The organism is Mammaliicoccus sp. C-M13, from assembly GCF_022386845.1.
GTDB lineage: Bacteria > Bacillota > Bacilli > Staphylococcales > Staphylococcaceae > Mammaliicoccus > Mammaliicoccus lentus.
Map to the genome: position 1 here is coordinate 57672 of NZ_JAJNHQ010000010.1, position 57671 is coordinate 115342.

The following is a 57671-nucleotide window of genomic DNA, read 5'->3' on the forward strand; positions in this document are numbered from 1 at the left end:
AGCGCTTATTGTAAATAAAGAAGGGAAACTCATTAATACTTACGATAAAGCACATCTCGTTCCAATGTTAAACGAGCATCATTTTTTAACTTCTGGAGAAAAAAAGCCAACTGTATTTCATATAGATGAAATTGAGATGGGTTCTATTATCTGTTATGACTTAAGATTTCCTGAATTATCACGTTCATTAACATTAGAAGATGCTAAAGTCATTTTTGTGCCTGCTGAATGGCCAAAATCACGTATTGATCATTGGAAAGCATTATTACAAGCAAGAGCAATTGAAAACCAGATTTACGTAGTAGCATGTAATACTGTAGGTAAATGTGATGATAACGAATTTGGAGGGCATAGTTTAGCATATAGCCCAGACGGTGCACTTATCGACTGTTTGTATGAAGGTGAAGGCACATTAGTTGTTAATTTAGATTTAAATGCCCAAAGCCAAATTAGAGAATCTATTCCTATTTTTAATAGTTTACGAACAGATTTATATTAAAATTAACTAAATAATTTTGAGTACGATATAAGAAATCTCTTCATTAGTGATAAAAAATCTAATGAAGAGTTTTTTAATTTTTAAGTGTAATATTGTTAAAAGTAAAAATTTTTATTGATATATTTAAATAAAAGTTTAAAATCAAAATTGTCATATATGCAGCTTTATATAAGGGGGTATTAGATTGTCTGAACAAGTAGATGTAGAATTTAAAAATATAGGCTATGAAATAGAAGGTAGTACAATTTTAAATAAAGTGAACGGTAAAATATATCAAGGTAAGATTACTACAATTATAGGGCCATCAGGCGGTGGAAAGTCTACTTTATTATCATTTATTAATGCTTTAAACTCTCCAACAGAGGGAGATATTTTTATTGATGGGCATTTAATTAATGAATATGAAGCTATTAAACTAAGAAGAAAAGTGCAACTTGTCTCACAAGAAGCAACAATGATTAATGGTACCGTTAAAGATAATTTAGAACTTCCTTTAACATTACAAAATAGAACTATGACTGATAAAGAAGCTGAAGGATTTTTAAAAGATGTTGACTTACCAATATCATTTTTAAATAAAAATAGTAAAGAATTATCTGGTGGTGAAAAACAAAAATTATCATTAGCTCGCTCTTTAGTTACCAAACCAAGTGTTATGTTGCTAGATGAAGTAACTTCAGCTCTAGACAGAAGCTCAGTCGAAGCTATTGAATCATTATTAACACTCATTAATAAAAAGCATGATGTTACGATGATTTGGATTACACATGATGTTAACCAAGCAATTCGTATGAGTGATTATATTTGGGTCATGATGAACGGAGAAGTCGTTGAAACTGGTACAAGTGAAGAAATCAGACATACTACAAATGAGAAAGTAAAAAAATTCATAGGAGCTAAAATATAATGAGTATAACTTCTTTGATATTAATGGTAATTTTTATAATTATTCCTATAGTTATTTCTAAATCACTGAAATTAGGTTTAGAAAAAGACACAGTTATCGCTGGTATAAGGTCTTTTATTCAATTATTAATTGTAGGATATATATTACAATTTATTTTTGATAAAGATAATCCAATATTTATGATATTGATGGTCGTATTAATTATAGGTGCAGCAACTCAAAATGCTAGAAAGAAAGGCTTATCTATTCCAGGTATCACTTGGAAATTGTTGTTAGCATATGTATCGATTGAGTTAATAACACAAGGCATTCTTATTGGTTTGAAAATTATACCACCAACTCCGCAATATGTAATTCCTATAACTGGTATGGTTATTGGTAATGCGATGGTGTTAAGTATTTTATTCTTAAATCGATTTATTTCAGAGATTCAACAAAATGAAAATTTAGTAAAGCTGATACTATCTTTAGGAGGCACACCAAAACAAGCTATTCATAAGCAATTGATGACTTCTATACAAACAAGTGCTATTCCTACAATAGAACAACAGAAGACTATAGGACTCGTACAATTACCTGGAATGATGAGCGGTCAAATTATTGCAGGTGCTGACCCAATTGATGCAGTATTCTTTCAAATCTTAATTGTATTTATATTAATAACATCAGCAGTTACAACGAGTGTAATATTAGGATTTCTATCATATCCAACATTATTTAATAGTAAAAAACAATTAATAGAAAGCCGTTTTGAGTAAATAAGGTAACACATGATGTAAGACGAGATCTACGTGCAACATAACAGTCTCCTTATTGCCAAGAGTACTGAGAAAAGTCCACATACAATATAGGAGTCATGTACAATACTATCAATACAAAGAAAGAGGCTGGGACATTATTTATGTCTCAGCCTCTTTCTTTGCCTGGGTAGGACTACGAAATCTTTTTATTAAAATAAGATTTTTGTCCCACTCTTATTTATTTTTTAAACATTGCTCTGACGTATTTCCCTTTACCCTTATAAGGGGGGAAGAGCACGCCTGTTTCTAATTTCGTCGTTTTGAACATAATTCCTTTTTGGTTACTGAATAATTCAAATGATGCTTTTCCATGATAACGACCGATACCAGAGTGTCCTACACCACCGAAAGGCAAGTTATGATTGCCAACATGCATTAACGTATCATTGATGCAACCACCACCAAATGATATACGATTAACAACTTCATCTGTATGATTCTCATCTTCACTAAATAAATATAGAGAGAGTGGTTTAGGTTTATTCTTTATGAATTGTATCGCATCTCCGAATGCATCGTACGACATAATAGGTAGAATTGGTCCAAATATTTCATCTTCCATTAAAACGTCATCAAACTTCACATTATCAACAATTGTAGGTTCTATATAACGATCTGTTACGTTAGTTTCTCCACCATAAACAATTTCACCATTTGTATTATTAATGAGCGAATTCAGTCTATTTGCATGTTTCTCATTAACAATTCTGCCAAAATCTTCACTGTTTTTAGCATTTTTAGTATAAAACTCTTGAATAGTTGATTGAATTGCTTTAATAAATTGTTGTTTGATTGATGCGTCAATAATAACATAATCAGGTGCTACACAAGTTTGACCTGCGTTGATAAATTTACCAAAAGCGATTCGTTCTGCTGCAACTTTAATATTAGCTGTTTTATCTACAATAGCTGGACTTTTGCCACCTAATTCTAGCGCAACTGGTATAAGTTGCTTACTCGCTTGTTCATATACAATTTGCCCAACTTTTGTAGAACCTGTAAAGAATATAAAATCAAACGGTTGTTGTAATAATTCTTCTGTTACATTTTGTTCACCAGTTATACAAGATATGTATGAAGCGGGGAATACATCTTCAATTATTTGTTGAATAATCTGACTCACATTAGGCGTAAGTTCAGAAGGTTTAACGACAGCACAGTTTCCTGCTGAAATTGCGCCAATTAATGGTTCCATTACTAATTGGAATGGATAGTTAAAAGGACCGATAATTAAAACCGTTCCATAAGGTTCGTTTACAGTATAACTTTTTGCAGGAAATAAGAATACTGGCGTATTTACGTTTTTCTTGCCAGCCAAGTTCTTGACATCCTTAAGCATCAACGAGATACTTTTGTAAATGTAACCAATTTCTGTTGCATATGATTCAACTGAATTTTTACCTAAATCTTGCTTTAATGCTGCTAATAATTCTGTTTCATGCGATTTAATAGATTTTTTTAATAATCTAAGTTGTTTTTTTCTGAATTTAATATCCTTTGTTATATCGCTATCAAAAAATGATTGAATTGTCTCGAATTGGTTTGCTATAGTCAAAGTTAATATCTCCTTTATAACTTCTATTGTATATATTTTAACAATAGTTATAATTAAAAGCGAAGTCTTTATTACTAAAAAGTAAAAATTAACAAAAATTTATTAAGAAAAGGTGAACATCATGAAATTTGGTTTTATAGGTACAAATTGGATAACTGATAAGTTAATAGAGTGTGGTAGACAAACAGCTACTTTCGAACCTTATGCTGTATATTCTAGAACAGAAGAAAGAGCTAATTATTTTAAAGACAAACATGATTTAAAAGAAATTTTTACAGATTTAAATCAATTTTGTGAATCATCCAATTTTGACGCTGTATATATTGCTTCACCTAATGCATTTCACTTTGAACAAGCAAAGTTGGCAATTGAAAATAACAAACATGTTTTAATAGAAAAACCAGCTACTATCAATGTGGAACAATTTGAAGCATTATCTAAACTCGCACATGAATATAATGTAACTGTTATGGAAGCGATGAAATCAACTGTATTAAAACCATTTTTACAGTTTGCTAAAGCAAATGCAGATATCGGAGAAATACGTTATGCAGATTTTCACTATCATCAATACTCTTCTCGATATGATAAATATAAAGAAGGTATAGTTGAAAATGCTTTTAAACCAGAGTTAGGAAACGGCGCATTAATGGATTTAGGTGTATATGCAGTTGCACCGGCTATCCATTTATTCGGATTACCTAAAGAAATAAAAGCAACAGGGTTCAAATTAAATACAGGGGCTGATGGCCAAGGTAATGCGATTTTAAATTATGATTCATTCCAAGTCACAATAAGTTATTCTAAAATATGTGATCGACCAAGCCCTTCTGAAATCATTGGAGAAGATGGTTATGTAACTATCAATAAGATAAGTGCTCCTACTGTTATAAATGTATTTAATAAAGATGGTTCAATAAAAGATACTTATAGCGATAGTGATGATTATACAATGAAAGAAGAAATAGAAGAGTTTATAAAATGTATTGAAAATAATAAAATAGAGTCTTCTATTAATACACACCAAAGAACGATAGACACTTTGAAAGTATTAGATGAAATTAGAAATCAAGTAGGGGTTCAATTTAATGACTAAAAAAGTCATAATAACCGTTAGTATTATTATCATTATATTAATTGTTATTGCTACAACTGTGCCGTTTAAACAAGAACCATCATCTACTACAAGAGTTGTTGTGGATCACTTTAATCATAAATATGCTTTTCCAAACTGTTATGATTATGAAACAGCATCAAATTATATTGATGAAGTTACATTCAAAGATGCAAAAGACCTTGGTTATCCACCAATGAATAAATGTACAGAACAAGAAGCTAAACCAAAACATAAAACACTTTTGAAAAGATTAATAGAAAGTACTGATATATAAGTGGTGAGACATTAGTTTCTAGATTGAAAAAGCCTCCTAATCCGTTAGATTTTTAATTAATGGATTAGGAGGCTTTTTACTTAAATTATTATTTCTTTAATACGTCGTGTGTGCTTTGGTCTTTGTCCATAACGTCTTTCACATATGGACATACAGGGTCTATAACTTTGCCTTCGTTTCGGGCCTTGTCAATAACAGTGTCTACTAACTTTCTAGCTGTTCCTTGTCCGCGTAGTGACGGGTCTACAAACGTGTGATCAACTACGAGAACATTACCATCTGAATCATGATACGTGATTTCAGCATCAAATTGATCTTCTGATTCTCCAACATAGAACTTGTTCGTACCTTGTTTAATTTCCATTGCAAACACACTCCTTATAAAAGTTATTTACCTAAAACATCATCAATTGGTGGTACTACTTGCTTCTTACGTGATACCACGCCAGCTAATAATGCTTGGTTGTTTTCTAACTTAGTACTGAATGCTTTTTCAACAGCTTGTTGTTCTTTACCTAGAGCAATAACTGTTGAATCACTATTTAGTATATCAGTGATGATGAATACAAATAAATCATACTGCTCATTAGCAATGATTTTATTGATTTCATTTTCAACATCTTCTTTGATTTCTAATACTTCATTAACATCAACTGTGTTAACTTGAGCAACTCTAACAACTTTATCATCCATATTGAAAGATTTAGCATCCATATTTAATAGGAATTCTGGTGATTTACCTTTAACAGATGCACCAGCTTTAAGCATCTCTAGACCATATTCATTTAAATCAACATTGGCAATTTTCGCTAATGCTTCACTTGCTTTAATATCTTCTTCAGTACATGTAGGAGATTTAAATAATAAAGTGTCTGAAATAATTGCTGAAATCATTAAACCAGCAATTTCTGGTTTGATTTCGATGTTATGTTCTTCATACATTTTTTTAAGGATTGTCGTTGTACACCCAACAGGCTCTGCTCTGTAGTATAAAGGTGCAGCTGTTTCAAAATTGCTAATTCTGTGATGATCAACCACCATAGTAACTGTAGCGTCTGCAATATCATCAGCACTTTGTTGGAATTCATTGTGATCAACTAGGATAACTTCTCTATCTTTTACAGAAGTTTCTAATAGTGATGGTGCTTCTACTTTGAAGTAATCTAAAGCGAATTGTGTTTCGTCAGATACTTCTCCTAATCTTACTGCTTCTACATCATTACCTAATTCTTTTTGTAAGTCTTGCATTACTAAAGCTGAAGCAATAGTATCTGTGTCAGGATTTTTATGTCCAAAAATTAATGTATTTACCAATGTGAATTCTCCTTTTACTATCATTATTCTAATATTTATTTTAACACGAACGAAACGTCTATTCTACAACAGCGCCTAGACTATTTTCAAAATGTGTAAGCGCCCAATCATGCCCAGCTTGATTGAAAGATGCCACGCAATTTTTTGGAATATAAATTTGATAATTAAGGTTGTAAGCATCGACAGCAGTATGTAAAACACAAATATCAGTACATACGCCAACAATTTCTATTGTATCAATATTGCGCTCTCTTAAAAGGCTATCTAAATTAGTTCCATAAAATGCGCTATATCTAGTTTTATCAATCCAAAATACATTTTTTTGATTTTTAATTTGTTCATATTGAGGTTTTAATGATTGATATAAATCGCGACCTTCAGTACCTACGATATTGTGTGGCGGAAATAATTTAGTTTCAGGATGATAAGGGTCGTCTTTATGATGATAATCCATTAAATAGAAAATATTTTCGTCATTTTTATTATATGAGTCAATTTTACTAAATATATTGTTTTCGATTACTTGTCCCGGCTCACCACAAGTTAAGTTACCATTTTCTGCTACGAAATCATTTGAATAATCCACTACTATTAATGCTTTCTTCAAAATAATATCCCCCTAATTGTTTATATTTAATAATCGGTGTAATATGTTTATAAGAAAAGTATACGCTAAATCAAGGTGGTTTTGAAGTTATGACTAGAATAATTAATGTTGCAAATTATGGTGCCAAAGGTAAATGTGGCGTTCTAGATACTTTAGGGATTCAACTCGCTTTATTTGAAGCGAGAAAAGGGCCAGTAACTGTTTATATACCTAAAGGTGAGTACCACATTTTATATGAACTTGTGATTTATCGTAATACAAATCTTATATTACACGATGATGCTACACTAATAAAAAAATCTCCTAGCGCTATGTTGAAAAATGGACACAGTTTTAAGAAATATTATGGTTATGAAGGACATGGCAATATTAATATAATTGGTGGCACTTTTGATGCATATGGTCATACTAATAATACAAATAACACGATTATGTCGATAGGTCATGCTAATAATATTCAGATTCATGATGTCACGTTTAAAAATGTAGTAGGGGGACACGCTATTGATGCCTGTGGTTTGGATGGATTTTATGTGACGAATAGTCATTTTCTAGGTTTTAGAGATGATAGTGGCACAAGATCTTTCAGTGAAGCTATCCAAATTGATATACAAACAGAAGGAGCATTCCCTAAATTTGGTGCAACAGATGGTACGGTTACAAAGAATGTAATAATAGAAAATTGTTATTTTGGAAATTCCGGAGATATGAATATGTCTGCATGGAATAGAGCTATTGGGTCACATGCAAGTATGTATGATTGCTTTTATGAAAACATACATATACAAAATAATAGATTTGATGGGTTGGGAGATTATGCAGTAACAATGCTTAAATCAAAAGAAACTACGATTACAAATAACTACTTTGTTAATTGTGAGGGTGGCATTCGTTATTTAGCAGTGCCAACAGGTAAGTATTCTATGGATATCAATAAAGTAGATAAAGGTGCACAGTCTGGTTCCACATTGTTAATAGGTAACAATAAGTTTGAAAATATTAAATCAAAACAAAGTATTCTTATAAAAAGTTATGAAAAATCAATCAATAAAGATATTTATATTTATGATAATAAATTCATTGATAAAATATCTGATAAAATTCAATTTATTAACGCCTCAGATATCTATTTGTATAATAATTTTAACTTATCGCAAATTAAACAAAAAAATGTAGAGCGACTTAATGAAATTATAAAAGGAACTGAAAATAAATAATATTAAGATATAAAAAAGTGCTCACAATCCCAAGGTTGTGAGCACTTTTTTATATCATTTAATTCTATATGTAAAATCTATATATCTTTATTAAAATTACCTAACACGTTAACTTTGAAATCTAATGTTTTTAATATTGTAATTACTTTCTTCATTTCTACGTCATCAGCGCTACAATCAGCTTGCACGAAGAAGTGATACATGCCTAATTTTGTTTTTAAAGGACGTGATTCAATCCATGATAAGTTAATGTTAAATAAAGCGAATGTATTTAAAATGCTTGCTAATAAGCCTGGTTTGTCTTCATCAGGTGTTATAAGTAAGATGCTATCTGTCGCTTTTTCAACTCGTTTTTGTTCAGAGGAAAGCACTAAAAATCTAGTTGTGTTATGTGGATAGTCTTCAATATGTGTTGCTAATGCGATAACATCATTGCGATCTTTTTCTAACCCCATTGGTGCAATTGCTCCAGTGTGTTCATCTATTTCATCTAAACTTTGCACAGTACTGTTTGAGTAACGATATTTAAATTGATGTTTTGTTATAAATTTTGACGTTTGATTAATAGCAGGGGCAATTGATACAACTTCTTTAATATCTTCTAAATTTGTACCTTCTTTAACGTATAGTGAAAAAGCTATGTCTAAATGTAGTTCATCGATAACATGAACTTTTTGTTCTGTTAGTGTATCAGCAATAATATTAATTGTACCTTCTATTGAATTTTCAATAGGGGCAATAGCTATACTATCTTTATCTGATTCAATTGCTTTTACAACTTCATATAAGTTAGATTGTGGTATGTAATCAGTAATATTTTCATTTTTATAATTTAATGCTGCCATATGTGAGAATGTCCCGGTAGGACCTAGATAGTATAATTTCATAAAATTCTTCCTTTCTAATGAAATGGACATTTATTGCCTTTCTTTTTATATAAAAAATTTGGACTTCTTGTTTCATTATCATATCCTTTATGATAATTATGTACAAGAGATGGTGACAATGGTGGGGCAAGCCAGCTCCATTTCCCAGTAACTTTACGATTTTTATTTTCTTCATTTTCTTCAAATTTCTTGAACTGTTTTGATGCTGTGTAATGGTCAACTATTGATACACCAGCTTCTTTAAATGAATGGTAAACAGCATAATTAAATTCAACTAATGCTCTATCTCTCCAATAACTTGTGGTCTTAGTAGTATCAAGGTTTAATGCATTAGCAATATCTTTTAGCTTGTCGTAACGATATTCATCAGTAAAATTACGTACGCCAATTTCCGTCTCCATATACCAACCGTTAAAAGGAGCGGTGTGATAATAAAGGCCACCGATTTCTAAATCCATATTTGAAATGATTGGAACAGCGTACCATTTTAAGCCGAGTTGCTCTAAAAGGGGATACTCATCATGTTTAATAAGTATTTCTTTTATGAGATTGTCTTTATAAATATGATAATTTAATGGTTGTTGTTTATAACGATATATTAAAGGTAATAAATCAAAATCAGTGTGATCACTTTTCCAATTTAAATGTTCAGCTAATTGAGTAATATTTTTTGATTTTGGATCACCCTTATTTTCGTAACCTGCATATCTAATGAGTTGTTCATTTTTAATTTCAAAGTCATTTGAATAAATACTAATTAATGGTCTGATTTTTCCGTTGTTGGTAGCTATTTCAATATGATTTTCTATAGAGTGGACAAAATCTATTTCATTATCAATAAAGCGCATGTCTCTAACATTTAATTTATCCCAAAACAGTCTTCCAATACATCTATTAGAGTTTCTCCACGCAACTTTAGCACCGTATATTAACTCATCTGTTGTATGTTTATAAGTGTTTGTTTTATTTATTTCATTGATTATTTGTTGGATTCTTTTCTTTGTTTCTTCGTTATCGATATTTAATTCTTGATGCATAGATTTAATAAAAGCAGTCGCTTTTTCCTGTAACATATTAACACCTCTATGTTCTAGTATAAGCGACTGCATATTTTTAACAATATTTGATTTATGACAATTTACCAATTTTTTATATCGTTTCGTTCACCTTTAAAATTTCCTGATTTTTTATGACGTTCAGATAGTACTTCTTTTACTTCTTCTATTGATACGCCTCTATCACGAAGTAAGACAAATAGGTGATACAATACATCGGCCACCTCATTTTTAAGTTCTTCATTATCTTGTTTCATTGAAGCAATGACAACTTCAAATGATTCTTCGCCAAACTTTTTAGTGATTTTTTCAATACCTTCATTTAATAAATATTGTGTATAAGATTGAGAACGGTTTGATTGAACACTTTCTTGAATAGTTTCTTCTAAAGATTCTATAGAAAAAGGCTCATCGGTATTAAAGCAACTTTGCGAACCTGTGTGGCACGTCGGACCATCTGGGTTAACTTGAATTAAAAGTGTATCATCATCACAGTCTAAATTTATGTCTATCACATGTTGAATATGATTTGATGATTCACCTTTTTTCCAAAGGCGTTCTTTACTTCTTGAATAAAACCAACAAACTTTATCTTGAACTGTTAAATTAAAAGCTTCCTCATTCATATAGCCAAGCATCAACACTTGTCCTGTTTTATAATGTTGCAATATAGCTGGTAGTAATCCTTTAGAAAAATCTGGGGAAAGGTTATTCATCTCACGTCAACTCCTTCTTTTGCTAAATGAGATTTAACAGCTTGAACTGTCGTTTCTTTATCATGAAAAATACTTGCTGCTAAACCAGCCGATACATCAGTTTGTTTGAATAAATCTACAAAGTGTTGACTGTTTCCGCCACCACCTGAAGCGATGATAGGTATAGAAACATGTTTCTTAATCTCGCTAAGCAAAGTATGGTCAAAACCTTGTTTAACACCATCATAATCCATACTTGTGACTAATAGTTCACCTGCACCTAAAGATTCAACTTCTTCAACCCAATCTAACACACGTTTATCAGTTCTTTTCTTTCCACCATGTGTATAACAATACCAATCTTGTTTATCATCTTCCCATTTAGCATCAATAGCTATACAAATGCATTGCTTTCCAAATTTTTCACTTGCTTCTTTAATAAAAGATGGATTGTTAAGAGCGCTAGAATTTAGTGAAATTTTATCAGCGCCATGGTTAAGTAGTGATGATATATCATCTATAGTACTTATACCGCCACCGATTGTTAAAGGAATGAATAACTTAGATGCAGTTTCAGAAATAATATCTAACATCATTTGATGTCCATTTTCAGTTTTAGAAATATCTAAAAAGACAAGTTCATCTGCAGCTTCGTTATTATAGTATTCAGCTAACTCAATAGGATTACCGATATCTCTTAAACCTTTAAATTGAACGCCTTTAACGACACGCCCATCTTTTACGTCTAAGCATGGGATTATTCTTTTCTTTATCATGAAATGCCCTCCCAAAATGAATCTGTATTTGCTGCTTTTCCGACAATCGCTGCGTGAACATTTAATCTTTCTAGTTGTTCAATGTCTTGTTTGCTACGAATACCACCAGAAGCAATAATTGGTATATTAGTCGAGGTTACGAGACGCCCAGTGAGTTCAAAGTTAGGGCCTGATAATTTACCGTCTTTAGAAATGTCTGTATAAATAATGCCACCTAGTGGTAAGCCATCAATTTGCGTAATAAATTCAAATAAATTGATACCGGCATCGTCAATCCATCCATTTAATTTAATTTCTTCAACATAAGCATCAACAGATAAGTAAATTTTGCCAGGATATCTATGCGCAATTTCAGATAGCCAATTTATATCGCTTATACCTTTAGTACCTACAATAATGTATTCAATCCCTTTATCGAAATAGGCGTCTATCGTTTCAAGTGTTCGAATGCCACCGCCAACTTCTATAGGTAAATCTGTTAAATGTACGAGTTGTTCTATGTAGTCTGATTCAGTAGGTTGTTGATTTTTTGCACCAATTAAATCTATTACGTGAATTCTAGACACGCTTTTGAATTGTGAGTAAAATTTAATTGCTTCTTCAGCTGTTCTATTCATAGATTCTTTAGAGTCATATTTTCCTTCTGTAAGTCTTACATTTGTTGAATCAATTAAGTCAATTGCTGGCCAAATTTCAATCATGTAAAAAACCTTCCTTCAAAGCTTTGTCTAGTATTTTTAGTCCAAAATCACCGCTTTTTTCTGGGTGAAATTGTATACCGATAATATTTTCTTTTTGAACAATCGCTGTTATAGATTGACCATAATCGGCTGTCGCTACAATAGGTAAATCAGTTGTTACATGGTAAGAATGAATAAAGTAAACATCTTTATTTAGTAATGGATGAGTACTCTGTAAAGTGTTCCAACCTAAATGTGGAACAGGGTAGGGACTGCTAATAGGAACAACTTTGCCTTCTAGTAATCCTAGTCCTTTAGTTGAACCTTCTTCACTAAATTCAAATAACACTTGCATACCTAAGCAAATACCTATAATACGATGACTATCTTTAATGTCGTGAATTACACGATCAAGTCCACTTTTTTGAAGTTGCAACATCGCGTCTTTAAAATGCCCGACGCCTGGTAATATAACGTGAGTACTTGATTTAATCATTTCTTCATCTGATGTTAGTACAGCATCGTAACCTAAATTTAGCAATGCGCGTTCTATATTTTTAATGTTACCTAAACCATAATCAATTATCGCAATCATTCGATCACACCTTTAGAAGAAGGGATACCTTCATAATCATTTGCACTTAAAGAAATCTTAAGACTTCTAGCAAATGCTTTAAAGATACCTTCTATTTCGTGGTGTGTATTTCCTCCTCTTAATAAATCAATGTGGGTCGTAAGACGAGCATTAATGACAAGCCCTCTAAAAAATTCTTCAACAAGTTCAGTATCAAATGTACCAACTTTTTCTCTTGAGAATTCAGCATTAAAAGATAAATAAGGACGACCACTAATATCAGTTACAGCACGCGCTAATGTTTCATCCATCGGGATATAGAATGAACCATATCTTGCAAATGACTGCTTATCTTTAATAGCTTCAAGTAATAATTGTCCGATAACTATACCGATGTCTTCAACAGTATGGTGGTCATCTACGTAAGTATCTCCATCTACTTCTATGTTTAATGAGATACCACTGTGGAAGCTAAACAAAGTTAACATATGGTCTAAAAAACCTACACCGGTATTAATATTTGTTTCGGTATTTTCAAAAGATAATTCGATATCAATATTAGTTTCTTTAGTTGTTCTTTTCTTGCGATAAGTCATATGATTTCCTCCAGTCAATTACAATTTGTTCTAATTCATTCAATTGGTGTTCAGTAGCGATAGAATAACGTACAGTATGCGACATTCTATTGTCATCATAAAATCTAGGGAAGAATCCGTTACTGTAAATGTATTCTCCTAAATCATTTGCTAAGTCACCATACGTTAATACAAAGTTTGTCTTAGAAGGTATAACATGGATGATATCACTCACATGTTCTTCAAATATATCGCGCAATTGTATGCTTAAATTTCTCTGTCTGTTTATTAACGATTGAACCCGATCTGTATCATCAAATAAAGACTTAGCGATTTGTAAAGTAAGTGTATTTAAAGGATATGGATGAGCAATACCATTTAATTTTTGGATGGTCTTTTCAGTAGAAATGACAATTCCTACTCTTAAGCCTGCTAATGCAAAAGCTTTACTCAAAGTTCTCATTTGAATGACATGGTCCTCTAAGTCAATTACATATGCATCACCAAAATCCAAATATGCTTCGTCAATTACAAAATATCCTCCGATTTCTTTCATAAGTTGAGAAATCTCGTTTAAAAATTGTTCAGGATACTGTATGCCTGAAGGATTGTGAGGGACACTCATTATGAAAAATGCTGGTTTAATGCGTCTAATTTCATTTAAGATTTTATATAAAGAAAACGTGAAATCAGGTTCTGCATCAACATAATAAATAGGTCGTTTAATTTGTTGAGCGTACGCAGTATACATAAAGAAATCTGGATTTAAAGTTAGAACAGGACCTTCAGGTAGAGCAATCATACATTTTTGAATCCACTCATCGGAACCATTAGCTGCAGAAATCTGATTAAGAGATAATCCATAAAAGTTAGCATAAGATTCAAGAAATGCATCATACTCTTCATCTGGATAGAAATTAAATTCTGATGAAGCAATAATTTCTTTTAATTTTTCTGACTCCATAGCAGGTATGGGGCTTTCATTTTTATTAATCCTTATCATATATCAGTACTCCTTGTTGTTATTTAATCTGATTTCTAGAGATTTTTTATGTTGATATAAGCCTTCCTCATCAGCAATTTTAATCGCACTAGGTGCAATTTTTTGAAAAGCATATTCATCTAAATGTATAACAGAATGGCTAGTTAAAAAGTCATTTACTGTTAAACCATTTGAGAATCTTGCTGTTTGGTCCGTAGGCAATACGTGACTTGGCCCAGCAGAATAATCTCCGATAGCTTCCGGTGAATATTGACCTAAGAACATCGCACCAACATATTTAACTTTGCCTATATATATACTAGGATCAGTTGTTTGAATGGATAAATGTTCTGGAGCTATATAGTTAACGATATCAATAGTTTCGTTTGTGTCAACTGTATGAATAGGGTAGTGATAGTCAGAAATACTTTTTTCTATAATCTCTTTTCTTGGAGAAGCATCAATCGCTTTTTGTAAATTTTGGCTTACTTTAGTTAAAAATGATTTGTCTGTTGATATAAGAAAAGTTCTTGCTTTCTCGTCATGTTCTGCTTGAGCTAAGATGTCTTGAATGATGTAATCTACATTAGAATAATCGTCCGCAATAATGGCTATTTCACTAGGACCTGCGATTTGATCAATACCAACGACGCCATATAATAATTGTTTACTTAAAGATACAAATTGATTACCAGGACCTACTATTTTGTCGACTTTTGGAATTGTTTCAGTTCCGTAAGCTAAAGCAGCTATACTTTGTGCACCACCAACTTGGAAGACGCGATTTACGCCAGCAATATAACATGCAGCAAGAATAGCTGGATTAATACCACCTTTTTGAGGTGGTGTTACGACTGTAATTTCTTTAACATCTGCAACTTTTGCTAATGTTGCAGTCATCAATACAGTAGAAGGGTAACTTGCTTTTCCACCGGGTACATAAATGCCGACTTTTTCAATAGGATGATAAAGTTGGTATGTTTGACCAGTTGTGACATTTTCATGTTTGATTTTCTGTTGAAATGTTTTAATGTTCTCGTGACTATTCATTAATGCCTGTTTTAATTCTTCAGAAATTAAATTAATGCTATTTTCTATTTCATGTTTAGAAACTTCTAAATTTTCTAGTTTAACATTGTCGAATTTCTCATTATATTTAAATAATGCATTATCTTTATTTTCTTTAACATCGTTAATTATATTTTTTACATTTTCAGTATGGCTAGCTTCAGTGATACAATCTTGTTCAAATTTTTGTTTGAATTCAGTTTTAGATAGCATTAATAGACACTCCAATCTCTTTAATAAAGGATTCTATGCTTTTGGACTTACTAAAGAACGCATGTTTATTGGTTATTAATTTTGCATTAATATCTCCTATAGATTCCTTTTCTTCTAATCCGTTAGATTTAAGGGTGGTACCTGTTTGGACTATATCTACTATAGCGTCTACCATATTAACGACTGCAGCTAATTCTACAGACCCGGACAATGGTATGATGGATACATCTTGTCCTTTTTCTTTAAAATATGCTTTTGTTGTTTTAACGTATGTTGTAGCAATTTTTTTATATTCCGTTACTTCTGGTTTGCTTGCAACAGCAAAATGACAATATCCAAACGGTAAATCGACCAAGTTATTTACATTTAAGTTCTCTTTTTCATCTAAAATATCACTACCTGTAATACCAATATCTGCAATACCTTGTTCTACGTACGTTGAAACATCTTGACCTTTTACTAAGATAAATCTAACGTCCTCACTTTGAATTTGTAATTTTCTCTCTCTATTATTTAATGCTTCTACCCATTTACTGTTTCCGTTTGAATCAATAAATTTTATGAAGTCTTTTAATAAACGACCTTTACTTAATGCAACTGTTAACATAAGAACCTCCTAATTTAATTGGATACCAAAGCCAAATCCTTCTAAAGTGCCATTATAATGACCGCCTGAAGCGATTGGATTTCCATTTTCGTTTTGATAAAGTTGAATAAAACTTCCCACGTAATAAGATTTTGGAGGCATTGTTGTAATATCTAAATGTACGTGTTGAACACCAGATTCTTTAAGTGCCTTTTTCCAAAATTGTAGAGACTGATAAGTAGGGTGATTAACATCAGCAAAAGTTGTTAGAAATTCTAATTGTTTATGTGTTGGTGTTTTTAAAAGTTTTACAACAGGATGTTCTTGTGTTAATAATTTTGATATTTTCGAAATGTTACGTTCGCTTATTGCCTGATACAATTCATCTGTATGTTCTTCTGAAGAAAGCAATAAATCGAATAATTGATAATGACCGATTACAGCAAAATCAATATTTAAATCTAGTTTAGTATGAATAAAATCGTAGATATATTGATAACATTGAAGCATGTCTTGTCTAGTCGGGTTAAAAATTTCGATACCTAGGTTTGTGTGAATATGTTCATTCACTGCGATAGGTCCTGCATAAGTAACACGGGATGCTTTCAGTTGATATTCACGGCTATAATGTTGTATTTGATCTGTCCAATCATTTCTTAAACTATAGAATGAATCACCATTTTTCCAAATACTGCGTGTATCTAAACTATCTAAATCATCTTGTGTTAGTTGTTTCCATTGGAGTTTTTCAATAAAACTCATATCGATTACTTCGAAATTTCTTTCATTAAAATAGTTTAAAAAAGCTAATTCTTTCTCTTTGTTTGAAATAACATCTTCTTTATAACGTACATAATCCATATTATTAACCTCGCTTTTACTCTCTACCAAACTAAAGTGTTTTTTAATTTATAGAGAATACTATAACACGGTTAATTTAACTTATCAATTGAAAGTTCTGAAAATTTGTATAGTTTAAACAATTAAAAAAATAGTCCGGGTCAATTTTTATGTCCCGGACTCTAATATAGAAATTTTATGATTGTGCTGTTTCAGTTGGTGTTTTATGAAATAGTAATAAAATGAACACGATAAATATAAATGAAGCAACCATTGTAAAGAAGACAGTACCATTTGATATTTCAATAATTGCGCCACCTAGCATCGGTCCGATAATACTACCAACACTAAACGACATAGCAATCATTAAATTCCCGGCAGGTAAGTTGTGTCGTGGTGTTAAGTCTGTCATAAAGCTGACACCTAAACCATAAAATGATCCAGTGAATAATCCGGCTGTAAGGAATAGAGCCATCATAATAAATGGTGTCGTTGGTAAGAAGTCGCCCAATAGGAATATAACACTGCCTATTAAGGTTAACCCTGTTAATACTTTTTTACGTCCATGCAAATCACTGAACATACCAATTGGTACTTGGAATAATATTGCTCCAAGGCTAAATGCAGGTAATATTAATGTGATACTTGTTACATCTAAACCATTTCTTAAACCGTATACTGGGAAGTTACTGTGTAAACCAGCTTCAAATAACCCGTATAATAATGGAAACATAAATGCAATCCAAGAAGTTTTGATTACATCACCGAAGTTTTTCAATGTATTAATCATGCTAATAGGACGAACATTAGATGACGGAAATTCATTGTGTATTAATAAGACTAAAGAAATTGTAATAATGGATAGAATTGCAGATAAGATAAATGGTAATGTTTCTGAAACATCTACGAGTTTAGCCAGTAGAGGTCCGAGCATAAACCCAGCAGAAAAACTAAAACCATATACAGAAATGGTTCTACCTAATTTTTCTTTAGGTGTGATATGAGTTAACCATGTTTGTGTACTGAAATGTAACATATTATCGCCAATACCTATTAAAAGTCTTAAAATAAACCAAATGGATAAGGTTTTTAAAACAGGGAATAAGAGTAAGGATAATGCGACTATAGCGCCACCTATTAAAATCATATATTTAAATCCACTGCGACGTACAAGACCTTCAATAAAGAATGAAGATAGAAATACACCAATATATAAAGATGTTGCATGTAATCCATTTAAAGAACTAGAGACACCGCTTCTTTCAAATATGACTGATATTAATGGTAAAAGCATCCCTTGTGAGAAACCAGAAACAGCAACAATGATTGAGAGTATAATAAATAATTTTTTAAATGATGAATTTTTCATTTCGTAGCCCCCCACGTATTTATTTGACATCTTTAGTATTTTATCACAGAGATAAATCACTTTATATGAAGAAATTAAAATAATTTCAAATTCTAAAATTAATTATCAAAAGTATGATAAAATAATATAAAATTACATAATCTGAGGAGTATCTAACAATGTATATATATGAAGACGATAGTTTAATGTTACACACGGATTTATATCAAATAAATATGGGAGAGACTTATTGGGGCGATGGCATTCACGAACGTACAGCAGTATTTGATTTATACTTTAGAAGTATGCCTTTTAATAGTGGTTATGCTATTTTTAGTGGTTTAGAAAGAATAGTTCAATTTATTGAGAATCTTAAATTTACAGAAACTGATATTGAATACTTAAGAGAAGTAGGCTATAAAGATGATTATTTAGCTTATTTAAAAGAATTACGTTTTACTGGTAACATTCGTGCAATGAGAGAAGGAGAGCTTTGTTTTAATAATGAACCATTAATTAGAGTGGAGGCACCTTTAATACAAGCGCAATTAATCGAAACAGCCTTATTAAATATAGTGAATTTCCAAACTTTAATTGCTACTAAAGCAAGTAGGATTAAGCAAGTAGTGCATGATGAAATCGTTATGGAGTTTGGCACAAGACGCGCACAAGAGATGGATGCTGCAATTTGGGGAGCTAGAGCTGCTGTTATTGGTGGTTTTGATTCAACTAGTAATGTGAGAGCTGGTAAATTATTTGGTATTCCTATTTCTGGAACACATGCCCACTCAATGGTACAAACATATGATGATGAATATGTAGCATTTAAGAAATACGCTCAAAGACATAAAAATTGCGTTTTCTTAGTAGATACATTCCATACACTAAAATCGGGTGTACCAAATGCTATTAAAGTGGCTAAAGAACTAGGCGATAAAATAAACTTTATTGGAATTCGTTTAGATTCTGGAGACATCGCTTATTTATCTAAAGAAGCAAGAAGAATGTTAGACGAAGCTGGTTTTGAAGATGCTAAAATATTTGCGTCTAACGATTTAGATGAAGAAACAATTACAAGCTTGAAAGCGCAAGGTGCAAAAGTAACTGCTTGGGGTGTTGGCACAAAATTAATCACAGCTTATGATCAACCAGCTCTTGGTGCTGTTTATAAATTAGTAGCTATTGAAGATGAGAATGGTGAATTATCAGACAGAATTAAAATTTCAAATAATGCTGAAAAAGTTACAACTCCTGGTAAGAAAAATGTTTATAGAATTATAAATACGAAAACAAATAAATCTGAAGGTGACTATATTACTTTAGAAGAAGAAGATCCAAATAAAGAAGAAAAATTAAAAATGTTCCATCCAGTTCATACTTATAAAATGAAATATATTAAAAACTTTAAAGCAATCGATTTACACCATGATATTTTTAAAGATGGAGAACTAGTCTATAAATTACCTGAAATTGAAGAAATTAAGGAATTTGCATTCAATAATCTAGAAATATTATGGGAAGAAAATAAGCGTTACTTGAACCCTGAAGAGTATCCAGTGGACTTAAGTAAAACTTGTTGGGATAATAAGAATAAGAAAATCTTTGAAGTTGCTGAAAGAGTAGCAGACGCTATAAAGGAAGTGGATGAATGATGAGAGATTTACAATCAATCATAATTAAAGAAATGAACGTAAAACCGACGATAGATCCAGAACAAGAATTTATAGAAATTAAAAACTTTTTAAAGTCATATATAAAAGCGCATAGCTTTATTAAATCACTTGTTTTAGGTATTTCTGGTGGACAAGATTCTACATTGCTTGGGAAAATTGCACAAATTACAGTAGATGAATTAAATGAAGAAGAAGGCGCTGAGTACGAATTTATAGCTGTAAGACTACCATACGGTGAACAATTTGATGAACAAGATACGCAAGATGCGTTAGATTTTATTAACCCGACGAAACGTGTAACAGTTAATATTAAACCTGCAGTGACAGCAAGCATTAAAAGCTTAAATGAAGCGGGCGTTGAATTGACGGATTTCCAAAAAGGAAATGAAAAAGCAAGAGAACGTATGAAAGTACAGTATTCAATTGCATCTGCAAACAGTGGTTTAGTATTAGGTACTGACCACGGGGCTGAAAACATTACAGGTTTCTTTACTAAATTTGGCGATGGTGCGTGTGATGTAGCTCCATTATTTGGTTTAAACAAAAGGCAAGGTAAAGCAATTTTAAAATATTTAGGTGGACCAGATCATCTTATTAATAAAATACCAACTGCTGATTTAGAAGAAGACAAACCAGCTTTACCAGACGAAGTAGCACTCGGTGTAACATACGATGCGATAGATGATTTCTTAGAAGGTAAGAAAATTGATGAAAAAGATCAAGAAATCATTCAAAATCATTATGTAAGAAACGCTCATAAAAGAGAAATGCCTTATACTAGATACACTTGGCCAAAATAAAGCGTGACTTTTGTTAATTACGTTGATAAAATGATTCCAGTATTTTGAAAAATGGAGGGTTTAAATGTCAGCTATATTAGATAATCCATGGTTGATGGTACTATCAATATTTATTATTAATATTATTTATGTATCATGCTTAACTATGAGAACCATTTTGACATTAAAGGGATATCGATATGTAGCTGCTGCAGTAAGTGTACTAGAGGTAGTTGTTTATGTTATTGGATTAGGTTTAGTAATTAATAGTTTAGATCAAATTCAAAACATTTTAGCTTATGCGTTAGGATTTGCAGCGGGTATTATTGTTGGTATGAAGATTGAAGAAAAAATAGCTTTAGGATATATTGTAGTTAACGTTACAACTGCAGAATATGAAACAGATTTACCGAGAAAGTTAAGAGATTTAGGATATGGTGTAACGCATTACGTTGCCAAAGGAAGAGACGGCGATCGATTAGTAATGCAAATATTAACACCAAGAAGATTTGAATTAAAACTGATGGACACAATTAAACAGTTAGATTCAAAGGCTTTCGTAATAGCATACGAACCTAAAAATATTCATGGTGGCTTCTGGGTTAAAGGTGTACGAAGTAAAAAATTAAAGGCGTATGATACAGATGAAGTTTAAAGTAGAAGACAATGAAACAATCGAAATGTGCCTTAAACGTATGAGAGAACAAGGATACACACCTGTAAAAAGATTCGAAAAACCTGTATTTATAGAAAATAAAGAGGGCGAATATGAAGTGCTAAAACAAGAAATCCAATTTGTCGGTAAAAAAATAAAAGATTAATTAAAACTTAGGTTTAAATTGAGCATTATACTCCTATCAAAGTAGATACTTAAAAAGTAAAACTTTGATAGGAGTTTTTTATGTTTTTATCGTATTTAGCTTTTAATTTTGATAAGCACTGTTACAATGTATAATGTATTTAAAAATATATTTCTTACACTAATTCACGAACTATATTTATATTTTTATAAATAATGTACGTATTGTGTGATGTTTGTTATACTGTAAGTGACTAATATATGATAGGAGAATTTATCAATGATTGAACGTTATTCTAGAGAAGAAATGACTAATATTTGGTCTGAACAAAATCGTTTTGAGGCTTGGTTAGAAGTAGAAATACTTGCTTGTGAAGCATGGAGCAAGCTCGGACATATTCCAGAAGAAGATGTAAAGTTAATTAGAGAAAATGCTAAAGTCGATGTAGACCGTGCAAAAGAGATCGAACAAGAAACAAGACATGATGTTGTAGCATTTACACGACAAGTTTCAGAAACATTAGGAGAAGAACGTAAGTGGGTACATTACGGTTTAACTTCAACTGACGTAGTAGATACGGCATTAAGTTATGTTGTTAAACAGGCAAATGAAATCATTGAAAAAGATTTAGAAAGATTTTTAGAAGTTTTAAAAAATAAAGCTATTGAACATAAAACAACTTTAATGATGGGTAGAACACATGGTGTACATGCAGAACCAACTACATTTGGTATCAAAATGGCATTATGGTATACGGAAATGAAACGTAACTTAGAAAGATTTAAACGTGTACGTGAAGAAATTGAAGTTGGTAAAATGAGTGGAGCTGTTGGTACATTCGCTAACATCCCGCCTGAAATCGAAGAACATGTATGTAAAGAACTTGGGTTAGATTGTGCACCGGTTTCAACTCAAACATTACAACGTGATCGACACGCTTACTACATTGCGACATTAGGCTTAATCGCAACTTCTATAGAAAAATTCGCTGTTGAAGTTCGTGGATTACAAAAAACTGAAACAAGAGAAGTTGAAGAAGCATTTGCAAAAGGACAAAAAGGATCATCAGCTATGCCTCATAAACGTAATCCAATTGGATCTGAAAACGTTACTGGTTTAGCACGAGTTATTCGTGGTTATATCACTACCGCTTATGAAAACGTTCCTTTATGGCATGAAAGAGATATTTCACATTCTTCAGCAGAGCGTATTATGTTACCAGATGTAACAATAGCTTTAGATTACGCTTTAAATAGATTTACAAATATTATAGATAGATTAACAGTATATCCTGAAAATATGAAAAAGAATATAGACAAAACATTTGGCCTTATATACTCTCAACGTGTTATGCTAACATTAATCAATAAAGGTATGGTTAGAGAAGAAGCTTATGATATCGTTCAACCAAAAGCGATGGAATCTTGGGAAACTCAAACACCATTTAGAACATTAGTTGAACAAGACAGTAGAATTACTGAATTATTGGACGCTAAAGAATTAGATGAATGCTTCGATGAAAATCATCATTTAAACCAAGTAGATACAATATTCAAGAGAGCTGGAATCGAATAAAATAGTTTATGCTGTACTTTAATAGAGTAATGCATTAAAATGCAATTAATGAACTTATTAAACAGGGGTTGATTTTTTGCAAATTGAAAAATTACGAGGTCAAGCACTAAACGAACTATTTGATGCTATTTTAACGCTCGAAACTAGAGAAGAATGTTATCAATTTTTTGATGACTTATGTACAGTTAATGAAATACAATCATTATCTCAACGACTTCAAGTTGCTAAGATGATTAAACAAGGCAACACATATGCACATATTGAAAAAGAATCAGGTGCATCGACAGCTACTATTTCACGTGTTAAACGTTCTTTGCAATGGGGCAATGATGCTTACACGATGATTTTAGAAAGAATGAACATAGAATTCGAAAAATAGATAATAGAGTCTGAGATACATATCTCTCACTCAAAATACAGGCTGAGACATTTAATTATGTCTCAGCCTTATTCATTATATTTAATTTTGATAAATTATATGAAAAGCTATATAATTATTAAACTAGGTTAATTAGGGAGCGTTTATAATGAAGAAGTTATTTACAGCACTTGCTGTTGCTACACTTTTATTAAGTGCATGTGGTATACAGCAAAATACAGAAGATAATCAGTCAGAAGAGAATAAGTCTAACAATGAATCGAAACAAAATGAAAACAACAAGCAAAAAGAAAATGAAAAACAAGATGAAAAAGATAAACATAAAGTTACTAAGAAAAATGGTGTAACTTATGTTGACGGTCATGTTTTTGTAAATAAAAAAATTGATTTACCTAAAGATTATGCGCCTGGTGAAAATGCTACTGCAAGAAATCGATTGAACAAATTAATTCAAGATGCAAGAAATCAAGATTTAGATTTAGTGTTTAGAAGTGGTTATCGTTCTTATGAGAGCCAAGAACAGTTATATAAAGATTATGTAGCAAGAGATGGAGAAGAAGCTGCAAACCAGTATAGCGCAACACCTGGTAACTCAGAACATCAAACAGGTCTCGCTTTTGACGTAGGTTCTGATACAGCTACAGATGATTTTAGATCTTCTTTCGGTGATACTGATGAAGGTAAATGGATGGAAAAACATGCACATGAATATGGGTTTATTATTAGATATTTAGAAGGTAAAGAAGATATTACCGGATATCAATATGAACCATGGCACTTAAGATATGTTGGAAAAGATTTAGCACAGAAGATTCATCAAAAAAATGTAACATTAGAAGAGTATTTTGATTATGGATATTAATTTTATTAAATGCTAAAAACAATAAGCGAATTTTTACGATTATGAGGAGCGTATTATTCGCTTCTTTTTTGTTTGAAATCGTCTATTTCATTTCGGAATTCAATCACAAAAATGCTATAATTAATCTTATGATAATTAAAGGAGATTGAGTATGTACGATATTAAATTGTGGCGACATGTGTTTAAATTAGATCCTGCTAAATCCATAACAGACGATGATTTAATGAAAGTTTGTGAATCAGGAACAGATGCCATCATAATTGGTGGTACAGATAACGTGACAGAAGACAATATACTGAATTTGATGAGTCGTGTTAGACGTTATCCTTTACCTTGTGCATTAGAAATTTCGAATATTGAAAGTGTTGTACCAGGGTTCGATTTCTACTTTGTTCCAAGTGTCTTAAACAGTGATGAAGTTAAATATCATAACGGTATTTTACATGAAGCGGTGAAAGAATATGGATACATGATGGATTTCGATGAAATATTTTTAGAAGGTTACGTTGTTATGAATGAAGAAAGTAAGGTAGCAAAGTTAACTAAAGCTAATACTCAATTGGATGTTGAGGATTTAATAAGTTATGCACGTATGGTCGATAAATTATATCATTTACCAATTTTTTATTTAGAATATAGTGGTAAGTATGGCAACGTAGAAGAAGTAAAAGCTATTAAAGAACATTTAGAGCAAGCACAACTTTTCTACGGTGGCGGTATCAATGATTTGAATAGTGCTCAAGAAATGGCAGAGTACGCAGATACAATAGTAGTTGGTAACATCATATATGATAATTTAAAAAAAGCTTTACAAACTGTAAAAGTAAAACAATAAAGGAAGGTTTTTATGAACGCATTGTTAGATAGAATGAATGACGAACAAAAACAAGCAGTCAAAACGACTCAAGGCCCATTATTAATCATGGCAGGTGCTGGTAGTGGTAAGACTAGAGTGTTGACGCATAGAATAGCATATTTACTTGATGAAAAAGATGTATCGCCATATAACGTATTGGCTATAACGTTTACAAATAAAGCAGCTAAAGAAATGAAAGAAAGAATCAGTCATCTCGTTGGTCCTGAGGCTGAAAGTATTTGGATATCAACATTCCATTCAATGTGTGTAAGAATCTTAAGACGTGACATTGATCGAATTGGAATCGAAAGAAATTTCACAATTATTGATCCAACTGACCAAAAGTCAGTTATAAAAGAAGTATTAAAAAAAGAAAATATAGATAGTAAAAAATATGAACCAAGAATGTTTATTGGTGCTATTTCTAATTTAAAAAACGAATTAAAGACAGCTGAAGATGCAGAAAAAGAAGCGAATGATTTTTATGCTTCAATGGTCGCACGAGTATATAAAGGCTATCAAGAAAAATTATTAAGAAATCATGCTTTAGATTTTGATGATTTAATTATGTATACGATTCAGTTATTTAATCGCGTACCAGAAGTATTGGAATATTACCAAAATAAATTCCAATATATTCATGTAGACGAATATCAAGATACAAACAAAGCGCAATATACACTTGTACAATTATTAGCAAATAAGTTTCAAAATATATGTGTGGTAGGTGACTCTGACCAATCTATATATGGTTGGCGTGGTGCTGATATTAAAAATATTTTATCTTTTGAAGAGGATTATCCAAACGCACAAACTATTTATTTAGAACGAAATTACCGTTCAACTAAAACTATTTTAACTGCAGCCAACGAAGTCATCAGAAACAACTCAGAGAGAAAACCGAAAGCTTTATGGACTGACAATACTTCAGGTGGAAAAATTCAGTATTATGAAGCGACAACTGAACGTGACGAAGCAGAATATGTTATTCGTCAAATATTAAAGAAAAAGCAAGAAGGGTATAATAATCAAGATATCGCGATTTTATATCGAACAAACGCACAATCCCGTGTGCTTGAAGAAACATTTTTAAAATCCAACATTCCTTATACTATGGTAGGCGGCACAAAGTTCTATGACCGTAAAGAAATTAAAGATATTTTAAGTTATTTACGTTTAGTTTCAAATAGTAATGATGATATTAGTTTTGAGCGTATTATAAACATACCAAAACGAGGCATTGGTCCTTCTTCTGTTCAAAAAATTGCACAATATGCTTCTATAAATAATTTAAGTTATTTTGATGCATTAGGAGAAGTAGACTTTATTGGTTTATCTAAAAAAGTCACTCAAGAAGGTGCAGATTTTTATGAGATGATGAATAACTTTATGCAGCAGCAAGAATTTTTATCTATAACAGAATTAGTTGAACAAATTTTAGATAAATCTGGTTATAGAAAAATGCTTGAAAATGAACAAACTTTAGAATCTCAAAGTAGACTAGAGAACATCGATGAATTCTTATCAGTACCTAGAGACTATGAAAAGAACACACCAGTTGAAGAACAATCTTTAATGAATTTCTTAACAGACTTATCATTAGTTGCAGACGTAGATGACGCTGATTTAGAAGCGGGTGTTACTTTAATGACAATGCACTCAGCCAAAGGTTTAGAGTTTAAAATAGTGTTTATAGTGGGTATGGAAGAAAGTATTTTCCCTCACTTCAGAAGTTTACAATCTGGAGAAGAACATGAAATGGAGGAAGAACGACGCATAGCATATGTAGCTATTACACGTGCTGAAGAACAATTACATGTGTCTCATGCAACGACTAGAAGTTTATTTGGTAGATCTCAAGCTAATATGAAATCTAGATTCTTAAAAGAAATCCCAGAAGATTTATTAGACGGCGTTAAACCAAAAACTTCATTTAAATCTAAACAAACAGCAGCGCCTAAACGTGGTTTTGCGAGAAGAGTTAATAATAATCAAAATTCTAATACTACTTGGAATGTAGGAGATAAAGTAACGCACAAATCATGGGGCGAAGGAATGGTTAGTGCAGTAAATGATAAGAACGGTTCAGTTGAATTAGATATTATATTCCAAAAAGAAGGACCAAAGAGATTACTGGCACAGTTTGCACCAATTGAGAAAAAAGGAGAATAAATATGGAAGAATTAAAATCAAGAGTTGATGAACTTCACCACTTATTGCATAAATTTAATTATGAATACCATGTATTAGATAATCCATCTGTTCCTGATAGTGAATATGATAAATTACTACATGAATTGATCTCAATTGAGGAAGAACATCCAGAACTTAAAACAAGTGATTCGCCAACTGTAAGAGTTGGTGGACCACCTTTATCTCAATTCGAAAAAATTAATCACGATACACCGATGTTATCTTTAGGTAATGCTTTTAACGAAGAAGACCTTAGAAAATTTGACCAGCGTGTAAGAGATAAAGTAAGTAATATAAAATATACTTGTGAGCTTAAAATTGATGGACTAGCAGTATCTCTAAAATATGATAATGGGCGTTTTGTGCAAGGTTTAACAAGAGGTGATGGTACTACTGGTGAGAACATTACTGAAAACTTAAAAACAATTCACGCAATACCTTTAAAAATTAAAGAACCTCTTTCTATTGAAGTGCGTGGAGAAGCATATATGCCTAGAAGTTCTTTCCTTTCTTTAAATGAGCAAAAAGAAAAGAATGGAGAACAACTATTTGCAAACCCTCGTAATGCGGCTGCAGGATCATTGCGACAATTAGACTCTAAGCTAACTGCTAAGAGAAAGTTAGATATTTTCTTATATAGTGTGAATGATTTAACAGAAATTGAAGCGAGCAGTCAATCAGAAGCGTTAAACAACTTAGATGAACTCGGTTTTAAAACGAATAAAGAAAGAGAAACATTTGATGATATTGAAGGTGTATTATCATTTATTGAAAAATGGACAGAAAAAAGAAACCAATTGCCTTATGATATAGATGGCATTGTTATAAAAGTAGATGACTTAAGTCAGCAAGAAGAGCTAGGATTTACTCAAAAATCACCAAGATGGGCAATCGCTTATAAATTCCCGGCAGAAGAAGTTTTAACAACATTGTTAGATATTGAATTAAGTATAGGTAGAACAGGTGTAGTAACACCAACTGCTATATTAGAACCAGTTAGAGTAGCTGGAACGACTGTCTCTAGAGCATCATTACATAATGAAGATTTAATCCATGAAAAAGATATTAGAATAGGCGACAAAGTCGTTATTAAAAAAGCAGGAGACATCATACCTGAGGTTATACGTAGTAAAGTAGAAAGTAGAGCAGAAGATAGCGAAGTTTATCACATGCCAACACATTGTCCTAGTTGTGATCATGAGCTTGTCAGAATCGAAGGAGAAGTTGCTCTACGTTGTATTAATCCTAAATGTCCAGCTCAACTTGTCGAAGGGATCATTCACTTTGTATCAAGACAAGCTATGAATATAGATGGTTTAGGCGAAAAAATTATCGAACAATTATACACGCACGATAAGATTAAAGATGTAGGCGATTTATACTATTTAACAAAAGAAGATTTATTACCGTTAGAAAGAATGGGCGAGAAAAAAGTTCAAAATTTATTAACGGCAATCGAAGCATCTAAAGAAAAATCATTAGAACATCTATTATTCGGATTAGGTGTAAGACATCTTGGTATTAAAGCAAGTGGAGTGATTGCTGAAAAGTTTGAGACGATTGATCGATTATTCGAAGCACAAATTGATGACTTAACTGAAATTCCTGATGTTGGTCATAAAATGGCTCAATCTTTAGTAACATATATGGAAAATGAAGACATACAAGTTTTAATTGAAAAATTAAAAAAGAAAAATGTTAATATGACATATACAGGTGTTAAACAATCCGAAATAGAAGGTCATCCAGATTTTAGTGGAAAAACATTTGTCTTAACTGGTAAAATGACAGAGATGACACGACCAGAAGCTACTAATATATTACAATCATATGGAGCTAAAGTAACAAATAGTGTTACTAAAAACACAGATGTTGTAATAGCTGGTGAAGAAGCAGGTTCTAAACTCGAAAAAGCAGAAAAATTAAATATCGAAGTATGGTCAGAACAAGACTGGTTGGATAAATATCGTAATATCAATGAATAGAGGTTAATGATATGAAAAAAGGGTTACTAATATTAGCATCTGTTATGTTACTTACAGCATGCTCATCTGATACAACTCAAAAAGATAACCAAAACAAATCTGAAAAAGATAAAGAACAAACAAAACAGATTTCTACTGGTATGCAAATCTCAAATGATTATTATCGTACTTTATTACCATTTAAAATAAGTGCTGCTAGAGGATTAACACAAGATAATATGGTATCTAGTTATAATAGCGAAGCATTTGAAAGTGGCTTGTTAGACATTAGTAAACAAACATTTTCACCTGATGAATATTTGTACCGTGATGGTCAATATCTTGAAAAAGATACAGTTAGAGCTTATTTAGCACCTAAATATACTAAAGATGAAATAAAGAATATGAGTGCTGAAGAAAAGGAAGAAAAACAAGCTGGTGAAAATTTAGGTCTGAACCCAAGTCATAAAGGCGAAACAGACCCTGAAAAAATAGCTGAGAATTCTCCTACATACTTATCTCATATTATTGAGCAAGATTACTTTACCGAAAGTGATGCTAAGAAACAAAAGATCTCAGGTATGACGATCGGTTTAGCAATGAACAGTGAGCATATATATCAAAAAGAAGAATATGGTGAAACATATACTAAAAAGTTAGATGAAAAAGAAGCAGAGAAACAAGGTAAAGAAATGGCGGAAGAAATCTTATCTCGATTACGTGTAAGAGATGATATAAAAAATATCCCGATTAATTTTGCTATATTCATTCAATCAGGTGAAGGTGATATTAAACCTGGTAAGTTTGTAACATATGGAACAAGTGAAGGCGGTAAAAGGTCAGTTAAAAGCTGGGAAAATATGAATGAAAAACATGTCACGATTCCATCATCAGAAGCAGCTGATTTAGACAAAAATTTAAATTCTAATTTCGAACAATTTAACCAGGACTTACAAAAATATTTCCCTAATTTTACACAATCAGTAGGTACAGGTAAGTTTGAAGATGATAAACTAACAGAGCTTGAAATTAAAATTCCACTAGATTATTATGGCAAAGCCGAAGTTATAGGTGTGACGCAATATGTCGCAGATTTATCTGAGAAGTACTTTAAAGGTATAGATGATATTGAAATTTCAATAATTGATGGGGAAGAACCACAGTCTTTAATTACTAAAACAAAAGATGATAAAGAACCAGAAATTCATATTTACAAATAAATAAGAGCTTAAAATAATTCTCCTAATCCGTTAATTTTTAAATAGCAGATTAGGAGAATTTTTAATATAGGAGTGGGGTAGAAATCTCGTTATTGCCAAGATTATGGAGAAAAGACAACAAGGCTATCGTTATTGACACGTTTGATGAGAAAAGACAATAAGGCTACCGTTATTGACACGTTTGGTGAGAAGTGGCAACAAGGCTACCGTTATTGACACGTTTGGTGAGAAGTGGCAACAAGGCTACCGTTATTGACATGTTTGATGAGAAGTGGCAATAAGGATTCCAAAAGTTGCAAGACGCGACCCACGTGCAACATAGCGTCTTCAGTTTACCACTATCAATACATAATAAAGCTCCCAATCCATCGGATCGGGAGCTTTACTCTGACTACAAATATTATAATCTATAATCATTTATTTTATTTTTCATCTAAAATACGATTCATTTTATCTAGATTATCAATAACGTGTTTTTCTGGTTTTTTCGTAAATGAACTTACAACTGTTGTTACAACAACGTTAGTTAAGAAACCAGGGATAATTTCATAAAGTTCGAAAATACCTCCGTGTCCTTTCATCATAATCCAGAATAATACTACGATAGATGATGTTACCATACCTGCGATAGCACCACTTTTACTTAAGCCTTTCCAGTATAATGACATTAATACTAGAGGTCCGAATGCTGCACCGAAACCAGCCCAAGCATTACCTACTAAGTTTAAAATAGTGTCGTTTGGCGTCCATGCTAACATGATAGCAACGATTGCTACAAGTAATACTGCAAAACGTCCTATTAATACAAATTCTTTATCTCTATCTGCTTCTTTACCTCTTTTTCTAGTTATAATCTTATAGAAGTCTTGAGTTAAAGCACTTGATGTAACAAGTAATTGAGATGAAATTGTACTCATGATAGCAGCTAATATAGCAGCTAAGAAGAACCCACCAACTAATGGATGGAACAATACTTGACTCATTAAAATAAAGATTGTTTCTGGGTTATCAATTGTTTGAGTTGTATCATGAATGTACGCAATACCAGTTAAACCTACTAAACAAGCACCAATTAATGAAATAGCCATCCAGCCAATGCCGAAACGTCTAGCTTTTGGTAAAAGTTTATGAGATTTAATTGACATGAAACGAACGATTATGTGAGGTTGACCAAAGTAACCTAAGCCCCATGCTATTAAACCAATGATACTAATTGCTGAAGTACCTTTAAACAAATCAAGGTTTGTAGGTTTTACTTCTGCAACTGTGTTAAATGTATCAAAACCATTTAGCGTTATTAGTGCTGCAATAGGGACCATAACCATCGCTATTAACATAATGACACCTTGGAAGAAGTCTGTTAAAGAAACAGCTAAGTATCCTCCAAAGAAAGTATATATAACAACGATACCCATTGTTAAAATAGCACCAAGTCTATAATCTAAACCGAATGCACTTTCAAATAGTGTACCACCAGAAACCATACCTACTGATGTATACAATGTAAAGAATACTACTATAATAATACCTGAAATAATTTTTAATACATGTGAATTGTCTGCTACGCGTTTTTCAAAGAAATCTGGAATTGTAATCGCGTTTCCTGTGTGTTCTGTATAAACACGTAATTTTGGTGCGACTAATATGTAATTTAACCAAGCACCTACTGTTAAACCGATAGCTAACCATGTTGCTGATAGACCAATGCTATAAACTTCTCCCGGAAGCCCCATGATCATCCAACCACTCATATCGGATGCACCAGCGGATAAAGCTGTTACGTAAGGACCTATACTACGGCCACCTAACATGTACTCATCTAAATTGCTTGTAGATTGTTTATATGCATAATAACCAATCGCTAATAGTACAACAAAATAGACTATAATCATGAAGTAAGTCTGCCAGCCTGAAACAACTCCAGCACTAGCGTCAATTTGTCCTAAAATAAACATTTTCCCGCTCCTTTATATTTTTTATATATTTTAAAGTTGCACGTTGCCCATTATACACAATTGAAATAATATTCAAAGGGTAAAAAGTAACCAAAGTGTATATTTAGCTTACCATGTTTTGATTTTCATGTCACAAATTGTACACAATTCGAATAAAAGTAAAATATGCTGACGCCTGTGTTTATATAGGGTATAGCGAATTTTTAAAATTCAGCCAAAACTTAAAAGTTTGACTAATTAAAATATTAAAAATTTCTTATTAATTTTTTAGAATTTTAACCATTTCATCAAAATTATTTACTGTTTTTTCCTCTGGAGGATTTGTGAATAGGCTTACAATGATTGTTAAAATCATACTCGTTATAAAACCAGGAATAATTTCATAAAATTCAAAAATACCGCCGTGTTCTTTCATTAATATCCAAAATATTACAATTAGTGAACCGCTTACTATCCCAGCTATAGCTCCGTATTTAGTAAGGCGTTTCCAATATAACGATAATAGTACAAGGGGACCAAACGCCGCTCCAAAGCCAGCCCAAGCATTTCCCACTAAATTGAGTATTGTATCGTTTGGATGCCAAGCAATATACATTGCGATTAAGGATACGATTAATACTGAAATACGTCCGACGAGAACGAACTCTTTTTCGTGTTCTTTATCTTGTAATGTCTTACCTCTTAAAAGCATATAAAAATCTTGAGTTAATGCACTAGAAGTTACTAGTAATTGTGAAGATATCGTGCTCATAATAGCTGCTAAAATAGCTGCTAAGAAAAATCCGCCGATTAATGGATGGAATAAAAATTGACTCATCACAATAAAAATAGTTTCAGGATTATCGACTTTTACATTGTTTTCTTCCACAAAAACGATACCGATAAGACCTGTAATACATGCTCCGATTAAAGAAATTGCCATCCATGAAATGCCGATTCTTCTAGCTCTCGGCATTAATTTGTGAGTTTTAATAGACATAAAACGTACTATAATATGTGGTTGACCAAAGTAACCTAAACCCCAAGCGAGTAAACTGATTATGCCAACTGTTGTTGTTCCTTTAAACCAATCTAGACTAGTGGGGTTTAATCGGCCGACTTCTGAAAATGTATCTAGACCATTTAATTTGAGTATAGCTACTATTGGAACGAGCACTAAAGCTAATATCATAATGACACCTTGAAAGAAGTCAGTTAATGATACAGCTAAATAACCTCCAAATAATGTATAGAGAATAACGATGCTAGCAGCTAGTATTAAACCGACATGATAGTTTAATCCAAATGCACTATTAAATAAAACACCGCCTGCTACCATTCCTGAATGTGTGTATAAAGTAAAGAATATGACGATTACTAAACCAGAAATTATTTTTACAATTCTAGTATTGTCCGATAATCGCTTTTCAAAGAAATCAGGTAATGTTATCGCATTGTCGGAAAGCTCTGTGTAAATTCTTAAACGTGATGCAACTAATATGTAATTAAGCCATGCACCAATCGTTAACCCGATAGCTATCCAAGTAGCTGATAATCCAATACTATAAACAGACCCAGGTAGCCCCATAATCATCCAACCACTCATATCAGAAGCCCCAGCTGATAATGCTGTTACTAATGCACCTAAATCTCTTCCGCCTAACATATATTCATCAAGCGTGCTTGTCGATCTTTTGTATGCATAAAATCCGATTGCTAACAAAATCGTAAAATATACAGCAATCATGACATATGTTTCCCAAGAAGTTTCGACTTTTACATTTTTAAACGTATTTCCAAGTATTAACATGAAAAACCACCTCTCACTCATTGACTTAAGTTCAGAAATTATTCTGATAATTTATTATACATCAATGTATACGCTTTCATGTAGTTATTTTCTATTAACTTTAGATTTTTATATGAAAATTTGTTAAAATTATATGATGTTAGATTAACTAAGGAGGCGTCGCACATGACGAAAGTAACATCTGAGCAAGTTGAACATGTTGCTAATTTAGCTAGACTTGAAGTTTCACAAGACGAAGTCAATGAATTCACACAATCGTTAGAGGATATCTTAAACTTTGCAGGACAATTAGATGAAGCTAATACAGAAAATGTTGAGCCAACATTCCACGTATTAGATTTACAAAATGTTCTAAGAGAAGATAAGAGTGAATCAGGGATTCCTCAAGAAGAAGCATTAAAAAATGCTAAAGAAACTGAAGCTGGCCAATTTAAAGTACCAGCTATTATGAACGAGGAGGACTAAAGCATGACAATTCGTTATGAAACGGTAGAACGTTTATCAGAAATGATTAAAAACAAAGAAATCAAACCATCTGATATCGTAAGAGACATTTTTGATGCAATTGAATCAGATGATAAAAACATAAAAGCTTTCTTAGCTCTTAACAAAGAAGAAGCTTTAAAACAGGCAGAAGAACAAGATAAATTACAAGCAGAAGATAAAATGGAAGGTAAACTATTTGGTATTCCAATGGGTATCAAAGATAACATTATTACTGAAGGCGTAGAAACGACTTGTGCAAGTAAAATGTTAGAAGGTTTCATTCCTATTTATGAATCTACTGTAATGAATCAATTAAAAGCTGAAAATGGAATTTTAATTGGTAAATTAAACATGGATGAATTCGCAATGGGTGGTTCAAACGAAAATTCTTATTTTAAGAAAACCGTAAACCCATTTGATCATAAAGCTGTTCCTGGTGGTTCTTCTGGTGGTTCAGCAGCTGCAGTTGCGGCTAGTTTAGTACCATTCTCATTAGGTTCAGATACAGGTGGTTCAATACGCCAACCTGCATCATATTGTGGTGTAGTAGGTATGAAACCTACATATGGACGTGTATCACGTTTTGGTTTAGTTGCATTTGCATCTTCATTAGACCAAATTGGACCGATTACACGAAACGTAAAAGATAATGCTTTAATTTTAGAAACAATCGCAGGTCATGATGAAAAAGATTCAACAAGTGCACCTGTTGAAGATGTAGATTTCACTTCAGAAATAGGTAAAGACATCACAGGATTAAAAATAGCAGTTCCAGAAGAATTTCTTGGTGAAGGTGTATCTGAAGATGTAAAAAATTCAGTTACTGAAGCTGTTAAAACTTTAGAATCTTTAGGTGCTACTGTTGACCGCGTTTCATTACCGAATACTAAATATGGTGTAGCAAGTTATTACATCATTGCATCTTCAGAAGCGTCTGCAAACCTTGCTAGATTCGATGGTATCCGTTATGGTTTCCACTCTAAATCTGCAAATACATTAGAAGAGTTATATAAAAAATCTCGTGGCGAAGGTTTCGGAGATGAAGTTAAACGTCGTATTATGTTAGGAACATTTGCATTAAGTTCTGGTTATTATGATGCTTATTACAAAAAAGCTCAAAAAGTAAGAACATTAATTAAACAAGACTTTGAAAAAATATTTAAAGACTATGATGTTATCGTTGGACCAACTGCTCCAACAACAGCATTTAATATTGGTGAACAAGTTGATGACCCATTAACAATGTACGCGAATGATATTTTAACAATTCCTGTTAACTTAGCTGGCGTACCATCAATATCAATTCCTTGTGGTAAATCAAATGGTCGTCCAATTGGTTTACAAATTGTTGGTAAACCATTCGATGAAAAAACATTATACAAAGTTGCTTATCAATATGAAACACAATTTAACTTACATGATGACTATAAAACATTACAAGGAGAGTGAATCTGAATGCATTTTGAAACAATAATCGGCTTAGAAGTACACGTCGAATTAAAAACAGAATCAAAAATGTTTTCACCATCACCAGCTCATTTTGGTGCTGAACCGAATACAAACACAAATGTAATAGATTTATCATATCCAGGTGTTCTACCAGTAGTAAACAAAACTGCTGTAGATTGGGCTATGCGCGCAGCAATGGCATTAAACATGGATATTGCTACAGAATCAAAATTTGATAGAAAGAACTATTTCTATCCAGATAATCCGAAAGCGTACCAAATTTCACAATTTGATCAACCAATTGGTGAAAATGGTTGGATTGATATAGAAGTTGACGGCGAAACAAAACGTATTGGTATAACACGTTTACACATGGAAGAAGATGCGGGTAAACTTACTCATAAAGATGGTTATTCTTTAGTCGACTTAAACAGACAAGGAACGCCATTAATTGAAATCGTATCTGAACCAGATATTCGCTCACCTAAAGAAGCGTATGCTTACTTAGAAAAATTACGTGCTATTATCCAATACACTGGCGTATCAGACTGTAAAATGGAAGAAGGGTCACTTCGTTGTGATGCTAACATTTCATTACGTCCATACGGCCAAGAAGAGTTTGGTACTAAAGCAGAATTGAAAAACTTAAACTCTTTCAACTATGTTCGTAAAGGTTTAGAACATGAAGAAAAACGTCAAGCTGAAGTTTTATTAGCAGGTGGAGAAATTCTACAAGAAACTCGTCGCTTTAACGAAGCTACTGGCGAAACAATCTTAATGCGTATTAAAGAAGGTTCAGACGACTATCGTTACTTCCCAGAACCAGATTTAGTGCCACTTTATGTTGATGATGAATGGAAAGAGCGTGTAAGAAAAACAATTCCTGACTTACCAGACGTTCGTAAAGAGCGTTATGTAAATGACTTAGGTTTACCAGCATACGATGCTCACGTATTAACATTAACTAAAGAAATGTCTGATTTCTTCGAAGAAGCGATTGAGCATGGAGCAGACGTTAAATTGACTTCAAACTGGTTAATGGGTGGAGTTAATGAATATTTAAATAAAAATCAAATCGATTTACAAGATACTGCATTAACACCAGAAAACTTAGCTGGAATGATTAAGTTAATTGAAGATGGAACAATGAGTAGTAAAATTGCGAAAAAAGTGTTCCCTGAATTAGCTAAAAATGGCGGCGACGCTCAACAAATTATGAAAGATAAAGGTCTTGTTCAAATTTCTGATGAAGAAACATTATTAGGATTTGTTACTGAAGCATTAGACAATAATCCACAATCAGTAGAAGACTTTAAAAATGGTAAAGGCAAAGCAATGGGCTTCTTAGTTGGTCAAATTATGAAAATTTCAAAAGGACAAGCGAACCCTCAAGTTGTTAACCAATTACTAAAATCAGAATTAGAAAAAAGATAAAAGATAAATATATGGGTCTGAGACATACTTAATTGTCTCAGATCCATTTTTTCTTTGGTATAACCTTTGTTATTACTCAATACTTTGTGGAATCAATTAAAATGATATATAAAAATATTTATAGTACACAAAACGTTAATATATTTTACTTTCTAATATGTATCATTTGCTATAATATAAAGATATAAGAATATACAAGAGGGATCACAATGAAAAAAAGAGCTAGAATCATTTATAATCCAACATCAGGTAGAGAGTTATTTAAGAGAGCACTACCAGACGTGTTGATTAAATTAGAACAAGCTGGATACGAAACAAGCGCTCATGCTACAACGAGTGCTGGAGATGCTACATATGCTGCTAAAGAAGCTTTGAAACATGATTATGATGTTATTATAGCAGCTGGTGGAGATGGTACTCTTAATGAAGTTATCAATGGTATCGCTGAAGCAACTAATCGACCTAAATTAGGTTTAATTCCAATGGGGACGGTAAATGACTTTGGAAGAGCATTGCTTATACCTAATGATATTATGGAAGCTGTAGATACAATCATTAAAGGTGATCTCGTGCCAGTAGATGTTGGTAAAATGAACAATCGCTACTTTATAAATATTGCTGGTGGTGGTAAAATCACCGAAGTATCATATGAAGCACCAAGCAAATTAAAGACTATGGTAGGACCATTAGCTTATTACATCAAAGGTTTAGAAATGTTACCACAAATTAAATCAACAGATATTCGAATTGAATATGATGGTAATGTTTTTCAAGGTGAAGCCATGATGTTTTTAATAGGTTTAACAAATTCAATTGGTGGTTTTGAAAAATTAGTACCAGATGCTGAAATCAATGATGGTAATTTCACTTTATTAATATTAGAGAAAGTTAATTTTGCTGAACTTGGTCATATTATGACATTAGCTTCTAGAGGCGATCACATTAACCACCCTAAAGTACATTATACAAAAGCAAAAACGATTAACGTATCATCATTTGAACAAATACAGTTGAATGTAGATGGTGAATTTGGTGGCGTTCTACCAGCCAATTTTGTGAATTTAAAAAGACATATACAAGTATTTTCTAAATTAGAACGTGTGAAAGCAGAACATGGTATTGAAACTGTAGAACGAGAAAGAGAAAGACTTCACGAAGAGCAAACTGAAGAATAAATACATAGGGACATTTAACTGTCCCTTTTTTCTATGTTGTACGTGAAAGAAGGAGAAATTATGGCAAGTATAGTAAATAAAAACGAAGTGTATACGGGACAAGTTATAGATTTTACACATGAAGGTCATGGCGTTGTAAAATTTGATAGATACCCAATATTTGTACCAAATGCAATTAAAGATGAAGAAATAGAATTCCGAGTTATAAAAGTAAAAAAGCAATTTGCTATTGGTAAACTGTTAACTATAAAAGAAACATCAAATGAAAGAGTTGAACCACCTTGTGAATATTATAAAGTTTGTGGTGGGTGTCAATTACAACATTTAAGCTACGAAGCCCAATTACAAATGAAAAAAGAACAAGTCGTCAATTTATTCAAACGTAAATCGAATTTTGAAGATACCGTTATACATGACACAATAGGTATGGATAACCCTTGGCATTACCGTAATAAATCTCAAATACCAGTCGGGAAAAATAAACATGGTGAAATAGAATTTGGATTTTATAGACAAAGAAGCCATGATATTGTAAATATCGATCACTGCATGATACAAGATAAGAAGCATGACACAATTATGGTTAAAATAAAGCGATTAATAGAAGATTTGAATTTAAGTATTTATAACGAACATAAGCATAAAGGTGAATTAAGACATATCATCTTAAGAACAGGTTATTATACTGGGGAAACTATGGTTATTTTTGTAACAAACAGTAAACAATTAAGTCATAAAAATAAAATCATAGAATTTATTTCTTCAGAATTTGATAATGTAGTTAGTATTAAACACAATGTGAACCGAGAAAAATCAAACGTTATAATGGGAAGAACATCTTATACACTTTATGGACAAGATACAATTACAGATATACTAGCAGAATATCAATTTAAAATATCAGATACATCTTTCTATCAAATTAATCCAACTCAAACCGAAAAACTATACAGCAAAGCATTAGAATACGCACAATTAAACGGTGAAGAAACAGTAATTGATGCATATTGTGGAATTGGCACAATAGGGTCATATATGTCACAAAAAGCTAAACACGTATATGGCGTAGAAATAGTAGAACAAGCTATAGAAAACGCAAAAGAAAATGCGAAAATCAATCATATAGAGAATGCGACATGGGAAGCAGGAAAAGCAGAAGAAGTTATATTAAAATGGCAAAAAGAAGGCATTAAGCCAGAAGTCGTTATGGTCGATCCACCAAGAAAAGGGTGCGATCAAACATTTATAGAAACACTAATTGAATTGTCACCAAAGCGTATTGTGTATATATCATGTAATCCAGCAACACAAGTAAGAGATGTAGAAATATTAAAAGGAAGCGGCTATCAACTAAAAGAAATCACACCAGTGGATATGTTTCCACACACGACACATGTAGAAACAGTCGCTTTAATAGAGAAAATAAGTGAATAAATAAGTAATGGGGTGATTAAATGAAACAGAGAATTAACGAATACAACCTACCAATTGGTGAAGAGTTACCTAACTGGCAACCAAGAAAGTTTCCTACTGATATACATTATGTCGGTAAGTATACTATTATTACTCGGTTATCTCATTCACACACTAAAGACCTCTATAATGCATATAGAGATTCTCATCCTAGTAATTGGACTTACTTACCATATGAGTATCCTCAAGACTATGAATCTTTTGAAGAAGAGTTAAACGAAAAGATTGAAAGCACGACAATTATCTTCTATGCGGTGATAAATAAAGAGACAAACAAAGCTCTAGGAATATTTAGTTTAATGAGAGTTGATCAAGCAAATGGAGTAGTCGAAGAAGGACATGTTAACTTTTCAGATTCATTAAAAAGAACAAGAATGTCTACAGAAGCACACTATTTATTAGCTAAATATGTATTCGAAGAACTTCAATACAGACGCTACGAATGGAAATGTGATTCTTTAAATGCTAACTCCTATAAAACTGCATTGCGTTTAGGATTTCAGTATGAAGGGACTTTCAGAAACGCTGTAGTCTATAAAAATCGCTCAAGAGACACATGTTGGTTTTCCATGTTAATAGAGGAATGGCCGAAGCATAAACAAGCATTTAATAAATGGTTGGCAGAAGAGAATTTTGATGAAGAAGGAAGACAACTTCACAGGTTAGAAGAATTTAAGTAAATAAATTTATTATACAACCAGTTTATTAGCTGGTTGTTTTTTATTATTTTGAGCGATATTATTGTTTGTAAACGTATTCATCTGTATAAATAAGTTAAGGAGGGTTGTTTATGAAACGAATGTTGGCAAGTGCTATTTCTGTAAGTTTTTTATTAACGGCTTGTGGTAATGATTCTGAGGAGAGTGTGAATAAGACTGAAGAGAGTAGCGATGAAAAGCAAAATAATTCTAATAAACAACAAAGTGATTCGGATGAGAAGAAGTCTAATGATGAGGAATCTAAAGGTATGGAGACTGTGGTTGATGGTTTGAACACACCTTGGTCTATTGAGAAGATGGATAATACTTTTTATTTAACTGAGCGTCCTGGCAAGATTGTTAAGATTGAGGGTAATCAGAAGACTGATCAAAAGGTGAACTTAGATGAGAAGATTGCAACTGCTGCTGAAGCGGGATTATTAGGCTTTGTGTTGGCACCTGACTTTAAAGAATCCAATGAAGCTTATGCTTATTATACGTATGAAGGCAACGAAGGGCAGTTTAATAGAATTGTAAAATTGAAGTTAGATGGTGACTCATGGGAAGAAGAGGAAGTATTATTAGACAAAATTCCGAGTGGAGATTTCCATCATGGTGGTCGATTGAAGATTGGTCCTGATGATAAGTTGTATGCTACTACTGGTGACGCTGCAAATGATGAAATTGCACAAGATAAAGATTCTTTAGGTGGCAAGATTTTAAGATTAAATTTAGATGGTAGTAAACCGAAAGATAATGCATTTTCAAATTCATATGTTTATAGTTATGGTCATAGAAATCCGCAAGGTCTTGTGTGGCCTTCAGATAATAAGCTTTATGCTAGCGAGCACGGAGACCTAGCTAATGATGAAATTAATGACATAAAGAAAGGTGAAAATTATGGTTGGCCGGTTATAGAAGGTAATGAAGAAAAAGATGGTATGGTGTCACCGTTATTTACTTCTGGAGCAGATGAAACATGGGCTCCTTCAGGTTTAGCTTACCATGATGGGAAAATCTATTCTGCAGCTTTAAGAGGTGAAGCAGTTCTAGAATTTGACACTAAAAATGATAAAGTTAAAAAGGTCATTACAGATCACGGACGTATTCGAGATGTCATGATTGAAGGAGAAACGTTGTATTTCATTAGTAATAATTCAGATGGTAGAGGTAATCCTTCTGATAATGATGATAAGCTATATAAAATACCATTAAACCAATTAAAATAATATCAAATAAGTTAAATTAAGAATAGAATTAATATCGTTTTTAATCTATAATATGAGGGGACGGATAAAGAGATTCAATCTGATGGAGGAATTGTATGTTAAAAATTGACTTACTCAATAGCACTTCTATATTAAAACGATTAGCATTATTACAATTTGTCCTATTTCTTTCACTCGTATTAATTGGTTTTAAAGTAATGGCGAATTTTATATATATACAAGAAGAAGGTATTCTTAGAAATATTATTGTAGGTGTTATTGGTTTAATAATTTTAATATTTATTCATGAACTTATTCATGGTATTTGTTTTAAAATTTTTCAACCATCGAAAAAAGTAAAATACGGTTACAAAAGTGGTATGTTCTACGCATCTATGCCAAAAGAAATATTTACACGTAGACAATTTTATACCATCGCGCTAGCTCCATTTGTAATTATTAGTATTGGTTTACTTTTGGTACTATTATGGTTGAAATTAAGTTCGATTATATATATTTTTGCATTCCATGGTGCAGCTTGTATAGGGGATTTCTATATGGTGCAAGTTTTATATAATCATCAACAAATGAAATATATCGAAGATACTGATGTAGGCATAAATTTATATACTGACAAGAAAAACATATCTTCAACAACTTAATACAATTTTTGTTATAATATATAGGAATTTGGGAAACCATATTCCTATTTTTTATAGAGGTGTTTAAGATGGAACGTCGAATCATTCATATAGATATGGATGCATTCTTTGCTCAAGTAGAAGTGAGGGATAATCCAAAGTTAAAAGGTAAACCGGTTATCATCGGTGGTAGAGCTTCTGGACGTGGCGTTGTATCGACTGCAAGCTATGAAGCTAGAGAATATGGTGTACATTCTGCGATGCCTATGGCTAGAGCCCATCAATTATGTCCTGATGGTTATTATGTTCGGCCTAGAATTAATCATTATAGAGAAGTTTCTAATGAAATTATGGAGATATTTAAAAGTTATACTGATATAGTTGAACCATTATCTTTAGATGAAGCATATTTAGATGTAACTGAACTAGTTCGCAGAGATTTATCAGCCTCTACTATTGCTCAATATCTTCAAAGAGACATTTACGATAAGACACAACTTACTTCTTCGGCAGGTGTTTCGTATAATAAATTTTTAGCAAAACTTGCTAGTGGTATGAACAAGCCAAGTGGTAGAACAGTTATAAATTATGAGAACACACATGACTTATTGATGTCACTACCAATAGGTAAATTTGCAGGAGTAGGTAAAGTGACTGAAGAAAAAATGAAAGAATTGAACATCCATACTGGTCAAGATTTATATGATTACAGTCAAATGGAACTCATTCAAATGTTTGGGAAAAGAGGATTGAGTTTTTATAATAAAGTAAGAGGAATTGATAACTCACCTGTTAAACCAGTAAGAATTAGAAAGTCTATAGGTAGAGAAACTACTTTTGAAACAGACCAAAACGATGATGATTTCATACTAAATAAAATACGTACTTTAAGTGGAGAAGTAGCTGTTAGAGCAGATAAGCACGAACTTGCAGGTCGTACTATAACGGTGAAAATGAAAACTCATAATTTTGAAACATTGTCTAAACAAACAAGTGTGAATAACCCTGTACATGATGAAGTAGAAATATATAACATTGCATATGAACTATATAACAGTCTTAAAGATCAAGATACAGCAATTAGATTAATTGGTGTTTCAATAGGAAATTTAGTGTCTAAAACATACCGGAATTTGACGATATATGACTTTTTATAAGTAGAAAACTTGATAAAGTGTTAAAGTACTAGTATCCTAATATAGATTGTGATTAAGTTTTGAAATCACATTGAACGGGTATTTATTCATTATTCAGAAAGTAGAGATTGATATGAAATTTAAATTTGCTATTATCGGAATAACAGTATTAATGATTTTACTTTTTGTAAAGAGTACAATCGATACAGGAAGTTTTGATATTGTTAAATTAATAGGTATTGTTGCTATCGCTTTATTATTATTCTGGGCAGATCGAAAATTAGAAAGACCAGTCAATAAAGCAAGTCTTAAAAGAGATATTAAAAAAGAATTTCAGCACAAAGAATAAAATAAAAAATAGGGAAGCAACTTTTAATTAAGTTGTTTCCCTATTTTTTATATACATATTTTTTGTCAGATAAAGTTTTACCGTAAATGTTTATGACACTGTTTAAATCTTGATAGTGTTGCAACAATCTATAAGTGATAATTGCACATGCTTTTGCATCGTTAAGAGCGTGGTGATGACCTTTAAAATCAATATTATAATAAGACATCATATGCGCTAAACCGTATCTATGATTATTTACTGTTTTTCTTGCTAATATACAAGAACAAAAATATGTCATATCGGGTATTTCTATATTCAATTTGATAAGCGATTTAAATAATACATTCATATCAAATTTTGCATTGTGTGCGACAACAGGTAAATCGCCTATGAAGTCCATCATATAAGGGAAGACTTCATCAAAAGTAGGGGAGCTTTCCACATCAGATGGTTGTATTTTATGAATTTTAATATTAAATTTAGAAAAATAATCTTTAGGATTAACTAAAGTATAAAAATCTTCAGTAATTTGATGGTCAACAACTTTAACCATTCCTATTGAACAAATACTTTCAGGATTGCCGTTAGCCGTTTCAAAATCTAACGCGACAAATGAAGACATTCAATCACTTCCTTTGAAAGTCATTATATGGATATATAATGAAAATGTAAATAAAATTGTTCGAAATGATAAAAATAAAGATGGCGGGGAGGGCGAATGTTGCAAGACGAGATTCACGTGCAACGTTCAACTTTAAAATTGCAATATAAAAAGGTCTAGGACATTTATGTCCTAGACCTTTACTTATTTTAAGAATCATTCACCATCTTCATCAAATTGACGAGCAGCTAATTCTTTTTCATATATAAATAGTGCGTTATTATCTTCTTGGATTCTTTCTAAGTAGTCAATGTGTGTTTCAAACATTGATTCTTCTTCAACTTGTTCATCTAAGAACCAATTTAAGAACGAAATAGTCGCAAAGTCATTTTCATTTTTAGCGATTTCCGATAAGTTATAGAAGCGACGTGTTACATCTCTTTCTTGTTCAAGGCCATCTTTAAATGTTTCTAATAATGAATTAAATTCAGTCTTTGGAGCTTCTAATGATGTAAAGATAGCTTTTTCACCACGGTCATTTATATAATTATAAATTTTCATACCGTGAAAACGTTCTTCTTTAGCTTGTTGAATATAGAAGTTTGCAAAACCGTCATAACTCTTATCCGCACAATATGCTGCCATAGCCATATATGCGTGTGCTGCATAAAACTCGTGATTTAATTGATTGTTTAAAGCGTCTAGTATATTTTTAGATAACATTTAAAATCTTCCCTTCTATAATAAACTTGTTTATATATTTATTATACATTATTTGTAAGGGTATACCAATGTTTTAACTTAGTGAAAGTCTTTTTTAAAAGCTTTTGAACGTGTTATAATAATATGACAGAATAAGGAGGTAACGTATGAAGAAGTATGTTGCGAAAAATATGGCTAAACTTGCTAGGTTTGCAAGTAGAAAAATGGGAAAACAAGGTACCGACCTTCCGGGACAAGTCGCTCGTAAGATAGATCCACTTATATTAAGAAAGTTAGCAAATGATGTTGATGAAATTGTAATGATAAGTGGAACAAATGGTAAGACGACTACTTCCAATTTAATTGGCCATACTTTAAAGAAAAATAATATAAATATAATACATAATAATGAAGGTGCCAATATGGCAGCGGGTATTACTTCAAGCTTTGTTATTCAGTCTAATAAAGATACTAAAATTGCTATTATCGAAATTGATGAAGGTTCAATACCAAGAGTATTGAAAGAAATGACACCAACGATGATGGTCGTAACAAACTTCTTTAGAGACCAGATGGATAGATTTGGCGAGATTGATACAATGGTCGATAATATAGCTAATACAATTAAAGGTAGGGGTATTAAACTATTATTAAATGCTGATGATCCATTCGTAAGTAGATTAAAAATTGCTAGTGATGAAGTTATATACTACGGCATGAAAGCGGGCATTCATGAATTTGAACAAAGTACGATGGTTGAAAGTAAATATTGCCCGAATTGTGGTCGATTATTAAATTACAAACATGTTCATTACAATCAAATTGGTCATTATGATTGTGTTTGTGGATTTAAACGTGAAAAACCTAAATATGAAGTTTCCTCCTTTAAACAAGAGCCATTTATAGATGCAGGTATAAATGGTACTATTTTTGATATGAAAATAGCTGGAGACTACAACGTGTTTAATGTTGTTGCTGCATATACAGTTTTAAGGGAATTAGGGTTGAACGATAAGAGTATTAATGCCGGGTTTGAATCTTATACGTCTGATAATGGCCGTATGCAATATTACAAAAATCGTCATAAAGAAGTATTAATTAACTTAGCTAAAAATCCAGCTGGTTTAAATGCTAGTCTATCAGTAGGTGAACAAATAGATTCGGAGAAAGTATACATTATCAGTTTAAATGATAATGGAGCTGATGGTAGAGATATTTCTTGGATTTACGATGCGGACTTTGAAAAGTTATCACGCCAAAATATAAAAGCAGTTATATGTACGGGACAAAGAGCTGAAGAACTAGCACTTAGATTAAAATATGCAGAAGTAGATGCAGACATTATCATTGAAAAGTCTATTGAAAAAGCGACTGGAATGTCAATGGAGTATCCTCAATTTACTGTTGCTATACCTAACTATACTTCACTATCTCCGATGCATCGTGTACTAAATAGAGCGTTTAAGGAGGAAGTATAATGTCAGCGATAAAAATATTTCATTTTATGCCAGATAAATTAAATCTTTACGGAGATATCGGTAATATTATTGCTTTAAAGCAACGAGCTAAATGGCGCAATATTAAAGTAGAAGTCGTAGATATTATAGATACAGAAGGTTTGAGTTTGGATGATTGTGATATTTTCTTTATTGGAGGAGGCAGTGACAGAGAACAAAGTCTTGCTACTGAACAACTTAAGAAAATTAAAACACAACTAAAAGACGCAATCGAAGACGGCTTGCCAACATTAACGATTTGTGGTGGTTATCAATTTTTAGGTTCTGAATATGTAACGCCAGACGGTACGAGACTTGAAGGCTTAAATATTTTAGACATATATACTGAATCTAAAAAACAAAGGCTTACTGGAGATATTGTTATGGAGTCTGAAACATTTGGTCAAATTGTTGGTTTTGAGAATCATGGTGGTCGTACATATCATGAATATCCATCACTTGGTAAAGTTATAAATGGGTACGGAAATAATGATACAGATAAAAAAGAAGGTATACATTATAAAAACTTAATAGGTACGTATTTACATGGACCAATATTACCAAAAAATCATGAAATTACTGATTATTTATTGAAAAAAGCTTGTGAAAGAAAAGGGATTGAATTCAGTCCAGAAGAATTAGATAATTCAGTTGAAGAAGCAGCAAAACGAGCTATTATAAATAGGTTGTTAAAAGAAAAATAATATAAAAACAAAAGTCTGGGACATTATCAATGTCCCAGACTTTTGTTTTATTACTTTAACCCTTTTTCGTTATATTAGAAAAACGATCGTTTATAATTCGGTTTATCATTAAGATTTCGTATATGATATGGCTTTTTATTTGGTTTTCATCAAATTCATCGAGGCCTTTAACGCTGTTTTTAAGGATAGATGCGGCTTTTTTCTGCTTTTTAAATTCTTTATGATTTAATAAATCTTTATAAGAAATGATTAAATTAGAAATTGCTCTTCTTTCATTTTCAGTAAACGTTATGAATGTTTCTTCAGGTAAATAAATGAGATTTAATAAATGAGAATTCAATAATCTATTTGTGTGATAGGCCATTTCTACTTTTCTAATATATGCTTTAGATTCTTTTTTCGTACGGTGATAATCATATTCTTCTTTTTGATATTTAATCAATTGTTCTATTTTTGTTGCTGACTGTTGCAATGAAGTCATTTGTTTCATTGATATATTGGATTCATATTCTCCGATGAGTAATTCTTTTAATCTGTTTATGTAAATTTCTAAAATACGACGTTCCATATTTTTATTTATGTTTTCAATTTGTGTAATATATTTTGGTGGTAATATGATGAAGTTTACTAAACCTGCTGTTGTTAACCCGATTGTCGTTGTTGCTAAACGAGATATAAAGTTATATACAAAAGCATCATGGATAACAGGCACCATTGCAACCGCTGTAATAGCAGCTACTAGCATACCATCTATAAGTTTAAGTTGGTAACATACAAATATAGTTACTGTAGCAGCCAAAGAATAACTTAATGGCGACTCACCGAAGAAATATGTACTGATTACTGCTATAAATGCGCCTAATATAGAAGCTGGGAAGCGGACAAAAGCTTTTTTTAAAGATGCTTTTGCTGTAGGTTCTATTGTGACAATTGATGTTATAACCGCAAAAATGGGATTTAAATTCAAAACCATACATATTAGTGCAGTTAAAAATGTAGCTAAACCTGTTTTGATAATTCTTGCACCTATAAATCTGATTAACCAATTTTCTTTCATATACAAAACTCCGAAATCATTTTTTTATAGTATACCATGTATTTTCTGATATAATAAAGACGACAAAAAAATTTAAAAGAAAGAACGGGATTTAAATGATTATTCAAAACAATGAAGAACTTGAAGGCCTTAAAGAAATAGGCAGAATCTGTGCAATAATTCGTGATGAATTGAAAGAAGCAACGAAACCCGGAATTACAACTAAAGAGTTGGATAACATAGCGAAGGAAAGATTTGAGGAATTAGAAGCAGAATCTGCTCCTATCGCAGAATATGATTTTCCTGGTTATACATGTATAAGTGTAAATGAAGAAGTTGCGCATGGTATTCCTGGTAACCGTGTAATCAATGAAGGTGATTTAGTTAATATAGATGTTTCAGCAAGAAAGAATGGATACTATGCTGACACAGGTATTTCTTTCGTTGTAGGAGAAGCAGATGATCCTAAAAAACAACTTGTAGTAGATGTTGCAGCAATGGCTTTTGAAGAAGCAATGAAAAAGATTAAACCAGGCACTAAATTATCTCAAATTGGTAGAGCTGTAAATTCTACAGCAAGAAAGAATGGCTTGAAAGTAATTAAAAACTTAACTGGCCATGGTGTTGGTCGTTCACTACATGACTCACCACAACATGTTATGAACTATTTTGATCCTTTAGAAAAGCAATTGCTAAAAGAAGGAATGGTGTTAGCAGTTGAACCGTTTATTTCATCAAACGCTACAATTGTTGGCGATGGTAAAAATGAATGGGCATTTGAGACGAAAGATAAAAGTTTTGTCGCTCAAATAGAACATACTATAGTTGTTACTAAAGATGGACCATTATTATTAACGAAATTAGAAGACTAAAAACAGAGGCTGAGACATTGATCAATGTCTCAGCCTAATTCATTCTATATACTTTCTTTTCTAAGACTAAGGACCTATAGAAAGTTGGTTCCTAGGTCCATTTCGAGATTTTTAATAACATTTTATAATAGAGGTTAATCTGAAAGAAATAGGTGATTCTATGTTTAATGTTGTTTCAAATCAATTAAAGCAACTTATTCTTGTTTCTTATTATGAAAGTTTAGATACATGTGCAAAGCAATTAGATGTTAAAATAAAAGCAATGGAAGAATATATTTTATATTTAGAACAAAAGCGTCAAAACTTATTTGAACTAATTGAAAAGTATACTTTAGAATTAGACAATAAGTATATGGACAAAATAGAAGACTTTAAAATTACGTATGCCAAAAAATTAGAAGACCATGATTTAGTATGGTTACAAAAACAAATCAATATGTTAGAAAGTGATTCAGCAAAGATTGAAGAAACGATAAAACGTACTTTAGATCAAATTGCACATGCTGTAGCTGAGCGGTCAATGCTCACACAAATGAATTCGCTTCTCTAAAATAGGAGTGGTAGATTGAAGAATAAATTTATATCGACAGAATTATTAATTGTATTAACAATTTTAATTTTATTATCGAATATTTACTATATCTTCTTTGAAAAAATAGGATTACTGCTTGTTGTAATAACGGGCATGATTTTTATTTATGTAGGCTATTTATACTTCCATAAATTAAGAGGTCTAATTTTATTTTGGATAGGGGCTATCTTGTTAATTTATGCGTTACTTTCAAACCCGTATATGCTTATGATTTTATTTTTATTTTTAATATTTTTAGTGATTCGCTATATCATATACAGGAAAAAACCTTTGAAAGTCGAGCATGTCGAAACGACAGCTAACGAAAACATAAATGAGTCTTTCATTAAACAACGTTGGTTCTTACCTCAAAAAACACCTCACTACATATATAAATGGGATGATATCCAAATTCAACAAGCTGTAGGAGATGTAGAATTAGATTTATCTTTAGCTGCCAATTTATCCGAAAACAATGTAATAGTTGTAAGGCAACTTATAGGTAAAACTCAAGTTATCGTACCATATAATTACCAAGTTAATGTACATGTTACAGCTCTTTTTGGTAGATTATATTTAAATGACGAAGTTTACAGAGTTAAAAATGAAACTGTACACTACAACGTTAATAGTCACAAAAATACATTTAAAGTGAATATATTTTACTCAACATTTATGGGAGATGTTGAGGTGATTTTCCGATGAATAACTATTCACGTATCATTGGTTCAATGTTAATACTTGTTTATTCAATTGTAGTTGTATTGTTTTTCTTAGATCGAATATTTATTAACATTATTTATTTTCAAGGTTTGTTTTATACACAAATAATGGGTATACCTGCCTTTTTATTCGTTAATATTGTTGTTATATTTCTTTGTATTATCATAGGTTCAGCAGTAGCTTATAAGATTAATCAGCAACACCATTGGATTAAAGAACAATTAGAACGTTCTTTTCAAGGTGAAGTGTTGGGCGTTAATAATCATGAAATAGATTTACACAAAGAAACGTTAGAAATTTATCAAACTTTAATCCCGTTACATGAAGAGCTTTATACATTAAGGTTGAAATCTCAACAAATTATTAATGAATCTTACCAAATGCAAGATTCTGTTGTAAAGAAAATTATAGAAGACGAAAGACAAAGATTAGCTAGAGAACTACATGATTCTGTCAGCCAACAATTATTTGCTGCGAGCATGATGTTATCTGCTATTAAATCTACTGAATTAACCGATCCTTTAGCAAAACAAGTTAATTTATTAGAAAAGATGATTCAAGATTCACAACTTGAAATGAGAGCATTGTTACTCCATTTAAGACCATTAGGTTTAAAAAACAAATCATTAGGTGAAGGTATTAAAGATTTAGTCGTCGATTTAAAACAAAAAATACCTATGAAAGTTGTTTATGATATAGAGGATATAGAAATTGCTAAAGGTACTGAAGACCACTTGTTTAGAATAACGCAAGAAGCAATTTCAAATACATTACGTCACTCTAAAGGTACGAAGTTATCAATAGAATTAATCGAAACAAGCGATTACGTTATTTTAAGATTACAAGATGATGGCGTAGGCTTTGACACATCTAAAAGAGATCCTCAAAGCTATGGTTTAAATACTATGAATGAACGTGCACTTGAAATTGGCGCAACACTTAATATTATTTCTATGCCTAATTCAGGAACGAGAATAGAAGTGAAGGTACCGAATAATAAGGAGGAAGAGTATGACAATTAGAGTATTATTCGTTGATGATCACGAAATGGTAAGAATAGGTATATCAAGTTATTTATCAACACAAGAAGATATCTCAGTAGTGGGTGAAGCTGCTTCTGGTAGAGAAGGAATCGAGAAAGCAGAAGAACTGAAACCAGATATCATATTAATGGATTTAGTGATGGATGATATGAACGGTATCGAAGCAACTCAATATATTAAGCAACACCAGCCAAGCGTTAAAATTGTGATGTTAACAAGTTTTATAGATGACAATGAAGTATATCAAGCTTTAGATGCAGGAGTTGATAGTTATATTTTAAAGACAACTTCAGCAGATGATATCGCTAATGCTATTCGTAAAACTTATAATAAAGAATCAGTATTTGAAGCGGAAGTATTAGTTAAAATGCGTAACCGTATGAATCAAAAAGCTGAATTATTTGAGATGCTCACAGATCGCGAAATGGAAATACTATTATTAATTGCAAAAGGCTATTCTAATCAAGAAATTGCTAGTGCTTCACATATTACGATTAAAACTGTAAAAACACATGTAAGTAATATTTTGAGTAAATTAGAAGTACAAGATAGAACACAAGCTGTTATTTACGCTTTTCAACACAATTTGATAAATTAAAAATAAGTACACACATACAAAATCATATATAAATAAATGCTGCTACTCGGTTGACTAAAATTCAACGAAGTAGCAGCATTATTTTGACTATGTGATTGATATTTAAATCTCTAATAGTATTTTACAAGTTAAAGTGCTATTTAATAGCGTCATAACCGTTTTGTATAAGTTCCAATGACCCGTCATGTGGATCAATGACTAATCCATGTATTGGAATTGATTGGTCGAATAATGGATGATTATAAATTTTTTGTATGTTCGATTCAATGTTCTGTATTACATCGTCAAATCCTCTTAAAAATCGTTGAATGTCAATGCCAGAGTGTTGAATCGTATTTAATGTATCTTGAGTAACACCACGACTTTTCATAGTTTCAATTACTGAACCTACATCAAGGTTACCCATTCCACAATCTTTATGACCCATTATAATAATTTCTTCTGCGCCAAGAGCGTATATTGCCACTAATAAACTTCGCATTGTTGATCCATATGGATGCGATATAGTAGCACCTGCATTTTTAACGACTTTAACATCACCGTTTTTAAAGCCTAATGCTTTTGTTGATAGTTCGGTAAGCCGTGTATCCATACAAGTTAATATAACTGCTTTTGCGTTAGGCGTTTTTGTAGTAATAAAGTTCTCATATTCTTTGTTTGCCACAAAGGTCTGATTGAATTTTAAAATATCATTCAATAGAGGCATTCGTCATCTCACCATTTTCTGCTATATTATCAAAAGTTTGCTGTTCTGGTGGCCCATGTTTAAGCATTTTCTTTTGATGTAAAACAGCATTTATTTCTGCTCCAATGATAATGATTAATCCTGTTAAGAATAACCATAACATTAACACGATAATACCTCCGATACTACCATATGTTTTTGAGTAGTTAGCAAAGTTATTAACATATAGTCCAAATAGGGCACTTGAGCCTAACCATACAATTGTAGTAAAGGCAGCACCAGGAATTACTGAAAGTAATTTAATTTTAATATTTGGAGCTAAAGCGTAAAGCGTCATAAATACTATAAATGTCACGATTAGTGGTAACACAAATTTAATTAAACTAAAGATCCAACGTAATTCAGATTCTAAACCAAGTGGACCAAATAATAGATTACCAAGTTGTTGTCCAAATATTGGTAATGCAATTGCTAAACCAAATACAACAACCATAATGATTGTGAAGAACACACTCATTATTTTTAATACGATTGCGTTACGGCCGTCTTCGACATCATATGCAACATTAAATGCGTTCATTAAAGCTGTCATTCCGTTTGATGCGGACCAAAGCGCCGCAATTAAACCGAATGAGAATAGGCCGCCACTAGCGTTCTGCATGACGTCATCAATTATACCGGTAATCAGTTTAGCTGTATCGCCAGGAGCATTTTCCGAAATCATGTTCGTAATTGTATCTGGACTAATTTGGAACAACGGAATCAATGTTAATATAAAGATAAGTGTAGGGAATAATGCTAATAAGAAGTAGTAAGATAGCTGTGCAGCTAAACCTGTAGCATTATCTTTACTAATTCTATATAATAACGTAGTTAAAATATTACCATTTTTAGTGTATTTTGCCGGCTTATTTATTTTTGATACAAAAAATATTTGATTATCTTTTTTTGGTGTTTTAGATTCAAACACTTGAGGTTGAATATAGTTTTCTTTTTTTATAGACTTTTTTTGTTCATCTTTAAAGTGTTTAGCTTGTTCTAAAAACTTTGAGCTAGATTTATCTTTTGCCATAAAAATTCTCCTAATTATATTTAATGTTAAAAAAGACTAGGTCGCTTAAAGAAGCCTAGTCTTTTAAAATTTATGAATGATTTGGACCTGAGATTTGTCTGTTATTTTTCTTCTCAATGAATGTGTCTTTCGCATCCATAATAGATTGTTCTAACTCTGGGTTTTTACGACGAATTTCTTCTATTACATCTTTCCAATATAAAACTTCGTCTTTAATTTGATCGAATTTAGAAGGCTCTCTAGAAGTGTTACCTTCTTTAATATTTTGTACTTGATTTGATAATGATTGACGTGTGTTTTTATCTGCTAATGCAATTGCTGCACCGATAGCGCCACCAATCAAAATTGCAGGAACTAATTTGTTTTGCATAATGTTTTCCCCTTTCAATATATTAATCTAAATAAATATCTTCGACCTACATATCATATCATATAAATGCATAAAATTTGTTTACATAGGCATCATTTATTATTTAAAATTTAACTAATTACATTCATTCCCATTAATGTGATATTGTAAACACAAATAATCTACAATAAAGCGTTTGATAGTAACTTTTCGAATGGCATAATATCAAGATTTTTTCCGATTTTAATTTTAAATTGGCCAGCTTTAGTCCACAAGGTTATTTCTCCGTTTAAGTCTAAAAATTTACCTGCGTTTTCTGTAGACCACATTAAAACTATACTGTATGGTATGGAATAAGTTTCGATTTTTTTGCCACTTATACCTTGTAGATCACGAATTATAATTCGTTTATTAGTAAAGACTGCCGTATCTCTAAATGTTTTGAAAGCACTATAAGCTTCTTCACCATTAGCGAGATATTGATTAATTTCATTTGGAATGTCTATTTTTTCAAATAGTGTCCATGAAAGTATCTCTTGAACTGCCATCTTATATCACTCCTATTAAATTACTTGATTTTATTGTATATAATCTTAATATATATTGTAAAGTTAATGTATAGTTTCACTATTTTAATTATATGTACTTTTTGCTAAACTTATTCTGAAAGGATGATAACAAATGACAGAAACAATTGAACAAATGGTAGATGATTTAAAAGAAAAATTACGTCTAGTAAACACGAGTGTGTTAAATAAAGACGCAATTCCAGAAGAAAAGAAAGAGGAATTAAAAGATATTCATACTATGGTTATGTCTAGAAAAAACATTTCAGCAAGTGAGATGAGTGCAATTACTCAAGCATTAGGTGAATTAAGAAAATAGCAGAGGGTGGTTATCAATATGGGATATGAGAAAGACTTACAAAAGTATGCAGAATTATTAGTCAAAGTCGGTTTGAATGTACAAAAAGGGGAACCTGTCTATATTCAAGCATCTATTGAATCAAGTTCATTCGTTCACTTGTTAGTTGAAGAAGCTTATAAAGTTGGCGCAGAAGACGTACAAGTTAAATATAAAGATGATCGATTACAACAATTGAAATATAAATATGAACCAGAAGAATTCTTTAGTGAAATTAAACAATATGTAGTTGATGAAAGATTAGATTACTTAGATAGAAAAGCAGCTTTCTTATCGCTTATATCTTCAAGTCCTGATAGCCTAAAAGATGCTGATCCGAAGAAAATTAATAAAGCTATGGCAGCAAGTGGTAAAGCATTTAAAGATTATATGGTAGCTATTCAAAGTGATAAAGTAAGCTGGTGCGTCGCTGCTTATCCTTCTGTTGGATGGGCAAAAATGATGTACCCAGATTTAGATGATCAAGAAGCGTTTGATAAACTATTAGAAACAATATTAAAAACAGTACGTGTTGACCAAGAAGATCCGGTTAAAGCTTGGGAAGAGCATGATAAGACATTACATGAGAAGGCTGAATACTTAAATAATAAAAAGTATAAAGCGTTGCATTATAAATCTGAAGGCACAGATTTAACAATTGAATTACCGAAACTTCAATATTGGAGCGGTGCTAGTTCAGTAAACTCTAAAGGTAATTCATTTGTTGCTAATATGCCAACTGAAGAAGTATTTACTGCACCGCATAAAAATGGTGTAAATGGAACTGTTAAAAACACTTTACCATTGAGCCATTCCGGTAATATCATCGATGATTTCACGATTACTTTTAAAGACGGAGAAGTTGTTGATTATAAAGCTGGTGTAGGTGAAGAAATATTAAAAGGTATTTTAGAAACAGATGAAGGTGCTAAAAGATTAGGTGAAGTAGCACTTGTACCAGTAGATTCACCGATATCTAACATGAATGCTTTATTCTATAATACATTATTTGATGAAAATGCCTCATGCCACATTGCTCTTGGTTCAGCTTATGCATTCTGTATTGAAGATGGTAAAAATATGACAGAAGAAAAACTAGCTGAAAATGGCTTAAATGACTCTATGACACATGTTGACTTTATGATAGGTAGTAAAGATTTATCAATCGATGGTATTTTAGAAAATGGTGAGAGAGAACCAGTCTTTAGAGATGGTAACTGGGCATTTTAAAACATAGCCAATTGCTAAAACATCATGTATAATAAAGATAAATAAAATTGTAAAGTTTGTTATTCTAAGGAGGGGTTATCATGAGTACACCTATGGAATGGGCAGTAATGATTGCTTTTGTTTTCTCTATCTTTACATTCGGTGGAGCAATCATGTTATATTTATCGAAAACATTCGATGGCAAAGAATCAGTACGTATTGATACAGCAGAAGAAGCACTAGAAAAGAAAGTTTTCGATGACGAAGAACATTATCATTAATCAATTTTAATGAGGCTGAGACATTATTTATGTCTCAGCCTAAAATATTATATAGGTAGTAGAGAACTGTATTAAATATATCAAGATTTTTAAATTACATAGTTTTTAATAGGGGGATGTAATAATGAAAGAAAGTAAAGGCATGACAGAATCAAGAAGCGTTAAATCTATTCAGATTTTT

The 57671-nt window shown here is 31.8% G+C and carries 63 protein-coding genes (2 of these 63 cut by a window edge); 38 read left to right on the forward strand and 25 right to left on the reverse strand.

Features of this window, described 5'->3' with window-relative positions; all coding sequences use genetic code 11:
• From LQ615_RS09170 to LQ615_RS09180, 3 genes are all read left to right on the forward strand, one after another.
• On the forward strand, positions 1-499 hold the 3' portion of the coding sequence (locus LQ615_RS09170) for a carbon-nitrogen family hydrolase (protein WP_016999089.1). 278 nt of this gene lie to the left of the window's left edge; 499 of the gene's 777 nt are visible here — the last part of the coding sequence; its start codon lies off the left edge, out of view; it ends in the stop codon at positions 497-499.
• A gap of 184 nt (positions 500-683) precedes the next feature.
• The gene (locus LQ615_RS09175) at positions 684-1406 is read left to right on the forward strand and encodes an ABC transporter ATP-binding protein (RefSeq protein ID WP_239704075.1); all 723 of its coding nucleotides are present in this window, start codon (positions 684-686) and stop codon (positions 1404-1406) included.
• On the forward strand, positions 1406-2164 hold the full coding sequence (locus LQ615_RS09180) for an ABC transporter permease (protein WP_016999087.1): 759 nt from the start codon (positions 1406-1408) through the stop codon (positions 2162-2164). The genes LQ615_RS09175 and LQ615_RS09180 overlap by 1 nt, the downstream gene beginning before the upstream one ends.
• Before the next feature lie 220 nt (positions 2165-2384).
• Here the strand turns inward: LQ615_RS09180 and LQ615_RS09185 are convergent, their stop codons facing one another.
• On the reverse strand, positions 2385-3761 hold the full coding sequence (locus tag LQ615_RS09185) for an aldehyde dehydrogenase (protein WP_135021527.1): 1377 nt from the start codon (positions 3759-3761) through the stop codon (positions 2385-2387).
• A gap of 121 nt (positions 3762-3882) precedes the next feature.
• On the opposite strand from LQ615_RS09185, the gene LQ615_RS09190 reads away from it, so the two are divergent.
• A complete protein-coding gene (locus LQ615_RS09190; RefSeq protein ID WP_016999085.1) occupies positions 3883-4857 on the forward strand; it encodes a Gfo/Idh/MocA family protein in 975 nt (324 codons plus the stop codon).
• Positions 4850-5152 (forward strand): hypothetical protein, encoded by a 303-nt coding sequence (locus tag LQ615_RS09195; RefSeq protein WP_016999084.1) that lies wholly within the window; start codon positions 4850-4852, stop codon positions 5150-5152. Before LQ615_RS09190 ends, LQ615_RS09195 begins: the two co-directional genes overlap by 8 nt.
• An 88-nt stretch (positions 5153-5240) precedes the next feature.
• Here the strand turns inward: LQ615_RS09195 and LQ615_RS09200 are convergent, their stop codons facing one another.
• The 3 genes from LQ615_RS09200 to LQ615_RS09210 are packed head-to-tail and all read right to left on the reverse strand — an operon-like array spanning position 5241 to position 7076.
• The gene (locus tag LQ615_RS09200; RefSeq protein ID WP_016999083.1) at positions 5241-5516 is read right to left on the reverse strand and encodes a GNAT family N-acetyltransferase; all 276 of its coding nucleotides are present in this window, start codon (positions 5514-5516) and stop codon (positions 5241-5243) included.
• A gap of 23 nt (positions 5517-5539) precedes the next feature.
• Positions 5540-6466 carry a manganese-dependent inorganic pyrophosphatase gene (locus tag LQ615_RS09205; protein WP_016999082.1) on the reverse strand — a complete coding sequence of 309 codons (927 nt, stop codon included), beginning with the start codon at positions 6464-6466 and terminating at the stop codon, positions 5540-5542.
• Between the two features lie 58 nt (positions 6467-6524).
• Positions 6525-7076 carry a cysteine hydrolase family protein gene (locus LQ615_RS09210; protein WP_064205134.1) on the reverse strand — a complete coding sequence of 184 codons (552 nt, stop codon included), beginning with the start codon at positions 7074-7076 and terminating at the stop codon, positions 6525-6527.
• A gap of 86 nt (positions 7077-7162) precedes the next feature.
• On the opposite strand from LQ615_RS09210, the gene LQ615_RS09215 reads away from it, so the two are divergent.
• Positions 7163-8290: a glycosyl hydrolase family 28-related protein gene (locus LQ615_RS09215; protein ID WP_239704074.1), complete on the forward strand. Its 1128-nt coding sequence runs from the start codon at positions 7163-7165 to the stop codon at positions 8288-8290.
• 77 nt (positions 8291-8367) lie between these two features.
• On the opposite strand, the gene LQ615_RS09220 is transcribed toward LQ615_RS09215, so the two are convergent.
• The 12 genes from LQ615_RS09220 to LQ615_RS09275 form a co-directional block, all read right to left on the reverse strand.
• Positions 8368-9177, reverse strand: a complete 810-nt coding sequence (locus LQ615_RS09220; RefSeq protein WP_016999079.1) for a prephenate dehydratase — start codon at positions 9175-9177, stop codon at positions 8368-8370.
• Positions 9178-9191: 14 nt separating this feature from the next.
• Positions 9192-10250, reverse strand: coding sequence for a nitric oxide synthase oxygenase (locus LQ615_RS09225; protein WP_239704073.1), 1059 nt, complete (start codon positions 10248-10250; stop codon positions 9192-9194).
• Between the two features lie 65 nt (positions 10251-10315).
• The gene (gene hisIE, locus LQ615_RS09230; protein ID WP_239704072.1) at positions 10316-10948 is read right to left on the reverse strand and encodes a bifunctional phosphoribosyl-AMP cyclohydrolase/phosphoribosyl-ATP diphosphatase HisIE; all 633 of its coding nucleotides are present in this window, start codon (positions 10946-10948) and stop codon (positions 10316-10318) included.
• Positions 10945-11703, reverse strand: a complete 759-nt coding sequence (gene hisF / locus LQ615_RS09235; RefSeq protein WP_239704071.1) for an imidazole glycerol phosphate synthase subunit HisF — start codon at positions 11701-11703, stop codon at positions 10945-10947. Before hisF ends, hisIE begins: the two co-directional genes overlap by 4 nt.
• The gene (gene hisA / locus LQ615_RS09240; RefSeq protein ID WP_016999075.1) at positions 11700-12404 is read right to left on the reverse strand and encodes a 1-(5-phosphoribosyl)-5-((5-phosphoribosylamino)methylideneamino)imidazole-4-carboxamide isomerase; all 705 of its coding nucleotides are present in this window, start codon (positions 12402-12404) and stop codon (positions 11700-11702) included. Before hisA ends, hisF begins: the two co-directional genes overlap by 4 nt.
• On the reverse strand, positions 12397-12978 hold the full coding sequence (gene hisH, locus LQ615_RS09245; RefSeq protein ID WP_239704070.1) for an imidazole glycerol phosphate synthase subunit HisH: 582 nt from the start codon (positions 12976-12978) through the stop codon (positions 12397-12399). Before hisH ends, hisA begins: the two co-directional genes overlap by 8 nt.
• The gene (gene hisB / locus LQ615_RS09250; RefSeq protein ID WP_016999073.1) at positions 12975-13553 is read right to left on the reverse strand and encodes an imidazoleglycerol-phosphate dehydratase HisB; all 579 of its coding nucleotides are present in this window, start codon (positions 13551-13553) and stop codon (positions 12975-12977) included. The genes hisH and hisB overlap by 4 nt, the downstream gene beginning before the upstream one ends.
• On the reverse strand, positions 13525-14535 hold the full coding sequence (locus LQ615_RS09255; protein ID WP_239704069.1) for a pyridoxal phosphate-dependent aminotransferase: 1011 nt from the start codon (positions 14533-14535) through the stop codon (positions 13525-13527). The genes hisB and LQ615_RS09255 overlap by 29 nt, the downstream gene beginning before the upstream one ends.
• Positions 14536-14538: 3 nt before the next feature.
• Entirely contained in the window at positions 14539-15795 is a 1257-nt protein-coding gene (hisD, locus tag LQ615_RS09260) for a histidinol dehydrogenase (RefSeq protein ID WP_239704068.1), read from the reverse strand.
• Complete coding sequence (gene hisG, locus LQ615_RS09265; protein WP_064211552.1) at positions 15785-16402, reverse strand: ATP phosphoribosyltransferase; 618 nt, start codon at positions 16400-16402, stop codon at positions 15785-15787. Before hisG ends, hisD begins: the two co-directional genes overlap by 11 nt.
• Before the next feature lie 9 nt (positions 16403-16411).
• The gene (locus tag LQ615_RS09270) at positions 16412-17242 is read right to left on the reverse strand and encodes an ATP phosphoribosyltransferase regulatory subunit (protein ID WP_016999069.1); all 831 of its coding nucleotides are present in this window, start codon (positions 17240-17242) and stop codon (positions 16412-16414) included.
• A 175-nt stretch (positions 17243-17417) separates the two neighbouring features.
• Positions 17418-18590, reverse strand: coding sequence for an MFS transporter (locus LQ615_RS09275; RefSeq protein WP_064204887.1), 1173 nt, complete (start codon positions 18588-18590; stop codon positions 17418-17420).
• A 158-nt stretch (positions 18591-18748) separates the two neighbouring features.
• Here LQ615_RS09275 and LQ615_RS09280 point away from each other — a divergent pair, with 158 nt between their 5' ends.
• The 11 genes from LQ615_RS09280 (at position 18749) to LQ615_RS09330 (ending at position 30870) form a co-directional block, all read left to right on the forward strand.
• Positions 18749-20221: a nicotinate phosphoribosyltransferase gene (locus LQ615_RS09280; protein WP_064204888.1), complete on the forward strand. Its 1473-nt coding sequence runs from the start codon at positions 18749-18751 to the stop codon at positions 20219-20221.
• The gene (nadE, locus tag LQ615_RS09285; RefSeq protein WP_026023611.1) at positions 20221-21042 is read left to right on the forward strand and encodes an ammonia-dependent NAD(+) synthetase; all 822 of its coding nucleotides are present in this window, start codon (positions 20221-20223) and stop codon (positions 21040-21042) included. The genes LQ615_RS09280 and nadE overlap by 1 nt, the downstream gene beginning before the upstream one ends.
• Before the next feature lie 64 nt (positions 21043-21106).
• Positions 21107-21676 (forward strand): DUF2179 domain-containing protein, encoded by a 570-nt coding sequence (locus LQ615_RS09290; protein WP_016999065.1) that lies wholly within the window; start codon positions 21107-21109, stop codon positions 21674-21676.
• Entirely contained in the window at positions 21666-21842 is a 177-nt protein-coding gene (locus tag LQ615_RS09295; RefSeq protein WP_064498971.1) for an NETI motif-containing protein, read from the forward strand. Before LQ615_RS09290 ends, LQ615_RS09295 begins: the two co-directional genes overlap by 11 nt.
• 258 nt (positions 21843-22100) lie before the next feature.
• Positions 22101-23396 carry an adenylosuccinate lyase gene (purB, locus tag LQ615_RS09300; protein WP_016999063.1) on the forward strand — a complete coding sequence of 432 codons (1296 nt, stop codon included), beginning with the start codon at positions 22101-22103 and terminating at the stop codon, positions 23394-23396.
• A 76-nt stretch (positions 23397-23472) separates the two neighbouring features.
• Positions 23473-23775 carry a YerC/YecD family TrpR-related protein gene (locus LQ615_RS09305; RefSeq protein ID WP_016999062.1) on the forward strand — a complete coding sequence of 101 codons (303 nt, stop codon included), beginning with the start codon at positions 23473-23475 and terminating at the stop codon, positions 23773-23775.
• 148 nt (positions 23776-23923) lie between these two features.
• A complete protein-coding gene (locus tag LQ615_RS09310) occupies positions 23924-24637 on the forward strand; it encodes a M15 family metallopeptidase (protein WP_239704066.1) in 714 nt (237 codons plus the stop codon).
• A gap of 151 nt (positions 24638-24788) precedes the next feature.
• Entirely contained in the window at positions 24789-25472 is a 684-nt protein-coding gene (gene pcrB / locus LQ615_RS09315; protein WP_016999060.1) for a heptaprenylglyceryl phosphate synthase, read from the forward strand.
• A gap of 12 nt (positions 25473-25484) precedes the next feature.
• Positions 25485-27665 carry a DNA helicase PcrA gene (gene pcrA / locus LQ615_RS09320; protein WP_194200023.1) on the forward strand — a complete coding sequence of 727 codons (2181 nt, stop codon included), beginning with the start codon at positions 25485-25487 and terminating at the stop codon, positions 27663-27665.
• A 2-nt stretch (positions 27666-27667) separates the two neighbouring features.
• The gene (ligA, locus tag LQ615_RS09325; RefSeq protein WP_239704065.1) at positions 27668-29671 is read left to right on the forward strand and encodes an NAD-dependent DNA ligase LigA; all 2004 of its coding nucleotides are present in this window, start codon (positions 27668-27670) and stop codon (positions 29669-29671) included.
• 11 nt (positions 29672-29682) lie between these two features.
• Positions 29683-30870: a CamS family sex pheromone protein gene (locus tag LQ615_RS09330; RefSeq protein WP_016999057.1), complete on the forward strand. Its 1188-nt coding sequence runs from the start codon at positions 29683-29685 to the stop codon at positions 30868-30870.
• A gap of 422 nt (positions 30871-31292) precedes the next feature.
• On the opposite strand, the gene putP (LQ615_RS09335) is transcribed toward LQ615_RS09330, so the two are convergent.
• Together putP (LQ615_RS09335) and putP (LQ615_RS09340) are read right to left on the reverse strand one after the other, a co-directional pair.
• The gene (gene putP / locus LQ615_RS09335) at positions 31293-32825 is read right to left on the reverse strand and encodes a sodium/proline symporter PutP (RefSeq protein ID WP_275582769.1); all 1533 of its coding nucleotides are present in this window, start codon (positions 32823-32825) and stop codon (positions 31293-31295) included.
• A gap of 259 nt (positions 32826-33084) precedes the next feature.
• Positions 33085-34614, reverse strand: coding sequence for a sodium/proline symporter PutP (putP, locus tag LQ615_RS09340; protein WP_214269939.1), 1530 nt, complete (start codon positions 34612-34614; stop codon positions 33085-33087).
• Between the two features lie 165 nt (positions 34615-34779).
• Here putP (LQ615_RS09340) and gatC point away from each other — a divergent pair, with 165 nt between their 5' ends.
• The 10 genes from gatC to LQ615_RS09390 all read left to right on the forward strand — a co-directional run bounded on the left by gatC (position 34780) and on the right by LQ615_RS09390 (position 44663).
• Positions 34780-35079, forward strand: coding sequence for an Asp-tRNA(Asn)/Glu-tRNA(Gln) amidotransferase subunit GatC (gene gatC / locus LQ615_RS09345; RefSeq protein ID WP_016999054.1), 300 nt, complete (start codon positions 34780-34782; stop codon positions 35077-35079).
• A gap of 3 nt (positions 35080-35082) precedes the next feature.
• On the forward strand, positions 35083-36549 hold the full coding sequence (gatA, locus tag LQ615_RS09350; protein ID WP_064204893.1) for an Asp-tRNA(Asn)/Glu-tRNA(Gln) amidotransferase subunit GatA: 1467 nt from the start codon (positions 35083-35085) through the stop codon (positions 36547-36549).
• Positions 36550-36555: 6 nt separating this feature from the next.
• Complete coding sequence (gene gatB, locus LQ615_RS09355) at positions 36556-37983, forward strand: Asp-tRNA(Asn)/Glu-tRNA(Gln) amidotransferase subunit GatB (protein ID WP_016999052.1); 1428 nt, start codon at positions 36556-36558, stop codon at positions 37981-37983.
• A gap of 209 nt (positions 37984-38192) precedes the next feature.
• Positions 38193-39158 (forward strand): diacylglycerol kinase, encoded by a 966-nt coding sequence (locus LQ615_RS09360; protein WP_016999051.1) that lies wholly within the window; start codon positions 38193-38195, stop codon positions 39156-39158.
• 60 nt (positions 39159-39218) lie between these two features.
• The gene (rlmD, locus tag LQ615_RS09365; protein ID WP_239704122.1) at positions 39219-40592 is read left to right on the forward strand and encodes a 23S rRNA (uracil(1939)-C(5))-methyltransferase RlmD; all 1374 of its coding nucleotides are present in this window, start codon (positions 39219-39221) and stop codon (positions 40590-40592) included.
• Between the two features lie 20 nt (positions 40593-40612).
• Positions 40613-41311, forward strand: a complete 699-nt coding sequence (locus LQ615_RS09370) for a GNAT family N-acetyltransferase (RefSeq protein ID WP_016999047.1) — start codon at positions 40613-40615, stop codon at positions 41309-41311.
• 110 nt (positions 41312-41421) lie between these two features.
• Entirely contained in the window at positions 41422-42558 is a 1137-nt protein-coding gene (locus LQ615_RS09375; RefSeq protein ID WP_194200017.1) for a PQQ-dependent sugar dehydrogenase, read from the forward strand.
• 95 nt (positions 42559-42653) lie between these two features.
• On the forward strand, positions 42654-43199 hold the full coding sequence (locus tag LQ615_RS09380) for a DUF3267 domain-containing protein (protein WP_016999043.1): 546 nt from the start codon (positions 42654-42656) through the stop codon (positions 43197-43199).
• Between the two features lie 68 nt (positions 43200-43267).
• Positions 43268-44335 (forward strand): DNA polymerase IV, encoded by a 1068-nt coding sequence (gene dinB, locus LQ615_RS09385; protein WP_016999042.1) that lies wholly within the window; start codon positions 43268-43270, stop codon positions 44333-44335.
• Positions 44336-44447: 112 nt separating this feature from the next.
• Positions 44448-44663 (forward strand): hypothetical protein, encoded by a 216-nt coding sequence (locus tag LQ615_RS09390; protein WP_016999041.1) that lies wholly within the window; start codon positions 44448-44450, stop codon positions 44661-44663.
• Positions 44664-44703: 40 nt separating this feature from the next.
• Here LQ615_RS09390 and LQ615_RS09395 read toward each other — a convergent pair whose 3' ends face one another.
• Both LQ615_RS09395 and LQ615_RS09400 read right to left on the reverse strand, forming a co-directional pair.
• Positions 44704-45267, reverse strand: a complete 564-nt coding sequence (locus tag LQ615_RS09395; protein ID WP_239704121.1) for a 3'-5' exonuclease — start codon at positions 45265-45267, stop codon at positions 44704-44706.
• Between the two features lie 195 nt (positions 45268-45462).
• The gene (locus LQ615_RS09400; RefSeq protein WP_016999039.1) at positions 45463-45969 is read right to left on the reverse strand and encodes a ferritin; all 507 of its coding nucleotides are present in this window, start codon (positions 45967-45969) and stop codon (positions 45463-45465) included.
• 146 nt (positions 45970-46115) lie between these two features.
• Here LQ615_RS09400 and murT point away from each other — a divergent pair, with 146 nt between their 5' ends.
• The gene (gene murT / locus LQ615_RS09405) at positions 46116-47426 is read left to right on the forward strand and encodes a lipid II isoglutaminyl synthase subunit MurT (RefSeq protein WP_103269089.1); all 1311 of its coding nucleotides are present in this window, start codon (positions 46116-46118) and stop codon (positions 47424-47426) included.
• Complete coding sequence (gene gatD / locus LQ615_RS09410) at positions 47426-48148, forward strand: lipid II isoglutaminyl synthase subunit GatD (RefSeq protein ID WP_016999038.1); 723 nt, start codon at positions 47426-47428, stop codon at positions 48146-48148. Before murT ends, gatD begins: the two co-directional genes overlap by 1 nt.
• Before the next feature lie 55 nt (positions 48149-48203).
• On the opposite strand, the gene LQ615_RS09415 is transcribed toward gatD, so the two are convergent.
• A complete protein-coding gene (locus tag LQ615_RS09415; protein ID WP_016999037.1) occupies positions 48204-49205 on the reverse strand; it encodes an FUSC family protein in 1002 nt (333 codons plus the stop codon).
• Between the two features lie 95 nt (positions 49206-49300).
• Here LQ615_RS09415 and map point away from each other — a divergent pair, with 95 nt between their 5' ends.
• From map to LQ615_RS09440, 5 genes are all read left to right on the forward strand, one after another.
• A complete protein-coding gene (gene map / locus LQ615_RS09420) occupies positions 49301-50056 on the forward strand; it encodes a type I methionyl aminopeptidase (protein ID WP_016999036.1) in 756 nt (251 codons plus the stop codon).
• Positions 50057-50216: 160 nt separating this feature from the next.
• The gene (locus LQ615_RS09425) at positions 50217-50606 is read left to right on the forward strand and encodes a hypothetical protein (RefSeq protein WP_016999035.1); all 390 of its coding nucleotides are present in this window, start codon (positions 50217-50219) and stop codon (positions 50604-50606) included.
• A gap of 15 nt (positions 50607-50621) precedes the next feature.
• Positions 50622-51332 (forward strand): cell wall-active antibiotics response protein LiaF, encoded by a 711-nt coding sequence (liaF, locus tag LQ615_RS09430; protein ID WP_016999034.1) that lies wholly within the window; start codon positions 50622-50624, stop codon positions 51330-51332.
• Positions 51329-52372, forward strand: coding sequence for a sensor histidine kinase (locus LQ615_RS09435; protein WP_239704120.1), 1044 nt, complete (start codon positions 51329-51331; stop codon positions 52370-52372). The genes liaF and LQ615_RS09435 overlap by 4 nt, the downstream gene beginning before the upstream one ends.
• Entirely contained in the window at positions 52362-52991 is a 630-nt protein-coding gene (locus tag LQ615_RS09440; RefSeq protein WP_016999032.1) for a response regulator transcription factor, read from the forward strand. Before LQ615_RS09435 ends, LQ615_RS09440 begins: the two co-directional genes overlap by 11 nt.
• Positions 52992-53127: 136 nt before the next feature.
• On the opposite strand, the gene LQ615_RS09445 is transcribed toward LQ615_RS09440, so the two are convergent.
• The 4 genes from LQ615_RS09445 to LQ615_RS09460 all read right to left on the reverse strand — a co-directional run bounded on the left by LQ615_RS09445 (position 53128) and on the right by LQ615_RS09460 (position 55645).
• Positions 53128-53697 (reverse strand): beta-class carbonic anhydrase, encoded by a 570-nt coding sequence (locus LQ615_RS09445; protein ID WP_016999031.1) that lies wholly within the window; start codon positions 53695-53697, stop codon positions 53128-53130.
• The gene (locus LQ615_RS09450; RefSeq protein ID WP_064204900.1) at positions 53681-54748 is read right to left on the reverse strand and encodes a YihY/virulence factor BrkB family protein; all 1068 of its coding nucleotides are present in this window, start codon (positions 54746-54748) and stop codon (positions 53681-53683) included. Before LQ615_RS09450 ends, LQ615_RS09445 begins: the two co-directional genes overlap by 17 nt.
• A 70-nt stretch (positions 54749-54818) precedes the next feature.
• Complete coding sequence (locus tag LQ615_RS09455; RefSeq protein ID WP_016999028.1) at positions 54819-55118, reverse strand: hypothetical protein; 300 nt, start codon at positions 55116-55118, stop codon at positions 54819-54821.
• Between the two features lie 161 nt (positions 55119-55279).
• On the reverse strand, positions 55280-55645 hold the full coding sequence (locus LQ615_RS09460) for a PH domain-containing protein (protein ID WP_064204901.1): 366 nt from the start codon (positions 55643-55645) through the stop codon (positions 55280-55282).
• 133 nt (positions 55646-55778) lie between these two features.
• Here LQ615_RS09460 and LQ615_RS09465 point away from each other — a divergent pair, with 133 nt between their 5' ends.
• The 4 genes from LQ615_RS09465 to LQ615_RS09480 all read left to right on the forward strand — a co-directional run.
• Complete coding sequence (locus LQ615_RS09465; RefSeq protein ID WP_016999026.1) at positions 55779-55982, forward strand: DUF1128 family protein; 204 nt, start codon at positions 55779-55781, stop codon at positions 55980-55982.
• 18 nt (positions 55983-56000) lie between these two features.
• Entirely contained in the window at positions 56001-57230 is a 1230-nt protein-coding gene (locus LQ615_RS09470) for an aminopeptidase (protein ID WP_239704119.1), read from the forward strand.
• Positions 57231-57310: 80 nt separating this feature from the next.
• Positions 57311-57490 carry a hypothetical protein gene (locus LQ615_RS09475; protein ID WP_016999024.1) on the forward strand — a complete coding sequence of 60 codons (180 nt, stop codon included), beginning with the start codon at positions 57311-57313 and terminating at the stop codon, positions 57488-57490.
• Positions 57491-57614: 124 nt separating this feature from the next.
• Positions 57615-57671, forward strand: the start of a protein-coding gene (locus tag LQ615_RS09480; protein WP_064204904.1) for an acyl-CoA thioesterase. 456 nt of this gene lie beyond the right edge of the window; 57 of the gene's 513 nt are visible here — the first part of the coding sequence; its start codon is at positions 57615-57617; its stop codon lies beyond the right edge, outside the window.

What these genes read in the sequence shown, in the direction of transcription:
- hisD (WP_239704068.1), bottom strand. Translation starts at nt 15,795, where the DNA reads ATGCTATCTAAAACTGAATTCAAACAAAAATTTGAACAAGATTGTATC.
- LQ615_RS09465 (WP_016999026.1), top strand. Translation starts at nt 55,779, where the DNA reads ATGACAGAAACAATTGAACAAATGGTAGATGATTTAAAAGAAAAATTA.
- LQ615_RS09425 (WP_016999035.1), top strand. Translation starts at nt 50,217, where the DNA reads ATGTTTAATGTTGTTTCAAATCAATTAAAGCAACTTATTCTTGTTTCT.
- hisG (WP_064211552.1), bottom strand. Translation starts at nt 16,402, where the DNA reads ATGTTAACAGTTGCATTAAGTAAAGGTCGTTTATTAAAAGACTTCATA.
- hisF (WP_239704071.1), bottom strand. Translation starts at nt 11,703, where the DNA reads ATGATAAAGAAAAGAATAATCCCATGCTTAGACGTAAAAGATGGGCGT.
- LQ615_RS09295 (WP_064498971.1), top strand. Translation starts at nt 21,666, where the DNA reads ATGAAGTTTAAAGTAGAAGACAATGAAACAATCGAAATGTGCCTTAAA.
- LQ615_RS09180 (WP_016999087.1), top strand. Translation starts at nt 1,406, where the DNA reads ATGAGTATAACTTCTTTGATATTAATGGTAATTTTTATAATTATTCCT.
- gatB (WP_016999052.1), top strand. Translation starts at nt 36,556, where the DNA reads ATGCATTTTGAAACAATAATCGGCTTAGAAGTACACGTCGAATTAAAA.
- LQ615_RS09470 (WP_239704119.1), top strand. Translation starts at nt 56,001, where the DNA reads ATGGGATATGAGAAAGACTTACAAAAGTATGCAGAATTATTAGTCAAA.
- LQ615_RS09200 (WP_016999083.1), bottom strand. Translation starts at nt 5,516, where the DNA reads ATGGAAATTAAACAAGGTACGAACAAGTTCTATGTTGGAGAATCAGAA.
- LQ615_RS09455 (WP_016999028.1), bottom strand. Translation starts at nt 55,118, where the DNA reads ATGCAAAACAAATTAGTTCCTGCAATTTTGATTGGTGGCGCTATCGGT.
- LQ615_RS09190 (WP_016999085.1), top strand. Translation starts at nt 3,883, where the DNA reads ATGAAATTTGGTTTTATAGGTACAAATTGGATAACTGATAAGTTAATA.
- LQ615_RS09195 (WP_016999084.1), top strand. Translation starts at nt 4,850, where the DNA reads ATGACTAAAAAAGTCATAATAACCGTTAGTATTATTATCATTATATTA.
- LQ615_RS09445 (WP_016999031.1), bottom strand. Translation starts at nt 53,697, where the DNA reads ATGCCTCTATTGAATGATATTTTAAAATTCAATCAGACCTTTGTGGCA.
- LQ615_RS09400 (WP_016999039.1), bottom strand. Translation starts at nt 45,969, where the DNA reads ATGTTATCTAAAAATATACTAGACGCTTTAAACAATCAATTAAATCAC.
- LQ615_RS09275 (WP_064204887.1), bottom strand. Translation starts at nt 18,590, where the DNA reads ATGAAAAATTCATCATTTAAAAAATTATTTATTATACTCTCAATCATT.
- LQ615_RS09435 (WP_239704120.1), top strand. Translation starts at nt 51,329, where the DNA reads ATGAATAACTATTCACGTATCATTGGTTCAATGTTAATACTTGTTTAT.
- gatD (WP_016999038.1), top strand. Translation starts at nt 47,426, where the DNA reads ATGTCAGCGATAAAAATATTTCATTTTATGCCAGATAAATTAAATCTT.
- purB (WP_016999063.1), top strand. Translation starts at nt 22,101, where the DNA reads ATGATTGAACGTTATTCTAGAGAAGAAATGACTAATATTTGGTCTGAA.
- dinB (WP_016999042.1), top strand. Translation starts at nt 43,268, where the DNA reads ATGGAACGTCGAATCATTCATATAGATATGGATGCATTCTTTGCTCAA.
- LQ615_RS09440 (WP_016999032.1), top strand. Translation starts at nt 52,362, where the DNA reads ATGACAATTAGAGTATTATTCGTTGATGATCACGAAATGGTAAGAATA.
- hisA (WP_016999075.1), bottom strand. Translation starts at nt 12,404, where the DNA reads ATGATTGAAATTTGGCCAGCAATTGACTTAATTGATTCAACAAATGTA.
- LQ615_RS09390 (WP_016999041.1), top strand. Translation starts at nt 44,448, where the DNA reads ATGAAATTTAAATTTGCTATTATCGGAATAACAGTATTAATGATTTTA.
- ligA (WP_239704065.1), top strand. Translation starts at nt 27,668, where the DNA reads ATGGAAGAATTAAAATCAAGAGTTGATGAACTTCACCACTTATTGCAT.
- LQ615_RS09215 (WP_239704074.1), top strand. Translation starts at nt 7,163, where the DNA reads ATGACTAGAATAATTAATGTTGCAAATTATGGTGCCAAAGGTAAATGT.
- LQ615_RS09370 (WP_016999047.1), top strand. Translation starts at nt 40,613, where the DNA reads ATGAAACAGAGAATTAACGAATACAACCTACCAATTGGTGAAGAGTTA.
- LQ615_RS09380 (WP_016999043.1), top strand. Translation starts at nt 42,654, where the DNA reads ATGTTAAAAATTGACTTACTCAATAGCACTTCTATATTAAAACGATTA.
- gatC (WP_016999054.1), top strand. Translation starts at nt 34,780, where the DNA reads ATGACGAAAGTAACATCTGAGCAAGTTGAACATGTTGCTAATTTAGCT.
- hisH (WP_239704070.1), bottom strand. Translation starts at nt 12,978, where the DNA reads ATGATTGCGATAATTGATTATGGTTTAGGTAACATTAAAAATATAGAA.
- murT (WP_103269089.1), top strand. Translation starts at nt 46,116, where the DNA reads ATGAAGAAGTATGTTGCGAAAAATATGGCTAAACTTGCTAGGTTTGCA.
- map (WP_016999036.1), top strand. Translation starts at nt 49,301, where the DNA reads ATGATTATTCAAAACAATGAAGAACTTGAAGGCCTTAAAGAAATAGGC.
- LQ615_RS09255 (WP_239704069.1), bottom strand. Translation starts at nt 14,535, where the DNA reads ATGATAAGGATTAATAAAAATGAAAGCCCCATACCTGCTATGGAGTCA.
- gatA (WP_064204893.1), top strand. Translation starts at nt 35,083, where the DNA reads ATGACAATTCGTTATGAAACGGTAGAACGTTTATCAGAAATGATTAAA.
- LQ615_RS09270 (WP_016999069.1), bottom strand. Translation starts at nt 17,242, where the DNA reads ATGGATTATGTACGTTATAAAGAAGATGTTATTTCAAACAAAGAGAAA.
- nadE (WP_026023611.1), top strand. Translation starts at nt 20,221, where the DNA reads ATGAGAGATTTACAATCAATCATAATTAAAGAAATGAACGTAAAACCG.
- LQ615_RS09375 (WP_194200017.1), top strand. Translation starts at nt 41,422, where the DNA reads ATGAAACGAATGTTGGCAAGTGCTATTTCTGTAAGTTTTTTATTAACG.
- LQ615_RS09460 (WP_064204901.1), bottom strand. Translation starts at nt 55,645, where the DNA reads ATGGCAGTTCAAGAGATACTTTCATGGACACTATTTGAAAAAATAGAC.
- pcrB (WP_016999060.1), top strand. Translation starts at nt 24,789, where the DNA reads ATGTACGATATTAAATTGTGGCGACATGTGTTTAAATTAGATCCTGCT.
- LQ615_RS09360 (WP_016999051.1), top strand. Translation starts at nt 38,193, where the DNA reads ATGAAAAAAAGAGCTAGAATCATTTATAATCCAACATCAGGTAGAGAG.
- LQ615_RS09330 (WP_016999057.1), top strand. Translation starts at nt 29,683, where the DNA reads ATGAAAAAAGGGTTACTAATATTAGCATCTGTTATGTTACTTACAGCA.
- putP (WP_275582769.1), bottom strand. Translation starts at nt 32,825, where the DNA reads ATGTTTATTTTAGGACAAATTGACGCTAGTGCTGGAGTTGTTTCAGGC.
- LQ615_RS09310 (WP_239704066.1), top strand. Translation starts at nt 23,924, where the DNA reads ATGAAGAAGTTATTTACAGCACTTGCTGTTGCTACACTTTTATTAAGT.
- LQ615_RS09225 (WP_239704073.1), bottom strand. Translation starts at nt 10,250, where the DNA reads ATGTTACAGGAAAAAGCGACTGCTTTTATTAAATCTATGCATCAAGAA.
- putP (WP_214269939.1), bottom strand. Translation starts at nt 34,614, where the DNA reads ATGTTAATACTTGGAAATACGTTTAAAAATGTAAAAGTCGAAACTTCT.
- LQ615_RS09395 (WP_239704121.1), bottom strand. Translation starts at nt 45,267, where the DNA reads ATGTCTTCATTTGTCGCGTTAGATTTTGAAACGGCTAACGGCAATCCT.
- LQ615_RS09280 (WP_064204888.1), top strand. Translation starts at nt 18,749, where the DNA reads ATGTATATATATGAAGACGATAGTTTAATGTTACACACGGATTTATAT.
- hisB (WP_016999073.1), bottom strand. Translation starts at nt 13,553, where the DNA reads ATGACTTATCGCAAGAAAAGAACAACTAAAGAAACTAATATTGATATC.
- pcrA (WP_194200023.1), top strand. Translation starts at nt 25,485, where the DNA reads ATGAACGCATTGTTAGATAGAATGAATGACGAACAAAAACAAGCAGTC.
- LQ615_RS09415 (WP_016999037.1), bottom strand. Translation starts at nt 49,205, where the DNA reads ATGAAAGAAAATTGGTTAATCAGATTTATAGGTGCAAGAATTATCAAA.
- rlmD (WP_239704122.1), top strand. Translation starts at nt 39,219, where the DNA reads ATGGCAAGTATAGTAAATAAAAACGAAGTGTATACGGGACAAGTTATA.
- LQ615_RS09220 (WP_016999079.1), bottom strand. Translation starts at nt 9,177, where the DNA reads ATGAAATTATACTATCTAGGTCCTACCGGGACATTCTCACATATGGCA.
- LQ615_RS09450 (WP_064204900.1), bottom strand. Translation starts at nt 54,748, where the DNA reads ATGGCAAAAGATAAATCTAGCTCAAAGTTTTTAGAACAAGCTAAACAC.
- LQ615_RS09290 (WP_016999065.1), top strand. Translation starts at nt 21,107, where the DNA reads ATGTCAGCTATATTAGATAATCCATGGTTGATGGTACTATCAATATTT.
- hisIE (WP_239704072.1), bottom strand. Translation starts at nt 10,948, where the DNA reads ATGAATAACCTTTCCCCAGATTTTTCTAAAGGATTACTACCAGCTATA.
- LQ615_RS09475 (WP_016999024.1), top strand. Translation starts at nt 57,311, where the DNA reads ATGAGTACACCTATGGAATGGGCAGTAATGATTGCTTTTGTTTTCTCT.